55 protein-coding genes (1 of these 55 running past the window's edge) are annotated in these 54,428 nt (G+C 67.9%); 31 read left to right on the top strand and 24 right to left on the bottom strand.

Features of this window, described 5'->3' with window-relative positions:
• Positions 1-950, top strand: partial view of an NACHT domain-containing protein gene (locus AC1D2H_RS12910; RefSeq protein WP_478011226.1) — the final stretch only. It extends 3,367 nt beyond the left edge of the window; only the last 950 of its 4,317 coding nucleotides appear in the window; the start codon falls outside the window, past its left edge; the stop codon is at positions 948-950.
• Between the two features lie 124 nt (positions 951-1,074).
• Here AC1D2H_RS12910 and AC1D2H_RS12905 read toward each other — a convergent pair whose 3' ends face one another.
• Both AC1D2H_RS12905 and AC1D2H_RS12900 read right to left on the bottom strand, forming a co-directional pair.
• Positions 1,075-2,949, bottom strand: a complete 1,875-nt coding sequence (locus AC1D2H_RS12905; protein WP_478011225.1) for a UvrD-helicase domain-containing protein — start codon at positions 2,947-2,949, stop codon at positions 1,075-1,077.
• Positions 2,946-5,276, bottom strand: coding sequence for an AAA family ATPase (locus AC1D2H_RS12900; protein WP_478011224.1), 2,331 nt, complete (start codon positions 5,274-5,276; stop codon positions 2,946-2,948). Before AC1D2H_RS12900 ends, AC1D2H_RS12905 begins: the two co-directional genes overlap by 4 nt.
• Before the next feature lie 246 nt (positions 5,277-5,522).
• On the opposite strand from AC1D2H_RS12900, the gene AC1D2H_RS12895 reads away from it, so the two are divergent.
• The gene (locus tag AC1D2H_RS12895; protein ID WP_478011223.1) at positions 5,523-5,711 is read left to right on the top strand and encodes a YodC family protein; all 189 of its coding nucleotides are present in this window, start codon (positions 5,523-5,525) and stop codon (positions 5,709-5,711) included.
• 82 nt (positions 5,712-5,793) lie between these two features.
• On the opposite strand, the gene AC1D2H_RS12890 is transcribed toward AC1D2H_RS12895, so the two are convergent.
• Positions 5,794-8,523: a DEAD/DEAH box helicase gene (locus tag AC1D2H_RS12890; RefSeq protein WP_478011222.1), complete on the bottom strand. Its 2,730-nt coding sequence runs from the start codon at positions 8,521-8,523 to the stop codon at positions 5,794-5,796.
• 533 nt (positions 8,524-9,056) lie between these two features.
• Here AC1D2H_RS12890 and AC1D2H_RS12885 point away from each other — a divergent pair.
• The 3 genes from AC1D2H_RS12885 to AC1D2H_RS12875 are packed head-to-tail and all read left to right on the top strand — an operon-like array spanning position 9,057 to position 11,787.
• Positions 9,057-9,452 carry a GntR family transcriptional regulator gene (locus tag AC1D2H_RS12885; protein ID WP_478011221.1) on the top strand — a complete coding sequence of 132 codons (396 nt, stop codon included), beginning with the start codon at positions 9,057-9,059 and terminating at the stop codon, positions 9,450-9,452.
• Positions 9,449-10,336 (top strand): ABC transporter ATP-binding protein, encoded by an 888-nt coding sequence (locus tag AC1D2H_RS12880; protein ID WP_477930069.1) that lies wholly within the window; start codon positions 9,449-9,451, stop codon positions 10,334-10,336. Before AC1D2H_RS12885 ends, AC1D2H_RS12880 begins: the two co-directional genes overlap by 4 nt.
• Positions 10,336-11,787 carry a hypothetical protein gene (locus AC1D2H_RS12875; RefSeq protein ID WP_478011220.1) on the top strand — a complete coding sequence of 484 codons (1,452 nt, stop codon included), beginning with the start codon at positions 10,336-10,338 and terminating at the stop codon, positions 11,785-11,787. The genes AC1D2H_RS12880 and AC1D2H_RS12875 overlap by 1 nt, the downstream gene beginning before the upstream one ends.
• Positions 11,788-12,005: 218 nt before the next feature.
• Here AC1D2H_RS12875 and AC1D2H_RS12870 read toward each other — a convergent pair whose 3' ends face one another.
• Together AC1D2H_RS12870 and AC1D2H_RS12865 are read right to left on the bottom strand one after the other, a co-directional pair.
• Positions 12,006-12,449 carry an SRPBCC family protein gene (locus AC1D2H_RS12870; RefSeq protein ID WP_478011219.1) on the bottom strand — a complete coding sequence of 148 codons (444 nt, stop codon included), beginning with the start codon at positions 12,447-12,449 and terminating at the stop codon, positions 12,006-12,008.
• A 94-nt stretch (positions 12,450-12,543) separates the two neighbouring features.
• Entirely contained in the window at positions 12,544-13,020 is a 477-nt protein-coding gene (locus AC1D2H_RS12865; protein WP_477930064.1) for a flavin reductase family protein, read from the bottom strand.
• Between the two features lie 71 nt (positions 13,021-13,091).
• On the opposite strand from AC1D2H_RS12865, the gene AC1D2H_RS12860 reads away from it, so the two are divergent.
• Positions 13,092-14,069: a M48 family metallopeptidase gene (locus tag AC1D2H_RS12860; RefSeq protein WP_477930063.1), complete on the top strand. Its 978-nt coding sequence runs from the start codon at positions 13,092-13,094 to the stop codon at positions 14,067-14,069.
• A gap of 3 nt (positions 14,070-14,072) precedes the next feature.
• Here AC1D2H_RS12860 and AC1D2H_RS12855 read toward each other — a convergent pair whose 3' ends face one another.
• From AC1D2H_RS12855 to AC1D2H_RS12840, 4 genes are all read right to left on the bottom strand, one after another.
• Positions 14,073-14,705 (bottom strand): Crp/Fnr family transcriptional regulator, encoded by a 633-nt coding sequence (locus AC1D2H_RS12855; RefSeq protein ID WP_477930062.1) that lies wholly within the window; start codon positions 14,703-14,705, stop codon positions 14,073-14,075.
• Positions 14,706-14,812: 107 nt separating this feature from the next.
• Positions 14,813-15,490: a helix-turn-helix transcriptional regulator gene (locus AC1D2H_RS12850; RefSeq protein WP_478011218.1), complete on the bottom strand. Its 678-nt coding sequence runs from the start codon at positions 15,488-15,490 to the stop codon at positions 14,813-14,815.
• 117 nt (positions 15,491-15,607) lie between these two features.
• Entirely contained in the window at positions 15,608-16,252 is a 645-nt protein-coding gene (locus AC1D2H_RS12845; RefSeq protein WP_478011217.1) for an MBL fold metallo-hydrolase, read from the bottom strand.
• Between the two features lie 81 nt (positions 16,253-16,333).
• The gene (locus AC1D2H_RS12840) at positions 16,334-17,188 is read right to left on the bottom strand and encodes a LysR family transcriptional regulator (RefSeq protein ID WP_478011216.1); all 855 of its coding nucleotides are present in this window, start codon (positions 17,186-17,188) and stop codon (positions 16,334-16,336) included.
• A gap of 66 nt (positions 17,189-17,254) precedes the next feature.
• On the opposite strand from AC1D2H_RS12840, the gene AC1D2H_RS12835 reads away from it, so the two are divergent.
• The 4 genes from AC1D2H_RS12835 to AC1D2H_RS12820 all read left to right on the top strand — a co-directional run bounded on the left by AC1D2H_RS12835 (position 17,255) and on the right by AC1D2H_RS12820 (position 20,527).
• Positions 17,255-18,463, top strand: coding sequence for a YbfB/YjiJ family MFS transporter (locus tag AC1D2H_RS12835; protein ID WP_478011215.1), 1,209 nt, complete (start codon positions 17,255-17,257; stop codon positions 18,461-18,463).
• On the top strand, positions 18,453-19,049 hold the full coding sequence (locus tag AC1D2H_RS12830) for a carboxymuconolactone decarboxylase family protein (protein WP_477930052.1): 597 nt from the start codon (positions 18,453-18,455) through the stop codon (positions 19,047-19,049). Before AC1D2H_RS12835 ends, AC1D2H_RS12830 begins: the two co-directional genes overlap by 11 nt.
• Before the next feature lie 36 nt (positions 19,050-19,085).
• Complete coding sequence (locus tag AC1D2H_RS12825) at positions 19,086-20,003, top strand: AraC family transcriptional regulator (RefSeq protein WP_478011214.1); 918 nt, start codon at positions 19,086-19,088, stop codon at positions 20,001-20,003.
• An 80-nt stretch (positions 20,004-20,083) separates the two neighbouring features.
• On the top strand, positions 20,084-20,527 hold the full coding sequence (locus AC1D2H_RS12820; RefSeq protein ID WP_478011213.1) for a VOC family protein: 444 nt from the start codon (positions 20,084-20,086) through the stop codon (positions 20,525-20,527).
• A 25-nt stretch (positions 20,528-20,552) separates the two neighbouring features.
• Here the strand turns inward: AC1D2H_RS12820 and AC1D2H_RS12815 are convergent, their stop codons facing one another.
• Positions 20,553-20,768 (bottom strand): hypothetical protein, encoded by a 216-nt coding sequence (locus AC1D2H_RS12815; protein WP_478011212.1) that lies wholly within the window; start codon positions 20,766-20,768, stop codon positions 20,553-20,555.
• A 256-nt stretch (positions 20,769-21,024) separates the two neighbouring features.
• On the opposite strand from AC1D2H_RS12815, the gene AC1D2H_RS12810 reads away from it, so the two are divergent.
• Positions 21,025-21,360: a hypothetical protein gene (locus AC1D2H_RS12810; protein ID WP_477930045.1), complete on the top strand. Its 336-nt coding sequence runs from the start codon at positions 21,025-21,027 to the stop codon at positions 21,358-21,360.
• 21 nt (positions 21,361-21,381) lie between these two features.
• Here AC1D2H_RS12810 and AC1D2H_RS12805 read toward each other — a convergent pair whose 3' ends face one another.
• A complete protein-coding gene (locus AC1D2H_RS12805) occupies positions 21,382-22,068 on the bottom strand; it encodes a hypothetical protein (protein WP_478011211.1) in 687 nt (228 codons plus the stop codon).
• 107 nt (positions 22,069-22,175) lie between these two features.
• On the opposite strand from AC1D2H_RS12805, the gene AC1D2H_RS12800 reads away from it, so the two are divergent.
• On the top strand, positions 22,176-22,685 hold the full coding sequence (locus AC1D2H_RS12800) for an MOSC domain-containing protein (RefSeq protein ID WP_478011210.1): 510 nt from the start codon (positions 22,176-22,178) through the stop codon (positions 22,683-22,685).
• Here AC1D2H_RS12800 and AC1D2H_RS12795 read toward each other — a convergent pair.
• From AC1D2H_RS12795 to AC1D2H_RS12785, 3 genes are all read right to left on the bottom strand, one after another.
• On the bottom strand, positions 22,682-25,012 hold the full coding sequence (locus AC1D2H_RS12795) for a hypothetical protein (RefSeq protein WP_478011209.1): 2,331 nt from the start codon (positions 25,010-25,012) through the stop codon (positions 22,682-22,684). The two genes, AC1D2H_RS12800 and AC1D2H_RS12795, sit on opposite strands and share 4 nt — an antisense overlap.
• A gap of 94 nt (positions 25,013-25,106) precedes the next feature.
• A complete protein-coding gene (locus tag AC1D2H_RS12790) occupies positions 25,107-26,567 on the bottom strand; it encodes an aminotransferase-like domain-containing protein (protein ID WP_478011208.1) in 1,461 nt (486 codons plus the stop codon).
• A 265-nt stretch (positions 26,568-26,832) separates the two neighbouring features.
• Positions 26,833-27,417, bottom strand: coding sequence for a LysE family translocator (locus AC1D2H_RS12785; RefSeq protein ID WP_477930038.1), 585 nt, complete (start codon positions 27,415-27,417; stop codon positions 26,833-26,835).
• 96 nt (positions 27,418-27,513) lie between these two features.
• Here AC1D2H_RS12785 and AC1D2H_RS12780 point away from each other — a divergent pair, with 96 nt between their 5' ends.
• The 7 genes from AC1D2H_RS12780 (at position 27,514) to AC1D2H_RS12750 (ending at position 33,454) form a co-directional block, all read left to right on the top strand.
• The gene (locus AC1D2H_RS12780) at positions 27,514-28,725 is read left to right on the top strand and encodes a PQQ-dependent sugar dehydrogenase (protein WP_477930036.1); all 1,212 of its coding nucleotides are present in this window, start codon (positions 27,514-27,516) and stop codon (positions 28,723-28,725) included.
• A 3-nt stretch (positions 28,726-28,728) separates the two neighbouring features.
• Positions 28,729-29,940: a helix-turn-helix domain-containing protein gene (locus AC1D2H_RS12775; protein ID WP_477930034.1), complete on the top strand. Its 1,212-nt coding sequence runs from the start codon at positions 28,729-28,731 to the stop codon at positions 29,938-29,940.
• Between the two features lie 34 nt (positions 29,941-29,974).
• A complete protein-coding gene (locus tag AC1D2H_RS12770; protein WP_478011207.1) occupies positions 29,975-30,619 on the top strand; it encodes a Vgb family protein in 645 nt (214 codons plus the stop codon).
• 80 nt (positions 30,620-30,699) lie between these two features.
• Positions 30,700-31,461, top strand: coding sequence for a DUF899 domain-containing protein (locus tag AC1D2H_RS12765; RefSeq protein ID WP_478011206.1), 762 nt, complete (start codon positions 30,700-30,702; stop codon positions 31,459-31,461).
• Between the two features lie 135 nt (positions 31,462-31,596).
• Positions 31,597-32,145 carry a hypothetical protein gene (locus AC1D2H_RS12760; RefSeq protein WP_478011205.1) on the top strand — a complete coding sequence of 183 codons (549 nt, stop codon included), beginning with the start codon at positions 31,597-31,599 and terminating at the stop codon, positions 32,143-32,145.
• Positions 32,102-33,025, top strand: coding sequence for a serine O-acetyltransferase EpsC (gene epsC, locus AC1D2H_RS12755; protein ID WP_478011204.1), 924 nt, complete (start codon positions 32,102-32,104; stop codon positions 33,023-33,025). The genes AC1D2H_RS12760 and epsC overlap by 44 nt, the downstream gene beginning before the upstream one ends.
• A gap of 36 nt (positions 33,026-33,061) precedes the next feature.
• Positions 33,062-33,454, top strand: a complete 393-nt coding sequence (locus AC1D2H_RS12750; protein WP_478011203.1) for a YybH family protein — start codon at positions 33,062-33,064, stop codon at positions 33,452-33,454.
• Here AC1D2H_RS12750 and AC1D2H_RS12745 read toward each other — a convergent pair.
• Both AC1D2H_RS12745 and AC1D2H_RS12740 read right to left on the bottom strand, forming a co-directional pair.
• On the bottom strand, positions 33,451-34,683 hold the full coding sequence (locus AC1D2H_RS12745; protein ID WP_478011201.1) for a potassium/proton antiporter: 1,233 nt from the start codon (positions 34,681-34,683) through the stop codon (positions 33,451-33,453). The two genes, AC1D2H_RS12750 and AC1D2H_RS12745, sit on opposite strands and share 4 nt — an antisense overlap.
• Positions 34,684-34,688: 5 nt before the next feature.
• Entirely contained in the window at positions 34,689-35,825 is a 1,137-nt protein-coding gene (locus AC1D2H_RS12740) for a mechanosensitive ion channel family protein (RefSeq protein ID WP_478011200.1), read from the bottom strand.
• 209 nt (positions 35,826-36,034) lie between these two features.
• Here AC1D2H_RS12740 and AC1D2H_RS12735 point away from each other — a divergent pair, with 209 nt between their 5' ends.
• The 9 genes from AC1D2H_RS12735 (at position 36,035) to AC1D2H_RS12695 (ending at position 42,992) form a co-directional block, all read left to right on the top strand.
• Positions 36,035-36,340, top strand: a complete 306-nt coding sequence (locus AC1D2H_RS12735) for a DUF2789 family protein (RefSeq protein WP_478011199.1) — start codon at positions 36,035-36,037, stop codon at positions 36,338-36,340.
• Complete coding sequence (locus AC1D2H_RS12730; protein ID WP_478011198.1) at positions 36,337-37,311, top strand: extracellular catalytic domain type 1 short-chain-length polyhydroxyalkanoate depolymerase; 975 nt, start codon at positions 36,337-36,339, stop codon at positions 37,309-37,311. The genes AC1D2H_RS12735 and AC1D2H_RS12730 overlap by 4 nt, the downstream gene beginning before the upstream one ends.
• A 43-nt stretch (positions 37,312-37,354) precedes the next feature.
• A complete protein-coding gene (locus AC1D2H_RS12725) occupies positions 37,355-37,678 on the top strand; it encodes an ArsR/SmtB family transcription factor (protein WP_478011197.1) in 324 nt (107 codons plus the stop codon).
• Between the two features lie 7 nt (positions 37,679-37,685).
• On the top strand, positions 37,686-38,189 hold the full coding sequence (locus AC1D2H_RS12720) for an arsenate reductase ArsC (RefSeq protein ID WP_477930014.1): 504 nt from the start codon (positions 37,686-37,688) through the stop codon (positions 38,187-38,189).
• Positions 38,186-38,857 (top strand): aquaporin, encoded by a 672-nt coding sequence (locus AC1D2H_RS12715; protein WP_478011196.1) that lies wholly within the window; start codon positions 38,186-38,188, stop codon positions 38,855-38,857. Before AC1D2H_RS12720 ends, AC1D2H_RS12715 begins: the two co-directional genes overlap by 4 nt.
• 115 nt (positions 38,858-38,972) lie before the next feature.
• The gene (locus AC1D2H_RS12710) at positions 38,973-39,464 is read left to right on the top strand and encodes a MarR family winged helix-turn-helix transcriptional regulator (RefSeq protein ID WP_478011195.1); all 492 of its coding nucleotides are present in this window, start codon (positions 38,973-38,975) and stop codon (positions 39,462-39,464) included.
• Positions 39,455-41,269 carry an arsenic resistance N-acetyltransferase ArsN2 gene (gene arsN2 / locus AC1D2H_RS12705; protein WP_478011194.1) on the top strand — a complete coding sequence of 605 codons (1,815 nt, stop codon included), beginning with the start codon at positions 39,455-39,457 and terminating at the stop codon, positions 41,267-41,269. Before AC1D2H_RS12710 ends, arsN2 begins: the two co-directional genes overlap by 10 nt.
• A gap of 2 nt (positions 41,270-41,271) precedes the next feature.
• Positions 41,272-42,459 carry an MFS transporter gene (locus AC1D2H_RS12700; RefSeq protein WP_478011193.1) on the top strand — a complete coding sequence of 396 codons (1,188 nt, stop codon included), beginning with the start codon at positions 41,272-41,274 and terminating at the stop codon, positions 42,457-42,459.
• Positions 42,456-42,992, top strand: a complete 537-nt coding sequence (locus AC1D2H_RS12695; protein ID WP_478011192.1) for an arsinothricin resistance N-acetyltransferase ArsN1 family B — start codon at positions 42,456-42,458, stop codon at positions 42,990-42,992. The genes AC1D2H_RS12700 and AC1D2H_RS12695 overlap by 4 nt, the downstream gene beginning before the upstream one ends.
• Here AC1D2H_RS12695 and AC1D2H_RS12690 read toward each other — a convergent pair.
• From AC1D2H_RS12690 to AC1D2H_RS12680, 3 genes are read right to left on the bottom strand one after another with little or no spacing between them, the layout of a single operon-like run.
• Positions 42,976-44,505 (bottom strand): tryptophan halogenase family protein, encoded by a 1,530-nt coding sequence (locus AC1D2H_RS12690; RefSeq protein ID WP_478011191.1) that lies wholly within the window; start codon positions 44,503-44,505, stop codon positions 42,976-42,978. The genes AC1D2H_RS12695 and AC1D2H_RS12690 overlap by 17 nt on opposite strands.
• A complete protein-coding gene (locus tag AC1D2H_RS12685) occupies positions 44,502-44,999 on the bottom strand; it encodes a PIN domain-containing protein (protein ID WP_478011190.1) in 498 nt (165 codons plus the stop codon). The genes AC1D2H_RS12690 and AC1D2H_RS12685 overlap by 4 nt, the downstream gene beginning before the upstream one ends.
• Complete coding sequence (locus tag AC1D2H_RS12680; protein WP_477929999.1) at positions 44,999-45,247, bottom strand: type II toxin-antitoxin system Phd/YefM family antitoxin; 249 nt, start codon at positions 45,245-45,247, stop codon at positions 44,999-45,001. The genes AC1D2H_RS12685 and AC1D2H_RS12680 overlap by 1 nt, the downstream gene beginning before the upstream one ends.
• Positions 45,248-45,453: 206 nt before the next feature.
• Here AC1D2H_RS12680 and AC1D2H_RS12675 point away from each other — a divergent pair, with 206 nt between their 5' ends.
• Positions 45,454-46,818, top strand: coding sequence for a cation:proton antiporter (locus tag AC1D2H_RS12675; protein WP_478011189.1), 1,365 nt, complete (start codon positions 45,454-45,456; stop codon positions 46,816-46,818).
• 132 nt (positions 46,819-46,950) lie between these two features.
• On the top strand, positions 46,951-47,487 hold the full coding sequence (locus AC1D2H_RS12670; RefSeq protein ID WP_478011188.1) for an HPP family protein: 537 nt from the start codon (positions 46,951-46,953) through the stop codon (positions 47,485-47,487).
• Here AC1D2H_RS12670 and AC1D2H_RS12665 read toward each other — a convergent pair.
• Complete coding sequence (locus AC1D2H_RS12665) at positions 47,484-48,578, bottom strand: alpha/beta fold hydrolase (protein ID WP_478011187.1); 1,095 nt, start codon at positions 48,576-48,578, stop codon at positions 47,484-47,486. The two genes, AC1D2H_RS12670 and AC1D2H_RS12665, sit on opposite strands and share 4 nt — an antisense overlap.
• Before the next feature lie 39 nt (positions 48,579-48,617).
• On the opposite strand from AC1D2H_RS12665, the gene AC1D2H_RS12660 reads away from it, so the two are divergent.
• Positions 48,618-49,106 (top strand): DUF7482 domain-containing protein, encoded by a 489-nt coding sequence (locus AC1D2H_RS12660; protein WP_478011186.1) that lies wholly within the window; start codon positions 48,618-48,620, stop codon positions 49,104-49,106.
• Here the strand turns inward: AC1D2H_RS12660 and AC1D2H_RS12655 are convergent.
• From AC1D2H_RS12655 to AC1D2H_RS12640, 4 genes are all read right to left on the bottom strand, one after another.
• A complete protein-coding gene (locus tag AC1D2H_RS12655) occupies positions 49,007-50,227 on the bottom strand; it encodes an acyltransferase family protein (RefSeq protein WP_478011185.1) in 1,221 nt (406 codons plus the stop codon). The two genes, AC1D2H_RS12660 and AC1D2H_RS12655, sit on opposite strands and share 100 nt — an antisense overlap.
• A 60-nt stretch (positions 50,228-50,287) precedes the next feature.
• Complete coding sequence (locus AC1D2H_RS12650) at positions 50,288-50,980, bottom strand: LytR/AlgR family response regulator transcription factor (protein WP_477929987.1); 693 nt, start codon at positions 50,978-50,980, stop codon at positions 50,288-50,290.
• Positions 50,968-52,035 carry a sensor histidine kinase gene (locus AC1D2H_RS12645; RefSeq protein ID WP_477929985.1) on the bottom strand — a complete coding sequence of 356 codons (1,068 nt, stop codon included), beginning with the start codon at positions 52,033-52,035 and terminating at the stop codon, positions 50,968-50,970. Before AC1D2H_RS12645 ends, AC1D2H_RS12650 begins: the two co-directional genes overlap by 13 nt.
• A gap of 76 nt (positions 52,036-52,111) precedes the next feature.
• Entirely contained in the window at positions 52,112-54,331 is a 2,220-nt protein-coding gene (locus AC1D2H_RS12640) for a M9 family metallopeptidase (protein ID WP_478011184.1), read from the bottom strand.
• Between the last annotated feature and the right edge of the window lie 97 nt (positions 54,332-54,428).

Here is a 54,428-nt window from a genome sequence, read left to right as displayed (position 1 = left end):
GCGAAGGCGATGCCGAACATACCGAGAGGGTTAGGACGTGGCTCGGGTCTGCGTTTGACTACAGGTCGTCATCGGGGTTCGCGCATGCCGCCCTCCGAACCATGTCCGTCGCTTCGCTTGTTGACTTCGTTCGACTGGCCTATCGCCACATCCATCCCAGCACCGATCAAGTCAGGAACTCGACCTCCGGACGGGATCGTGCCGAGGGTGCCAGGAGCACCTTGCTCGATACGCTAATCAAGCGCCCAGGCCCGCAGGCCCACGCCGCAATGCTGCAACTCGCCAGCGAGCCCGACTTCGCCGTGTCCTCCATGAGGTTCAAGGAGCTTGCGCACCACAAGGCGCAGATGGACTCGGACCTCACGCCGTGGACCGCAGACGAGGTCCGCAGCTTCGGTACCCGCTTCTCGGCGCCAGTGAAGAACGGGGCTCAGTTCATGGGCGTCGTTCGGGGCATTCTCGAAGAGATCGCGGACGAACTCCGGACAAAGGACGCCTCAACCCGGTTACTGCTAGCGATGGCCGACAACGAGAAGCGAGTTCAGGAATGGTTGGCCGAGCGCATCGAGGAGAAGAGCCGCGGCCGCTACGGCATGCACCGCGAAGTGGAGGTCGCCAATCGCAACGAGCCCGATCTAGCGCTGACCTCGCATGCGGCATCCGTCGAGGTCGCGATGGAAGTCAAGAACGCGAATATGGGCTGGACCTTCAAGGAGTTGGTAGACGCCCTGATCGACCAGCTGTCGGAGAAATACCTGCTGCCGGAAAAGCGCCGCCACGGCTTCCTCGTAATTAGCCTTCACAAGCGCCGGACGTGGCGGGTTGCCGGGAAGACCTTGTCCTTCGAACAAGTGATCGAGCGCATGAACGCCCGCGCTCGCACCATCACGTCCAACCGGACAGGTGACATCGAAGTGGCCGTGATCGGGTTGAACGCAGCCGCCAAGTAGCAGCAGGCAGGCCTTCGACCACGCTACCTGGCGAAAGCGCGGTTCAGCATGAAGGCATTGCAGGCTCCACCGTTTGCCAACTTCTCGCGTACGAGGCCGGCCGCCCAGGTCATGTAGTCGCCTGCTATACAGGAACTCCGTCGACAACCTCATCCTCAACGCACCACCCTTGCGCGAGCAAAAAGTTCCGCACCCGGGAGGGGGTGGAGGAATACGCAGCAAGTGCAAGGCCTTCTTTGGCTCGACTAGCCGTCACATAGAACAGCCGCCGTGTGTTCTCGACTGTCTTGTCGCCAGCCGCTTTGCCACCAAACAAATCCTCGTATTTGAACGAGAAGCCTCTCGCCTCCGCATCATCCATGATGACCATCACGCGATCGAACTGAAGTCCCTTCACGCCTTGGTGAGTGTCGAACGGGGCATTTCCCGAGAGATATTCCGCCATAGGCTCGATTTGGGAAAACGGTGCCTTAAGAAACTCCTGAATGGCCAGATCTCGCTCTGCTGGGGGGTCCAGCTCCTCATCAGCGCCAGAAGTCTGCGCAGCTGTGGCGCCCGACGCTTGAGAAGAATGGAGTTTCAACGCATCAGGTATCTCAAACAGATTGCGGCTGGCGATGCACTGGAGCACTTGCTGCAAAGAGGGATCGGCTCCTCCCTTCCAGAGCTCCATAAGCGCGTCGACAGCGGCCCCAACCTCGCTCAGCTGTGCCTTGGCATCTACTGAGGCCCGCAGCGCTGCCTGTGACAGCAACGGAGAGTTCGCTTTGACGATGCGTGCTGTAGCAAACCTGTCCCCGGCGCGCTTAGCCTTTAGGAGCGACAGGACCAGGTCGGAGAAGAACTTCAAGACCGCTAGCGATCCGTCAAGGAGGCTCGTCCGCCAGTTCTCGTAGTCGTACAGAGGTGAAAAGGCATCGAGGAAGCCTAGTCTGGACGCAGCCATCCTGTGCTCCAGCGTTAAGGTTTTGACGAGCTTGGGCTCCTTCCAATGCTCGTCCCCTGTCACCTTAGCCATGTATCGAGCAATGGCCCGCTCTGCTTCAGGCTTGTCAACCAAGTCGCTGGGCAAGATGAAGAATCGAAGCAGCCCTTCCTTTGTACCGGTAGGAGGCAGCTGCACCTGCTTGTCTGTGGCACTTCGAACCTTGTTGATGAGGTTGATCACGCGCCTGGGGCAACGGTAGTTGAGCTTCTTGGTAGGAGTTGCCCAGTGATCCGGAAGGCTCTGGCCCAGTCCTTCTTTCCCATCGTTGTAGATGCGCTGCATCATGTCACCAAGCAACCCAAGTAAGAACTTGCCCTTCAGCTTCGCTTCGACTTCAAAGAAAGCATCGACCAGATGCTTGTTCGTATCTTGACTCTCGTCAATCAAAAGGATGGGATGCCGCCCAACCAAGATGCTCTGCATCGCCGGCTTGGTGCTAAGGAAGTGCGCCGCCAGCTGCAACACCTCGGCATGGTTCAAGGAGTCTCTGCCTCGATTGGTGCCCGTCGGGCTGTAGGTGAAGCTCTTGATATCCGGCAGGCTTGCCAAGCGCCTTGTCTTGGACTCAATCTTGCTGAGTCGTGTTGAAGAGGCTTTAGTGCCCTTGCGGCCCTTGGCTTCTTCCGCCTTCAACGTCTGGATGTCAGCAGCGAGGTCGACCTTGAGCCACTCACGAATATCGTGATTGAAGCCCTCCACCAGCGACCAAGCGAAGCTGTGGATGGTCCGTACGTCGATCAACGGGTCGAATCTCAATCGACTCTTGATCTCGTCACTCGCAGCATTGGTGAACGTGATCACCGCAACCTTCTGCCCTTTGACGCGGAGTCTGTCGCTCATCGTCGCCTGTACATGCTCAAGCGCGGTCACAAGCGACCTGGTCTTGCCGGAGCCCGCTCCCGCGAACAGAAAGAAGCTCTTCGGGGCATCCAGGTTCAAGCATGCAGCAATCTCGACGTCGACGTTCGCGTCGATGTCGTCATCGGCCATCACGTCCGTCGACGAACTCATGGTGTTGCCCCGACTGGAACAGACTCCGCTGGCGCGATGGTGGCCTTCCCAAGAATGCCGTTTTCCTTGCGCCTGAGTTGATCCGCAAGCCAGGTCAGCCCTTGGTCGATGTACGCCGGCACCACCATCGTGTCGATCTCGGTGCTGTATAGCAACTCCATCGCAAACTCTGCTTTGCCGCCTTTTGCAAGGTCGGCGGACAGCCTTGCGGCAAGGTCGGCTTGGTCGCTTGCTGAATCCAAGGATTCACGAATGCGCCCGAGCAGCGCAGTTCCGTTCATCGACTTGAACATCTTCATGTTCTCGTAAACAAGCGCATCCTCGAACGTGTTTGCCAAAGCCTCACTCGGCTTTCCGACGACGAATTCCGCTTGGATGGGCTGCTGATAAGCCACTCGGACCGCGAAGCCCGTCTTATCGACCAGAGCCAATGTCTCCGGCTTCATATCCAGCAGCGTGTCCAATGCCTGCTCACCTGGCACCCAGGATTTCAATGTCTCGTTTCTGGCCTTCAGCGAGGCGCCGCGCGCGGGCGGAACTGATTTCCCGGCTGCATCCTTAGCATCGATGTCTGTGATGATGAGCGTGTTCAGCCCAAGGTTGTCGATCAAGGTCCGAAGCCGGTGCGCGTGGCTTCCGCCGATCTCAAGCCAGGTCACATACCGCCTCTTCAGGAAATCGTACTCAGGTCGCGCGCGAACAAAATGAGGCACCAAGATTCGTTCAGCCGGCCCTTCGACCAGCACCGCACCGTCCGCGAAAAACAGGTCGCAGTGCGTCGCTTTGAGGTACCTCTTCGCAAAGCGGGCCGTCTCGTCGCCGGTTCCGAAGGTTTCCGATAGATTGACCACGCATGTGACCGGAACTGCTCCGTCAATGGCTTTGACGGGAAGTCGCCTGAAATACCTCAACGAAGAGAACTCGGCCTCATGCGCAATATGGCTGGAGTGCGTGCTAACCACGAGCTGCGTGCGAAGGTCGGTCGACGCATGGAGTTTGTCGTGCTTGCGAAGAACGTTGTAGGCCTGGGTGATGAACACCTGCTGGACCTGGGCGTGAAGATGGGCTTCCGGCTCTTCTACGAGCACCAGATGAAGTGGCGGTAGAAGCGCCTCGTCGGGGTCTACATTCTTCGAGGCCTTCCCTACCTTCATCCACTTGTCACGAAAGCTCATCAGCGCGAAAACGATCGACACCAGGTTCTGATAGCCGAGGCCATTGGAATCTTCTGGAAGGCGATGCTCGAAGCCACCGGGCGCGCTCGCATGCGTTGGCACCGAATACTGCACCGCTGACGCATGGTTCAACCCATCTATCGGCTTGATGTTCGTTGTCACGGTCAGCTTCGGGTCCGTCACGCCCGGATAGCCAATGGCTTCGAGTTCGTCCAATGCGGAGGAGAAGCACTTCTCTAGGCGCTTGCCAAATGCTGCCTGTGCTTGGTGCAATGCCTGAAGCGCTTCGAGGTCCTTCGGCTCTGGTTGGTCGAACGGATCCAGATGCTGCGTGTAGTAGCTTCTCAACTGCGTTGACAGCTTTTTCCCGCCCTTTGGATTAGCGTCTTCGTTCGAGTCATCCGCGCGCCCCGAACTGATGCCGAACCCGAATCCACGTTGTGCGCTGATTTCGTCAATTCGGATGATTCGCTTGAGTGGGTCGCCTTCGATCGGCTCGCTCCCAGCCGGCAACGCCTGTGGCGAAGCAATGCCGCTCACCGGAAGCTCAAGCTTGCTGGGGTCAAGAAGATATGCCTTGACTTCAAAAAGGGCTCGCAGCTTCACCGAGAGAAAATCCATCATGGACCTAGGCCAGAGAGCGAAGGGCTCTTCCGACTCTGACTCAGGCCCTCCACCTCCTGCAGCCACAGCCGCAGCGAGCACGTCCACTGCAGCCTTTCTGGCTGTCAGGTACTCGTAGCGAAGCGCTTCCATGTCCCGCGGCCCAAAACGTAGCCTCACGCCGATGAGTCCACCGGCCCAATCAAGGGTCGGCAGAATCTTCTGGACATAGTGAAGCTCAGCCATCGGCACACTTAGCCAAAGGTCTAGGTGAGGAAGAACAGCGTCCCAATCCAGCGCTGGTTCGGGCTGGCCAGGAAGCAAGGCTTCCCACACCGCACCGAACGCGTCAACGCTCGCCCAGTTCGATAGAGTGAAGTCGTTGATTGAGAACTCAGTCCTATCTACAAGGAAGCGTCTAAGCGCGACCATGGCAGAGGTCTTGCCGCTATTGTTGGCCCCGACAAAGACCGTTGTGGTCTCCGCGAAGTCAACACGGACGCTCTGCAGCTTGCGGAAGTTTCCGACTTCAACATGCTCGATGTGCATATCCCTCCCTGGGATCTGTTCTTGCGCAACTCTTCCGCCGTTTGGCCCTCACGACATTCTGCGGACGCCTTTTCTCTGGCGCCCCATTCTCTATGTCGGATGGGGCATTGCAAAGGGTGCTTCGCAAGGGTTGGCGGCTACCGCGCGTCCATCAAAGTGATGAGCTAGAGCCGCAGCATGCCTTGCTGACCCGAGGGAAGTACCCGTGCACCCGTATGATTAGGTACGCTTCCCATGGAGACTTCGATGAGTGATATAGCCCTTCAGGCCGGTGACGTCGTGGTACTCAAAAGTGGTGGCCCGAAGATGACCATTGTGGAGATCGGTGACTTCGGTCCTTTGGGCCCTAACCCTGGAGTCAAGTGCGAATGGTTTGACGAAAAGAAGAATCACCAAGAGAAGGTGTTTGCCCCCACGAGTCTCGATAAGTACTAGTGGCAGACTGAGACTGCCGCTGCTGTCGCGGCAGGCAGGTTCGCAGTGCTAGACCTCCACGCGACGTGCTTGCGCGGACGCTCTACTTGCTCATGTAGGTAGGACTACCTCCGAGGCGCTCGAGTTCGGCGACGCCCGGATTGCCGAGCCAAGTCATGAAGTCGGCCGCAGAAAGCGAGCCGCCATGCACGCGCAGTAGGCCTTCCATGAACACACTGTGCTCGATCAGCGTGATGTCCTTCGACGCCGCCGCCTTCTTCTTCGAGGTCTCGTCAAACGCCGGCTTGCCCAAGGTCACCCGCCGCATCGCCGAGTCAAAGTCCGCCGCTTTCTGCATGACCGCCCAGGCCTCTTCCTTCTTGATGAGAGGTGGTAATTTGGTGCAGGTCTTGCACTCCAGCAAGACTTGCTGCGCACCCAGCACGATGAGCAAGTCCGGCACGTTGGGGCGCGTGCCGTCGTCCAGTATCGTCACTGCCCAGGCGGCCTCGACCTTTAGGATCGCAGCAATTGCCTCTTCGTACTCGGTGCCGAGAGAGTCATCGCAGGCCTTAACCAGATGCTCGATGCCCAGTTCCTGCCCGGTCTTCCGATGTGCGGAAGCCAGCCTACTTGGCCCCAAGCCTACGGTACTGGAAACCGCTTCGATCAATGCCAGCGCACGCGGTTCGCTTCGCAGCAACTGCACGAGCTTGTCCTTCGCGGTTGCCAGTATGTCGTGCAGGGTCGCGATCCCCTGAGCGACAAGGCCCATTGCGCGCTGCCGGCCAAAGCCTGGAACGCTATGCCGCTCGGCTACCCGCAGGACGTCCAGCGCTTCGGGTGGCGCTCCCCAGCGGACCCGGCGGGCGAGCATGGCGATTTGGTTGCTCACTGTTTGTGGGCAACCGAGTTCGGGTGTCGTCGAGAGCTTATGGAGGCCTTCGAGCACCCAAGCGACGTCCAGCGCGAGGCGATGGATAGTGCCTCCCTGTATGCGCGCGATGTATGCGATCTTGCGATCTGCGAGCCCGTCGGCATAGAGCGCAATCGCATGGGCACACTGCGCCAACTTAACGTCGTTGCGGTCGAGCACGACGGGGAGCAGCTTTGTTCCCCAAAAGGTCACTGATTCAAAGGAGGTCTGTGAGGGGAAAGGAAAGAAGCGAGACGGCCGCTCGGCCCTGAATTCGTCGCTGGCGCAGGCCGCGTAGATCAGTCCCGGAATCCACTCATCGAAACTGGCTGCCAGCTTAGGCCCGACTGTACGCAGCATGGCGGCGAGTTGGACGGCGGTGGCCGGAAGCAGTCCGGACATCGCTGCAGCGTTGCCCAACGGCGTGACGAGTAGGGTGTCGGCCTCATCACGAATCAACGCGTTCGCGGCCAACCATTCCACGGCGGTGCGGCTTTCGGCTGCCAGGGTGGCCAGCTTCGCTGGGTTCCGGTTCAGCGTTTGATACCAGTACAGCGTGTTCTCGAAGAACGTCATCACTTCGGCGAAGCTGCTAGCCAGCCCCGAGGCAACCAGTGTCAGGATCGTCTTGCGGATGCTCAGGTTCACTAGCTGCGAGCTGAGGCGGTCGTTGTCGGGCTGCACGAGCATGTTGGCGTGCGCGAGCTCGACATTGTTCTGTGGCAACAGCACGGCAAACCCTTCAGGGTGCATACCGAGCCTGCCTGCCCGCCCGGACATGTTGCGGTAGTCAGACCTGACGATGTGGCTACCGGCTCTATCGCCCCAGCGATAGGTCAGCTTGGAGAAGACAATGGTCCGAAATGGGAAGTTCACCCCGGCCGCGAGGGTCGAAGTGGCAAAGCACACCTCGAACTTGCCGTCGGTGAAGCCGCCTTCGATGACCTGACGCTCTTGTGGGGACAGGTCGGCAGTGTGAAATGCGACGCGGCGCTCCGCGTTCTCACGGAGCTGGTCCGACGACTCTGTCGGCTCTGAAAACAAGTCGAGCTGCTGTCCCAGGTCGATGCCGATGCCGACGCGGGGCCTGCTTTGCCCGAAGGCGGTCGCGAAATTTACGGCCTCGCGGCGGCTCTCCGTGAACACCAGGACGGGGCCGCGGTCGAGTCGCAATAGATGATCGACTACGGCGCCAATGTCGTTCGCCGCGGTAGCGCCGCCGCGTACCTCTTGTCCGCTGTCGTCGCCGAACTTCGTGCGATGAGCCCGGCCGCCGTACCAGATTTCTTGATAGAGCGGCACGTCCCGGTGCGAGCTACGTACCAGGTCGCATGCCATCCACCCGGCGAGGTCTTCGGGGTTCTCTACGGTCGCCGTCAGCGCCACAAACTGCTTGACGCCGCGTTGTCGTAGCGCCGAGCACAGCGCTTCGATGTCTGGTCCGCGGCCGGGCTCGCCGAGAATCTGAAGTTCGTCGGCGACGACCAGCGCGTTGTTCGGCCTCAGCTGACCGCTTAGGAATAGACCCAGCGCCTTCTCGTACGTCGCGACCATCACCTGAGCGTCTATGTCGCCTTCGGTTCGGTCCCCTGTGTTCAAGCCGACCGACCCGATAGGCTCGGCTGCGCCTTCGCCGAATCGGGCCACGAAGTCGAGGTACTTCTGATCGGCCAGCGCTTTGTGAGAGACGAGATAGATGGCGCGCACCCCGGCGCGTAGGGCGCAGAGCACGGCAATCTCACCCACCAGAGTCTTGCCGGACGATGTCGGGGCACTCACGACGAGGCTACGACCGTCTGCCGCTCCAGCGGCAAGCGCGAGCTGCTGAATGTCGGTCAACGACTCGATCCCCCAACGCTGCAGCCGTTGCCGCAACCCAGCATCGACTCCAGGTCCTTGTGCGTCGGATATACCCATTTCTTGCTCTCCTCCCCAGGATCGCCGTTGCGCTCAACGCGTGGCACGTTATCTACGACCCGCCGTTCGCGCCAGAGCGATCGCCCCATCTCCCGGGCAAGACCGTCGAAGGTGATCGATGGCGAAGAACCCCATGGGCTAAGGCGTTGCCTAGCGCTCCAAAAACTAGTCTGGGCATCTTTTGCCGCGAAAGCCTCCCGGACCATCGGCGCATCGTTCCTCCGCCAGCTGTCGCAGCCCGAGGCTAGAAGCAAGCGGCTTTCATGCATCGCGCTTCGTTTCGCGCGCGCACGCCATCCCCGTAACGGTCCATTCCGTAGTTCGCTCTGGGCTAGCGCCTTCAGGCCACGCGCAGCGTTGTCCTAGTTCCCAAGCTGCAAATCCCGCCACTCAAAAGTTCAGAGTTGGATGAGCAAAGTTCAGAACTGAATGGTTTTCGACACTTTGTGCGACTTGCTCACGCCGCACCGACGCGCGCCTTGACATCAACTGTCCACGTGTACTATCGTACCAGTACACATTGGCAGTCCACGATGGATCCCACCCACTTCGTCCACATCAACACCGGCTCGCCCGAGCCCATCTACCGCCAGCTCATCGAGCAGGTGAAGCGGCGCGTCGCGGCCGGGCAGCTGAAGGCGGGCGACGAGATCCCGTCGGTGCGCGAGCTGGCCCAGGCGCTGGCCGTGCACCCGATGACCATCTCCAAGGCCTATTCCCAGCTGGAGGCGGACGGCGTGCTGGAGCGCCGCCGCGGCCTGTCCATGGTGGTCGCGGCCCAGCACCAGAAGGCCCAGCCCACGGCCGACCGCGTCGAGCTGCTGCGCCCGACGCTTGAGAAAGCCGCCGCCGAAGCGCGGCAACTGGAACTGTCCAAGGCCCAGACCCTGCAGCTGTTCAAGACCATCCTCGACGAGACGCAAGCATGACCGCCTCCTCCGCCCACTTTCCCCATTCCAACACCGCCACCGCCGAACTCGCCGGCGTCAGCCTCGCCTATCCCAAGGGCGGCGCCGTGCTGAAGGCGCTGGACTGGGCGCTGCAGCCCGGCCAGGTCGTCGGCCTGCTGGGCCGCAACGGCTGTGGCAAGACGACGCTGCTGGAGACGCTGCTGGGCCTGCGGGAACCGCAGCAGGGGCGCGTGCAGCTGTTCGGCCAGGATGTGGCTCACCTGGACGACACAGCGCGCGCCCGCATCGGCTACGTGCCCCAGCAGAGCGACCTCTTCGATACCTTCACCGCCACCCAGCTGCTGGCCTATTTCAGGAGCTTCTACCCACGCTGGAACGAGGCCAAGGTGGAAGGCCTGCTGTCGCGCTGGGACATCGCCCGCGACAAGCCCATCCGCAAGCTCTCGGGCGGCCAGCAGCAGCGCCTGTCCATCATCCGCGCGCTGGCCCACGAGCCCGACCTGCTGGTGCTGGACGAGCCCGTTGCCAGCCTGGACCCCGTCGGCCGGCGCGACTTCCTGCGCGAGCTGGTCGACCAGGTGCTGGACCGCGGCACGACGGTGGTGTTCTCCACCCACATCCTGTCCGACCTGGAGCGTGTCGCCTTCAACCTCGCCTTCCTCAGCGACGGCCGCATCGCGCTGCAGGCGCCGCTGGACGAGCTGCTGGAGCAGGTGCGCGCCTTCACCGGCAGCGTCACCGAGCTGACCACCCTGTTCGCGCGGCTGGGGGCCCAGCCGCTCAAGCGCACGCCCCTGGAGGCCGGCCGCGAGCGCGTGCTGGCGCGGCTGCCCGCGGGCGTGCTCGCGCCGCAGGACGCGCAGGCGGTGAACCTGGAAGACCTGTTCGCGGAGCTGACCTGATGAACGCCACCACCTCCAGCCAGATGCTGCTGGCCTTCTGGCGTCAGCGTGACCTCGAGGCACCCTGGGGCCGGCGCCTGCTGATCGGCCTGACCCTCGCCGGCATCTGCACCAGCCTGTATTTCTCGCCACTGTGGTGGCAGGCGGTGCTGGGCACCAGCGCCGTGTTGATCCTTGCCACGCTGTGGATGACGGTGATGGGCAGCCTGCTGGAGCAGAACCATCCGCATGCCGCGCGCTTCGTGCCCGGCCATCGCCGCCAGCTGCGCGAGGCCGCGCTGGGCAGTTGGGCGCTGGTGACCGTGGTCTGTGCGGCCCTGCTGTGGCTGACCTTGCCGAAGACGCCCTCCTTCATGGCCATGTTGCTCTTCACGGCCGTCACCCTGGCCTTCGCCGCCTGGGCGGTGCGCAACTGGACGCTGTGGCTGGTGCTGAGCCTTGGGCCGGTGCTGTTCTTCGGCGCCGGGCTGAACAGGCGCCTCGCACCGCTGTGGTCGGCCCTGGGCGAGCTGTGGAACGCGCAGCCCGCATCGGTGCTGGCCTTGAGCCTGCTCATCCTGGGCTGGTCCATCGCGCGCTTGTTCGGCGCCGGCGACGCGGCTCACCGCGAGGCCTACGCGGCCCGCGCTCGCATGCGCCGCGCCGGCCTGGACGGCATGAACAACAAGCGTGGCGCCGAGGACGTGCTGGGTCGGCCGGGCGCATGGATCAGCCGCCCCTTCGATCTCGTGGCGGCAGCCTGGCTGCGCCATGTGCTGGCACGGGCCCGGGCCAGTGAACGCAGCGTGATGAGCCGCGTCGAGATCGTGCTGCATGGCCAGCAGCACTGGCTGCGCCAGGGCATGGGCGTGGGGATCGGCCTGGTCATCGCGGTGCTGAGCTTTGGCATCGCCTTCGCGCTGTCCGGCGCAGCCTTGGAAGAGAACTGGAAGCGCGGCGCCTTCGGCATGGCCATCGGCCTGGCCAGCATGGGCTTCAACCCGGCCTTCGCGCTGCCCAACATGCTTTGGCAAAGCCGCCGTGAACAGGCCCTGCTGCGCCTGCTGCCCGGCGTGCCGCAGGGGCAGGCCCAGAACCGCGCCGTGGCCTGGCTGCAGCTGCGCCACATGATGGTCGACTGGGTACTGACGACGGCGGCCCTGGCCTGGCTGGCCTGGGCCGCCGACGACCTGGCCCTGCTTTGCCTGGCCTTCTGCGCCCTGCCGCTGTGCACCCTCAGCCTGATGCGCACGCCAGCCCGCATGCGCGGCCCTTCGGCCTGGTCGGCGGCGCTGCCGGTGCTGGCCTTCATCCTGTCGGCCTGGGGCCTGTATGCGATGAACCAGAAGCTGGGCACATCGCTGGTGCTGATCGCCGGCGTCTGCCTGGGCCTGAGCCTTGTCCTGGGCCTGTGGCGCTGGCAGGCCATCCAGCGCGCGCCGCAGGCCTTGCCAGCCGGCCGCGCAGCCTGAAAACGCTGTCGCAAGTCGACCGCTGGAACGCACTTGATGGCCGATGCCGGCTTCAAGGCCGCGATGGCGGCCATCGTCCCGACACCAGGCCAGAAATCAAGCCCTTCGTCCAAGGAATACCTTGGCCGGTCCCCCAAGACGGCGATGCTTGCCGGATTGACCTCAAGCACATCGCCAACGGCGGGCCGGCTAGGGAACGGCCCGCAGGAGCCACTGGGTTATTGCGGGATTTCCGGTTCGGCAAGTTGGGCCAGCAGAGTCAGCGACTCCTGCCAGCCCAGGTAGCAGGCCTCGGCCGGGATGACGGCCGGGATGCCTTCCTGCTTGATGTGGACCTCGGTGCCGCAGAACACGGCGCGCAGCTCGACGGTCGTCGTCATCTCGCCGGGCAGGTTGGGGTCGTCAAAGGCCGCCGTGTAGCGCAGCTTCTGGCCCGGCACCAGCTCCAGGTAGCGGCCGCCAAAGCTGTGGCCGCCGCCGGTCGTGAAGTTGGTGAACGACATCTTGTAGGTGCCACCCACCTTGGCATCCATCTCGTGCACCGTGCCGGTGAAGCCATGCGGCGGCAGCCACTTGGCCATGGCGGCCGGTGTCGTGAAGGCGCGGTAGACGCGGTCGGGCGGGCAGCGCAGCACGCGGTGCAGGGTGACGGTATTGGTCATGGTGGGTTCCGGGGTTGGACAGAGGATGGCCCTCTGACATGACGACGATCAGAGCGCGTCGGAATCGACAACGCAAGCACCGAAAAAACCTGGGTCAGATCGGCAGCTCGGTGAAGTAGCGGCCGCCGTGGAAGATCAGCGGCTGGGCGCCGACGCGGGCCGTGCAGCGTTCCACCTCGCCGACGAAGATGACGTGGTCGCCCTCCTCGTAGCGGCTGCGGTTGGCGCATTCGAAGGTGGCCACGGCGCCGTCCAGCACCGGCGCGCCGCCCGCGCCCTCGCGCCAGGCCACGCCGGCGAAGCGGTCGATGTCGCGCATGGCGAAGCGCTGCGCCAGCTCCTTCTGGTCGGCCGCGAGGATGTTGATCGCGTAATGCGAGCCATGCGAGAACACCGGCATGGAGCCGGCGCGTCGCGCCAGGCTCCACAGCACCAGGGGCGGGTCGAGCGACACGGAATTGAAGGAATTGGCGGTGAGGCCGACCAGGCCGCCGTCGGCAGCCCGAACGGTGACGATGGTCACGCCCGTGGCGAACATGCCGAGGGCGGCGCGAAATTGCTGGCTGTCCATGGGGTGATTGTCGCCAGTCCCGCGCGCTCGTCCTACGACAGCGGGCTTGGGCACCGAAGCACAATGCCGGCATGGATGCCAACGACTTCCAGGTCCGCGACGGCCTGCAGTTCACCCACCCGCCGACGCGCAGCTTCGGCGACTGTGCCGATTGCGCCGCGGGCCGCTGCTCGCCACCCACCCAGCGCAGCCGCCGCCTGTTCACCGGGCTGCTCGCCGCCACCGGCGCCGCGGCCTTCATGCCGGCCTGGGCCCGCGAGGGCGTGGAGGTCGGCCCCAAGAGCAAGTTCACCGGCTTCGTGTCGGCCGAGCAACTGGAGCGGGACGGCGGCCAGCAATACGCGCTGATGATGCGCCAGGCCAGCCAGCAGCGCGGCCTGGCGCCGATGGAGCATCCGCAGGCCCAGCGGCTGCGCTATATCGCCCAGCGCATCATTCCCTTCAGCTACGAGTGGAATGAACGCGCCCGCCAGTGGAAATGGGAGGTCAACCTGCTCGGCGACCCGCAGCTGAACGCCTTCTGCATCCCGGGCGGCAAGATCGCCTTCTTCTACGGCATCCTCGAGAAGCTCAAGCTGGAAGACGACGAGGTCGCCGCCATCATGGGCCACGAGGTGGCGCACGCGCTGCGGGAACACGCGCGCGAGCGGGTCGGCAAGTCGGCGACGACCAGCCTGGTTGTCGAGGGCGTATCGGCCCTCTTCGGCCTGGGCAATATCGGCCGCAGCGTTGCCGGCATGGGCGGGCAGTTGTTCAACCTGAAGTTCAGCCGTGACGACGAGACCGAGGCCGACCTCGTCGGCATCGAACTGGCGGCCCGCTCCGGCTACGACCCGGCGGCGGCCGTGCGCCTGTGGGAAAAGATGATGAACGCCAACAAGGGCGCGCCGCCGCAGTGGCTGTCCACTCACCCGGCCAGCGTCACGCGCATCCGCGACATCCAGGCCAACCTGCCCAAGGTCGCGGGCCTGTACAAGCGCGCACCCAAGCCCGACCAGCGCTTCCCGGTGGCGCTGCCGCTGCCGGCACGCCCGCGCCAGGGCCAGTGAGCCCTACCAGCGCGCCGGCAGATTCTTCAGCCGCTGGTATTCGCCCGCCGCCACGCGCCGCAGATAGCCGCCCAGCTCCAGGTCCTTGACGAGCTTGGACACCATCTCGCGCGAGCAGCCCAGGCGCTGGGCCATGCCCTGGTGGGTCAGCTCCAGGTGACGGCCGTCGCCGGTGGATTCGTCGACGAGGTTCTTCAGCCGGCCGTAGACGTCGTTGAGTGCCAGCTGCTTGGTCGACAGCGTCGCCGCGCGGGCACGGCGGATGACCTTGGTCAACAGCTCGAAGGCGAACTCGGGGTGCTCGCTGATGTGGGTCAGCAGGCTGGCCCGCGTGACCATGACGAGGCGGCAGGCCTCCTCGGTGATGACGCTGGCCGAGCGCGGCCCGCCGTCCAGGCTCATCTCGCCGACGTATTCGCCCGGTCCGTAGACGCCATAGGTGATCTCGCGGCCGCGCGCGTCGCTGCTGTAGGCGCGCAGCGAGCCGGCCAGGATCAGGTAGAGGTTGTCGCCGACCGAGCTCTCCTCGATCAGCACGACGCCCTTGCGATAGCTGCGGGCAATGCCACGCGCAGCCAGCAGCCGCAGCGGCGGCGGCAGGGCCAGGAGTTCGGTGTCGAGGGTGTCGTCAGGCATCCGGCGGCGCCGTGGGCATGAGGCCCGCGGTGCGCCAGGATGTTAGCCCGTCGTACAAGGCGGGCCGGCCAGGAAGCAGCCCGCCCGCTCGGCCCGCAGGGGCGCCATCAATTGACGAGCTTGGCGGGGCGCAGCGAAGAAACGAGCGGCGGCAGCAACGCCAACTGGCGCATCAGCTCGCCGATGCTGTCGGCGCCGCTCTTGGCGCGGATGCTCTGGATCTGGCTGCGCACCGTCGAGATGGCCACGCCCTGGCGCTGCGCGACCTCGGTCGGCTTGACGCCGTTGGACAAGGCCTTCAGCACCTCGGTCTCGGCCGGCGTCAGTTGGTAGCGCAGCGCGAACCATTGCGCGGCCAGGTCGCCGCAGAGCTGCCGGCGCTCCAGGATCAGCAGCACCGCGGCCTGGTTGACGTCACGGTTGAGCGGCACGACGACGACATTGGCGCGGCCACATTCGGCACGGTCGTCGCCCAGGCGCAGCAGACAGCGCCGGCCGCTCGCCTCGGCACCTTCCAGCGCCTCGGCCAGCGGCACCGCGTCGGTCAGCAGGCGGGCCCGCAGATGCTGGCCGACGAGCTCCAGCGGATGGTTGTCATCCAGCGACGCACGCGCCGCCAGATTGCTGTGCAGCACGCGGCCGGCGCCGTTGAGCAGCACGACGCCGTGGTCGAGTTCCTCCAGCACAAGGCCCATCCACTGGTTGGAAAGCGAGGCCGCCGCACGGCGCTCGCGAGGACGTGAACCGGGGACTTGGCCCGGCTGAGCAAACTCGGACATCCACATCGAAGCACTCCTCAGCCCACCCCATGCGAGCCATCATCAAAGCGTAGGAGAGCACGTTTCGCTTCGGGCGTAAATGTTGCTGGATGTGTTTGTGAACGAATTACCCCTCGCCGCCGTTCAAACGACATCAGCAACATAGGGATTGCTGCGGCGCTCTCTTCCGATGCTGCTTTCCGGTCTATGGCCTGGAATGAAGATCGTGTCGTCCCCCATCGGCCACAGGCGCTGGCGGATGGCGGCTATCAATTGCTGGTGGTTGCCGCCGGGAAAGTCGGTGCGGCCGATGCCCCCTGCAAACAGCACATCACCGACGAAGGCGCGCCGCGCCGAAGCCGAGTGGAAGACCACGTGGCCCGGCGTGTGGCCGGGGCAATGGCGCACGGCCAGCGTCTCCTCGCCGATCTGCACCGTGTCGCCATCGTCCAGCCAGCGATCGGGCTTGAAGCCCTCGACCGGCGGGAAGCCGAACATCTTGCTCTGCTGCGCCAGGCCGTCGATCCAGAACTGATCGCCGGGGTGCGGCCCGACGATGGGCAGCCCCTGCTCGCGCGCCAGTTGGCCGGTGCCGCCGGCGTGGTCGATGTGGGCGTGGGTCAGCCAGATGGCCTTCAGCTTCAGACCACGCTCCTGCACTGCGGCCAGCAGCCGCGGCAGCTCGCCGCCGGGGTCGATGACGGCAGCGTCGTTCGTCGCGTCGCACCACACGAGGGAGCAGTTCTGCTGAAAGGGTGTGACGGGAAGGGTGAGGTACTGGAGAGCCATGGCGCCGTTGGAAGCTCATAACAAGGTTTCGAACTGCAGGTCAATGTATCGAACCCGGCTCTCAGCGGGGCCTGCAGCGGGTCACAGCAGCTCCTGCAGCTTGGCCAGCGCCGTCGTCGCCAGCCCGTGCCACACCAGATGCGTGACATTCCTGCGCACCTTCGCCGGCACTTCATGCTGCAGCACCTCCTGTGATGACTTGAGCGTCGCCAGCAGCGACTTCGGCACGAGCGCGAACCCGGTGCCGGCCGCCACGCAGGCCACCATCGCCTGGTAGGACGAAAACTCCAGCGTGCGCGCAGGCATCACCGACGACGCGCCCAACCAGTCCTGCACGCGCTTGCGGTAGGAGCAGCCGTCAGCAAAGGCGATCAGCGTCATGCCTGCAAGGTCAGTCGCGCGCTTGACCGGCGGAACACCGCGCGCGGTGATGCACACCAGCTCTTCCTCGAACACCTTCATCGCGTTGAGGCTGGGGGCCGTGAAGGGCTGCGAGACGAATGCCGCGTCCAGCTCGTAGTTGGACACGCGATGCACCAGGGCGCCGGTGGTGCCGGTGGCCAGCTCCACCACCACGTCGGGGTACAGCGTGTGGAAGCGCGACAGGATGGGCGCGAGCCGGCTGCCCGCCGTGCTCTCCAGCGAGCCGATGCGCAGCGCGCCTGTGGGCTTGCCGCCGCGCAACTCGCTTTCCGCCTCGTCGGCCAGGCGAAACAGCCGCTGCGCATAGGCCAGCAGCCGCTCGCCCTCGGGCGACAGCACCAGCCCGCGGCCCTGGCGGCGGAACAGCGGGCAGCCCAGGCGCTGCTCGAGCTGCTTCACGCGCGTGGTCACGTTGGACTGCACGCGGTTGAGCTTTTGCGCGGCGCGGATCACGCCGCCCTCCTGCGCAACGGCGCGAAAGATCTCCAGCGAGTCCAGATCGATGCTTCTCATAAAGAGAATGATTGCTCAGGATTATTCATTTGTCGGCCGCGTCGATTCTCGGTCTACTGCAAAGCCATGGCAACCACGGCCCGCCCCCCATCGACCTTCGCGTTGTGCATCGCGGGTGCACTGTCGTTGGCGGTCGCGATGGGCATCGGCCGCTTTGCCTTCACGCCGGTCTTGCCGCTGATGATTCGCGAGGGCCAGCTCGACGTGGCCGCCGGCGGTTGGATAGCGGCCGCCAACTATCTCGGCTACCTCACCGGCGCACTGACCGCTCGAAAGCTGCCGGGGCGTGCTACCCAGCTCGCGCTGCTGGGCCTGCTGTTGACGGTCGTGCTCACGGCGGCCATGGCGTGGCCGGGCGCATGGCTGTGGGGCGCATGGCGCTTCCTCGCCGGCATGGCTTCTGCCTGGGTGTTCGTCGCGACGGCCGTGTGGTGCCTGGGTGCCTTGGGCCAGGCGGGCCAACCGCAGGCGGCCAGCTGGGTCTATGCCGGGGTCGGTGCGGGCATCGCGCTCGCCGGGTTGCACGCATGGGCGGCCGGCGTCGCCCACGTCACCGCGTCCGCGCTGTGGCTGCAGCTGGCGCTGCTGGCGCTGGTGCTGTCGCTGCCCGTCGTGTTCGTGCTGCGCCGCATCCAGGCGCCGGCGGCGACGCCTGCGGCCGTCACCGCGCCCGCTGCCGCGAGTGGTGTTTCTTGGGGTCTCACGTGCTGCTACGGCGTCATGGGCTTTGGCTACATCCTGCCGGCCACCTTCCTGCCTGTGCTGGCGCGCAATGTGGTCGACGACCCGGCCGCGTTCGGCCTGGCCTGGCCGGTGTTCGGTGGCATCGCCGCCGTCTCCACCCTCGTCGCCGGCCGCTGGCTGCAGCGGCGGCCGCACATCGAGGTGTGGGCGGTCTGCCAGGCGTTGATGAGTGTCGGGACGCTGCTGCCCAGCCTGTGGACCGATGGCTTTGTCATCCTGCTGTCGGCGCTGCTGGTGGGTGGCACCTTCATGATCGTCACGCTCGCCGGCGTGCAGGTCGCACGCGCCCGCACCCAAGGCGACCCACGCAGTGCGGTCGGCCGCATGACCGCGGCGTTTGCCATCGGGCAGATTGCCGGCCCCGTGGCGTCGGCCCTGCTGCTCAATGTCCCGTCCCTGCGCACGAACGGCCTTGACATCGCGTTGCAGGTCGCGGCAGCGTCGCTCTTTGCCACCGCCGTGTGGCTAATGCGGGAGTCTCGCGAGCCGCGCGCTCCTCGCCCATCCACGGAGACTTCCCATGCCCACTGAACAAGGATTTGCCGCGCACGCCCGCGAGCGCCTGCCCCTGCCCGCAGCGGACGCAATGAGCGACGCGCAGCGCGCCGCGGCGCAGGCCCTCATCGACGGGCCACGCAAGGGCGTCTATGGCCCCTTCCTGCCGCTGCTGCGCAGCCCGGATCTGCTGGAGCGCGTCGCGAAGCTCGGCGAGTTCCTTCGCTTCGGCAGCGCGATCGATGCGCGCCTGCGCGAGCTCGTCATCTGCGCCACCGCGCGCCATGAGGGAAACCAGTTCGAGTGGCTGATGCACGCGCCGCTGGCGGTGCAGGCAGGCGTCAAGGCCGACGCGGTGGAGTCCTTGCGGCTGGGGGCCCGCCCCAAGGGACTGCAAGCCGACGAAGAGCTGGCCCTGGACTTCACCCACGAACTGCTGCACACGCATGGCGTGAGCGACCCCACCTACGCCGCGGCGCTCGCGACTTTCGGTGAGCAGAGCGTGGTCGAACTCACCACGCTCATCGGCTATTTCACGATGGTCAACTGGGTGATGAACGTGGCGCGCACGCCGGCGATGGCCAGTGCCAAGGGAGAGCCGCTGCAAGCCTTTCCGGCGTAGCAGTGCGCGGGCGCCCTGGCGCTCCGGCGAGTTGTCATGAGCTCCCTGTTGCTGGCGACCGTTGGCGAGATGACAAAAGGGATGCCGATGCATCGGTGCTTGCATCCGGCGGGCGTCCGCTCTACAAGGCTGCGCATGTTCGTTCGACAAAGCCCCTCCCCACCGCTGGCCCCTTATGTCGACAGCCTCTGGTACAGCGAGCGCGGCGCGTTGCCGCACATCCGTGAGCGCAGCCTCCCCACCGGCTGCGCCGACATCGTCGTGCCGCTGCTGCAGGACCACCTGATCCGCTACGACAGCGAGCAGGACGCCGACGCGCGCCGGTTGCGTGGTGCCATCGTGCAGGGCCCCTACGACCGATTCGGCGTGCGCGGCACCGAAGGGCCGTCGACCGTGGTCGGTGTGCATTTCACGCCCGGCGGGGCGGCGGCGTTCCTGGGCGGCGCGTTGCCCGAACTGCGCAACCGCACCGAATTGCTCGAGGATGTCTGGGGGCCTGCATCCAGCGAACTGCGCGAGCGGCTGCAAGCCACGGGTTCGCCGCAGCAGGCATTGCGACTCTTGAACAACTTCCTGCTGCGGCGGCTGGACGCCAGCGCGCCGCCAGACCCTCTCGCTGCCTTCGCGATAGAGGCCTTTCGACGCGATCCGGCCGGCGCGCGGGTGCAGCCCGCGCAGCGCGAAAGCGGCTGCTCGCCCGCACAGTTCATCCGTCGCTTCGAGCAGGCGGTGGGGCTCACGCCCAAGCGCTATGCGCGAGTGCTGCGTTTCGGTCTGCTGCTGCCGTCGCTGGCGCGCTGCGGGCCACGCGACTGGGCACAGATCGCCGCAGGCGCCGGCTACTTCGACCAGTCGCACCTGATCCGCGAGTTCCGGCAGATCGCCGGCATGGCGCCCGGCGCCTATGCGCCCGTGCAGGCCGACCAACCGACGCACGTGGCGTTGGCGCGCTGAAAAAATATCCAATACACCGCCCACCCTCGCCACCTAGGCTGCGCTTCTCGCGGCAAGTCGCCGTTCAAAGGAGAGGTTTCATGAGCGATATCCACGAGGTGTTCCCGTACCTGATGGTGCGCGACGCCAAGGCCGCGATCGCCTTCTATCAACAGGCGTTCGGCGCGACCGAACTCTTCCGGCTTGTCGAGCCGTCGGGCCGGATCGGACACGTCGAACTCCAGCTCGGTCCGGTGGTGTTGATGGTGTGCGACGAGTTCCCGGAGTACGGCATGGTGGGTCCGCAGGACAACCGGTTCACCGGCTGCACGATCCACCTTCACGTCGACAACGCCGACGCGATGGCCGAACGCGCTGTCGCGGCGGGGGCGACGGTGTTGATGCCGCCCACCGATCAGTTCTACGGCGAACGCTCGTGCCGGCTGCGAGATCCTTTCGGCCATGCATGGCTGCTTGGCCATTCGATCGAGAAACTGGCGCCTGAGGAGATGCAGCGGCGTTACACCGCGATGATGACCAGCTGAGGAGCTTGCCCGGCGGCTCGGGCCGTCAATGCCGGCGATCCCGCAGGCCGAACATCAGGAAGCCGCCAAGCAAGGCGGTGATCAGCGACGCCATGCCGGACCCGAACATCGGATGCTGACCCCACAGGGCCAGGTCATGATGTTTCAGCGCATGGCCGAACGACAGGCCCAGGAATGCCAGGCCGATCAGCGCGGCCACCAGCAGCAGCGATACGAAAGCGTGTTGAGCGTTCATGGACATCTCCGACTGCAATCTCGAGTTGTGGTTTTAGCGGCGGGCCCCGCTGCTGGCGAGGCCCGAATCGGGGGACCCGTCATCAAGCATGAGGACTTCGCCACGCTTCAGGCACTCAAGATACTGTACAAATAAACAGTATCATGCGGTATCGCAGTTGTCAGGGTGCACACCCAGGCGTTTCCGCCCAGCGGCCTGAGGGTCGCTGGGCTTTTTTTGTGCGCAAGACCGCATCGAGGCGCCGCCAGACAATCCGCCCGCCATGCCGCGCCGACCACCCCGCGATCACTACCACGTCTATGTCGTGCTGTTGTCTGAGCGCGTCTGGAACGAGCCGGCCTTCCGCAAGTGCAATCCCGACCACGACATCGTCAAGCCCTGCCTGTACGTCGGCATGACGGGCCTGGACCCGGACCTGCGCTTTGACAGGCACATGGCCGGCGTGCAGGCCAACCGTTTCGTGCTGAAGTACGGCGTGCGCCTGATGCCCGAGCTCTATGAGTTTTACAACCCCATGCCCTACGACGCGGCGCGCGACATGGAGGTGGAACTCGCCATCGGCCTGCGCGAGGCGGGCTACGCCGTATGGCAGGCGTAGCCGGGAAAGCGCAGCGCCGGCTCAGTCCCTGAGGCCGCGCGCCCAGACGCGGTCGGCAGCCTCGAACATCGTGCGGCCGTCCAGCATGGCCGGGTCGCGGACGAGGGCCAACCAGTCCAGCGTGTCGTGGTGGCTGCCGGGAATCAGGTCGGCCGAGCGTTCCGCCGCCAGCCAGGCGTGCAGCCGGGTGTAGAGCGCAGGGTGGCGCGCCCGCGCCCAGGCCAGGCCGACGAGGTCGCCATAGGCTTCCTCGCGGCGGGTGGAACGCATGGCCAGCCAGGCCTGTTGCAGATCGGGCGAGAGGTCGTCCGGCGGTTTGGCGGCGACGAAGCCGGCCGGCAGGCCATGCCAGGCGCCATCGAGGTAGCGGCGGCAGTGGCCCAGTTCGTGGGCTGCCATCAGCTCCAGCGTCGGCCCGAGCAGCGCCGGGTCGATCGCGTCGATCTGGCGCTGGCCCTCGGGATTGCCGCGCATCGACAGCACCAGCTTGCAACGGCCCTCGACAAAGCCCAGCGCGAGTGGCGCCGCACCGGGCTCGGCCTGGGGCTGCACGACGATGTCCAGCGGCAGCGACATCACCTGGCGGGCATGACCGACGACGGGCGCGATGCCCTGCAGCCAGCGCGTTTCCAACGCGGTCAGGTCGGCGGCGTGAGCGGCCTGAGACAGCGCGACACACACGAAGGTGAAAAACAGACGTCTCAGCACGGCAGACACTCCTTGAGAGCATCTTCGGCCGGGACGCCACGCGCCTTGACGGGGCAGTACCGCGCATCCGTGAACTATGCGGGACGAAGCTGGGCTAATGTGTTTCCATGAAAACCATGCGCGACCTCATGACGCCACCGGCCCATATCCAGGGCCGCATCGAAGCCATCGTCGTGCGCGGCACGCCGCGCGACCCGGCGCGCCGCGTCGAGGCGACCACCGCCCTGGCCGGCATTGGCCTGGCCGACGACCGCCTCGGTCAGCGCGGCGAGGCCGAGCTGTCGACGCGCCAGGTCACGCTGATCCAGCTGGAGCATCTGCCGCTGATCGCGACATTTGCACGCAGCGCGCCCATCGACCCGGTGGACCTGCGCCGCAACCTCGTTGTCTCCGGCATCAACCTGCTGACGCTGAAGAACGCCAAGGTGCGCGTCGGCGAGGCGCTGATCGAGATCGTCGGCCCCTGCGCGCCCTGTTCGCGCATGGAGGAGGTCATCGGCCCGGGCGGCTATGCCGCCATGCGCGGCCATGGCGGCATGACGGCGCGCATCCTGGAGGGCGGGCGCATTGCTGTGGGCGACGTGGTGAGCGTGGCCCCGCCGGCCACCTCGCTCTAGAGCTGCGCCCGGTACAGCGTCGTCGGGTAGCCGACGGTGAAGTAGATCCAGCCCTCGGTGAGGGCGGCAGCGTCGAAATCGCCCACGCTATGCACCAGGCGTTCGCCCTTGCCGGGCGTCCACACGTAAAGACGGCTCCCGACGGCATAGGCCACCGCGCCGCTGCCGACGGCCAGCACCACGGCGCCCAGTTCGGTCCGCAGCGTCGTCGTCACGCCATTGCGCCAGGCCTTGAGCGCGAAGACCCTGCCGCCGAGCGGCTCGCTCCACACCAGCAGGCCGTCCGCCCATTGAACCGCACCGGCAAGCGACGAGGACAGTCGCGTGGGCGGGCTGCTGCCGTCCACGGGTGCCACCCACAACTCGCCCGGCGTGGTGTTGGCCCGCTGAGCCACACCCCAGGCGACCCACCGGCCATCGGTCAGCGGGGCGCTCGCGATGCTGTCCTCGGCGGAGACGCGACGGTGCGCATGGGTGGCTTCGTYGTACACATACACCGCCGAAGCCTTGACCCCGTCCACGACGCTGCGCTGCACGGCCGCATAGGCCGCGACGACCTTGCCGCTCGCGCCCATGCCCAGCGAGAGGCCGGCACCCTCGTTCTGCTGCACCGTCGTGGCGTTGCCGCTCAAAGGAACGGCCACCGGCGCCGGTGCTGGCGCCGCGAGGTTGGACAGCCACAGCGTCGGCTGGCCGCCCACGTCCTGCAGCCAGCCGGCCTGGGTGCCCACCGCCGAGAAAGCGCCGGCGTCGCCATTGGAGATCGCCTGCCGCGAGCCGTCGGCCCGCCAGGCGTAGACGATGGTGCCGCTGCCCACGGCCCGGGCCAGCCAACGATCGCCGGCGAATTTCCATTGACCTTCGCTGGTGGACACGGCCGTCGGCAGCACGGCGCCTGCCGGCGTGCCGCCGGGGATCACCCACTCGGCGGTGAAATTGTTGTTGAGCAGCACACCGCCAGCGCCCGAGGCCGTCAGGCTGCCGTTGAAGGGCAGATCCTTGATCCGCTCGTAGGCCATCGGCGGCTGGGCCTGCCACAGCACGGCGGCCGAGGCGGTGGCGATGCCGCCGGCCTTGACCGTGGGAAAGCCCGTGGCAGAGACGCTGTAGCGCCCGTCCGGCAGGCCGGTCATGTCGACGTCGAGGCTGAACGGGCCGTAGCTACTGCGCTCCAGCAGCAGGCGCTCGCTCAGGTCGGGGTAGCGCAGCAGAAGCTTGAGCGTGCCCGAGTAGCTCGGGTCGCCCGTCAGCTCGCCGCGCACTTCGACCTTGCCCGCCGTGAAGCGGCTCTGCAGCGGGCTGGTGAGCGTGACGGTCAACGGCGCGGGCTTGACCATGCTGCCCGTCACCAGGCCCCGCAGGCCGTTCGCGTCGACGAGGGCAACCTGCAGCACATGGGGGCCCACGCCGTAGTCGGAGCTCAGGAAGTCGAAGAGGAAGGCCTGGACGCAGGCACTGCCCACGGCGACAACATGGCAGGCCGTCTTGTCCAGCGTGCCGATGGCCTTGCCGTCGACGCTCAGGCTGGCCGACACCACCGGCGCGCCGGAGCGGCTGGACGGGATCACATAGACCGTCACCCGCGGCGTGTCGTTGCCGATGCTGCTGACGAAGGTGGCCGCGAGGTCCTGGTTGCGCACGGCCACGGCGCGCTCGATCTCGACGAAGGTGCCCGGCGCGTACTGCAACTGCAGCTTGACCTTGTAGTCGCCCTCGGCCTCCGTGCCGGCGCTCCACGAGGTCTCGAACCTCGGGCCGGCCGTGGAGAGGGGTCCGATCTGGGACGAAAGTTGATTCGTGGAAAAGCGCGCCGAGACGGCGCCGGCCGGCGCACCCGCGACGCTGAGCTTCACATTGCCCCGCACCGGTTCGGGTTGGTCCAGCGCGATGGCTGTGGCCGCCATCTCGGTCGGCACGCCCAGTTTCAGCTCTGCCGCGCCCGAGAGGGCCTTGAGGGCGATCTCGCGGCCGTCTGCCAGCACCGCCACCACGCGGTAGGACGTGGGCGACGCCTCCAGCGGGCCCGTCCAGGTGCTCGGCACCCCGGCCAGCGCCCCGCCCGGCGTGCTCGGCAGCGTGGCGACGGGCGTCCAACTGTTGTTGACCGACTTGTCGACCCGAAAACCCGTCTCGCCTTCCACCCAGTCCGTCCACCGCAACTCGGCTTTCTGGGCAGCGGGCATCGAGTAGGCCTGCAACTCGGCAAGCGACGCCGCCTTGACGACCGAATCCGGCAGCGGCGCCGGGCCGCCATCTTCACTCCCACCACTACCGCCACCACAGGCCACCAGAGCCAGGCCCAAGGCGCAGGCCAACCATTGCTTCATGCTTTCCCCTGCACGCCGCTCGAACGCGACGTTTGCGAACAGCTTAGCGCGGCAGCATGACGGCCTTGGCCTGTTCAAGTCCCATGGTGAAGGTTCACAGCGCCCCCCCTGCGGCCATCCTCGAGCGCGCCCTCTGCACCGCCACCTGAGCGCTGGTTGCCGCACTCAATTGCTGTTGCAGAAATTCCGCCAGCCGCGGCTGCTGGCTGAAGGCCGCGTTGAAGCGGATGTGCGGGTCGCGCGCACCGTCCGCCGCGAAGGTGGCGCCGCGCACCAGCAGGATGCCGGCACGGAAGGCCTCCTTGACGACGCCGTCCACGTCCACGCCGGCCGGCAAGGCGCCCCACAGGAACAGACCGCCCTCGCCCGCATGCTCCAGCAGCACGCCGGCCTGGCGCAGCTGCTGCGTGGCCGCGGCGCGCGCGGCGGCCAGGCGCTGTTGCAGGCGGTCCAGGTGCTTGCGCCAGCGGCCGGCGGCCAGCACTTCCAGCAGCACGTACTCGTTGAGCGCCGCCGTCGTCAGCACCGAGATGATCTTCTCGCGCATCAGCGCGCGCAAAAGAGCCGGCTCCGCGGCCATATAGCCCAGGCGCAGGGCCGGGCTCATGGCCTTGCAGAAGCTCGAGTAGTAGATGACGCGCTCCAGGCCCGACAACTGCGCCAGGCGCGTTGGCGAGCCTGAGTGGAAGTGGCCCTGCACATCGTCCTCGGCGACGAGGAAGTCGTGGCGCTGGGCCAGCATCAGCACGCGGTGCAGATTGGCCGCCGTGCTGCCCCAGCCGGTCGGGTTGTGCAGCACGCTCTGGATGAAGAGCAGGCGCGGGCGATGCCGGGTGCAGGCTTCGTCGAGTGCCTCCAGATCGATGCCATCGGGCCGGCGCGGCACGGGCACGATGTTGACGCCGGCCTGGCGCAGGCGATCGAACAGCAAGAAATAACCCGGCGTCTCGACGGCGACCGAGTCGCCCGGGCGCAGGAAGGCGCGGCAGATCAGGTCGATGGCCTGGGTGCCGCCATAGGTCGTCAGGATGCGGCCGGCGTCCACCGCGATGCCCTGCCCGCGCATCAGCATCGCGATGCGCTCGCGCAGCTCCGGCACGCCCTGGGGCGGGCAGCGCGAGGCCATGCCGGCGTTCGCCCGCGCCAGGCCGCGCTGCACGGCGGCGGCAGGGATGGCCTCCTCCAGCCAGGTGGCCGGCAGGGCGCCGCTGCTGGCCAGCAGCACGCCGGCCTTCTGGTCGTTGGCCTGCTGGGCCAGCCAGACGGCCTCCTGCTCTTCACCGGCCTCCACGCGGGCGGCGTCGGGCATGGCGTCGGCCGGGCCCTCGGCGACGAAGAAGCCGGCCGTGCCGCGCGAGTCGATGACGCCAGCGGCGACGAGGCGGTCGTAGGCGACGACGACAGTGTTGGGGCTGACGCCCAGACGCGAGGCCAGCTGGCGGATGGAGTTCAGCCGTGCGCCGGGCGGCAGCTGGCTGCTGGCGATCAAGGCATGCAGGCGCTGCTCGATCTGGTCGGCCAGCGGCGTGGGGGAGTCGCGGTCCAGCGAGAACATGGGGCCTGATAGCACTGCGAGGATCGGTGCGAGAGGGTCTGCGCGGATGCAGGGCTAGGCGCGCGCTGAAGCCCGGGCCGGGTGCCCGGGCAAGGCGCATAACAACGCCATGCGTCCGCGCAGCCCCTCTCCCGAAGGGTTGTCACACAAAAGCCCGCGCGCGGCGTTGCTCGGCCTCGCTGGGGGCCAACCCCAGCTTCGCCTCACGCCTTGCTCGCGGACTTTTGTGTGGCAACGCATCCGATTCTCGCAGTGCTATCAGGCCCTACCGCATCAAAAGGAGGGCAAGCACGGCGAGGGAGACGGCCATCATCGTATTGAACACCCGCCGCCGCGCCGGGCTGGACAGGAAGCGCCCGATGCCGACGCCAAACAGCGCCCACATCGAGATGCAGGGAAAGCCGATGACCGCGCCGACGAGGCTGACGAAGAGCGCACCCGACGCCACGCTCCACTGCGTCGGCATGAATACCGACGCGATCGTCACCGCCTTCACCCAGCTCTTGGGGTTCACCGCCTGGAAGAGGGCCGCCTGCGAGAACTTCAGGCGCTCGGGCGGCCTGTCGGTCGCCGCCGGCGCGACCGCCAGCTTCCACGCCAGCCACAGCATGTAGAAGGTGCCGGCAAGCTTCAGTGCCTCATGCAGCACCGGCCAGGCGACGAACAGCGCGCCCAGGCCCATGCAGGTGACAAAGGTCTGCACCGCCCCGCCGGTGTTGATGCCCAGGATGGCCGGCAGCGTGCGCCGGTAGCCGTAGTGGGCGCCGTTGGCCACCAGCATCATGTTGTTCGGCCCCGGCGTGCCGGACATCAGGGCGCAATAGACCAGCAGGGGCAGCATCTCGTTCATGCCGGCATTGCAACGGCCGGCGGCGGTGGCGTGAAGCTACAGCACGGGGCACCGTGCGGCGTGCTGTATCAACGCGAGCACCGACACAATGAGCCCATGACCGCCCTCATCCGCCACGCCATCTGCGCCCTGGCCGCTCTGCTGAGCGCATCCGCTTGGGGCCAGCCGCCTGCCTACCGCACGCAAGGCCAATGCGACGGCCTGCCTGCCATCACGTCGCTGCAGGTCGCGCCCGAGTTCTGCCTGGCACTGGCCGCCTCCAACTTGGGCCGCCCGCGCGGCGTGCTGGCGCTGGGGCCCAACCACCTGCTCGTCACCGACATGGGCAACTGGAACCCCGGTCGTGGCCGCCTGCTCGAGCTGAAGCGCGAGCCGGGCAAGCCCTTCAAGGTCACGGTGCTGCTGAAGGGGCTGGATCGCCCGCATGGCCTGCGCAAGGACGCCGAAGGCCGGGTGCTGCTGGCCGAGACGCACCGCATCAGCCTGGTCGACATGAACCTGGCGCGGCTGCGGCCGATCATCACCGACCTGCCCGCCCAGGGGCGCCACCCGCTGAAGTCCTTCGCCGTCGATGCGGCCGGCGAATTCTTCGTCAACGTCGGCGCGCCGAGTGACCACTGCGAGGCCTTTGACGGCGTCGAGGCGGGCAGCGACAAGGGCTGCCCGCAGACCGGCGGCAAGGCGCCCTATGCAGCGGTCTGGAAGTTCACGCGCGGGCAGGGCGTCGCGCCGTCCTGGGAAGGCAAACCCTTTGCCTGGGGCCTGCGCAACTCCGTCGGCCTGGCCGTCCACCCCGACTCCGGTGAACTCTGGCAGGCCGAGAACAGCCGCGACACCCTGCCCGGCGACAAGTACGACAAGGCCGCGCCGCCCGACGAGCTGAACCGCGTCGAGGCCGGCAAGCACCATGGCTGGCCGCATTGCACCGGCACCGACGTACTGGACCGCAGCTACGGCGCCAGCAGTTGCCAGGACTTCACCGCGCCGGTGAAGCTGATACCGGCCCATGCCGCGCCGCTGGGCATGCTGTTCTACAAGAACGGCGGTCCGGCGAAATGGCAGGGCAGCCTCGTCATGGCATGGCACGGCTACCAGCCGAGCGGCCACCGCCTGATGGCCTGGCGCTTTGACGGCAAGAAGCACCAGCCCGTGGGCGAGCCGCTGCCGCTGATCGAAGGCTGGAATGCGCTGACGGGCAAACACCCCACGGGCGCGCCCACCGACGTCGACCAGGATGGCGATGGCCGGCTCTGGATCACCGAGGACCGCAACGGCGACCTGCTGCTGCTCGCGCCCAAGGCCAAGTAGACCGTGGACTCGCTGATCTCCGCCGCCGCCCGCGCCCTGGCCGCGGGTGACGCGCTGGCCGCCCTCAAGCGCGTGGCCCTGCGCGAGGACCCGCCGGCCCTGGCCCTGCGCGGCATCGCGATGGCCCAACTCGGCGAGCACGCCCGCGCTCGTGAATTGCTGAAACGCGCGGCACAAGGCTTTGGCACGCAGGAGGCGCTGGCGCAGGCGCGCTGCGTCGTCGCCGAGGCCGAGGTGGCGCTGGCGATGCGCGACTTCAGCGCCGCGCCGCGCGCGCTGGAGGCGGCCATGGTCACGCTCGAAGCCCGAGGCGACCCCACGAATGCGCTGCAGGCCCGGCTGATCGCGGTGCGGCGTCAGTTGCTGCTGGGCCGCCTCGACGCGGCCGGGGACTTGCTCGCACCGCTGGACGGCCAGGCCCTGCCGCCGCTGCCGGCCGCCGTGGCCGCCCTGGCTTCGGCCGAACTGGCGCTGCGCTCGCTGCGCATGCCCGAGGTGCACGCCGCCCTTGCTCGCGGCCGCGCCGCTGCCGCCCGCAGCGGCGTGCCGGCGCTGCAGGCCGAGGTGGCCGACGCGAGTGCGGTGCTGGACCGCACAGCTGCGCGCCGCCTGCGCGATGGGCAATGGCAGCCGCTGCGCCTGCCCGAGGTGGCCGCGCTGATGGACTCGGGCATCCTGGTCGTCGATGCCTGCCGCCACGCGCTGACTGCCACGGAACTGCGAGTGCCGCTGGCCCGCCGGCCCATCCTGTTCACGCTGTTGCGGGCGCTTGCCGAGGCCTGGCCGGCCGAGGCCGAGCGCGACACGCTGATCGAGCGCGCTTTTCGCATCCGCGAGGTCGACGAAACCCATCGAGCACGGCTGCGCGTCGAGATCGGGCGGCTGCGTGCCCTGGTCAAGTCCGTCGCCGGCATCGAGGCGACCTCACGCGGCTTCGCGCTGCGCGCGCCGGACGTGGCCGTGCTGGCGCCCCCGGTCGATGGCGAGGCCAGCGAGTTGCTGGCCCTGCTGTCCGACGGCGCGGCCTGGTCCACCTCGGCCCTGGCCCTGGCCCTGGATGCCAGCCAGCGCACCGTGCAGCGCGAGCTGGCCGAGCTGGAGGCCGCGGGCCGCGTGCGCGCCATCGGCCAGACCCGCTCGCGGCGCTGGCTGGCGCCGCCGCTGACCGGATTCACGACGATCTTGTTACTCCCCGCCGCGCTGCAGCTTGGCTAAGGTTCGCCCATAGCCAGCCAATAGGAGCAACCAGATGAGCATCCCCACCCAGCCCGCCGAGATCGTGCGCGAATACGGCCCCTTCGAAGGCGGCAAGAGCATCGCCGGCGTCACCCACGACGGCCAGCGCGTCTGGGCCGCCACCGGCACCGCCCTGGTCGCCTTCGACCCCGCCAGCGGCGAGGCCCAGCAGCGCATCGAGCGCCCCTGCGACGCCGGCACCGCCTTTGACGGCCGCTACCTCTACCAGCTCGCCGAAGCCCGCATCGACAAGATCGACCCCGCCACCGGCAGCGTCGTCGCCTCCATTCCGGCACCCGGCCAGGGCGGCGACTCGGGCATGGCCTGGGCCGAGGGCAGCCTGTGGGTGGGCCAGCACCGCGGCCGCAAGATCCACCAGATCGACCCCGCCACCGGCGCCATCCAGCGCACCATCGAATCCAACCGCTTCGTGACGGGCGTGACCTGGGTCGACGGCGAGCTCTGGCATGGCACCTGGGAAGACGACGCCAGCGAGATCCGCCGCATCGACCCCAGCGACGGCAGCGTGCTCGAAAGCCTGCAGATGCCCCCGGGCACCAATGTCAGCGGCCTCGAATCCGACGGTGCCGACCTCTTCTATGCCGGCGGCGGCGGCACCGGAAAAGTCCGCGCCGTGCGCCGGCCCAAGCGCGCCTAACCCCTGATTCCCCTGAGCAGCACCGCACCCGAGCCCGGGTGGAGCCGCTGCATTGCCTTCGCCAACCCAAGGAGTCTTTGATGAACGCCCCTCTCCCCCACCCCGTCGTCACCCGCGATCTCTGGATCGCCGAGCGCAAGAACCTGCTCGCCCAGGAAAAGGAGCTGACCCAGCTGCGCGACCGCGTCGCCCAGGAACGCCGCGCCCTCCCCTGGGTACGCCTGGACGACAGCGCCTACGTCTTCGACACGCCGGACGGCCCGCGCAAGCTCAGCGAACTCTTCCAGGGCCGGCGCCAGCTGCTGGTGCAGCACTTCATGCTCGCCCCCGGCTGGGAGCAGGGCTGCAAGAGCTGCTCCTTCATGGCCGACCACCTCGACAGCATGGCGCCCCACCTGGCCCAGCGCGACATCACGCTGCTGGCGGTGTCGCGCGCGCCGCTGGCCGAGATCGAGGCCTTCAAGCGACGCATGGGCTGGCAGTTCGCCTGGGCCTCGTCCAACGGCAATGACTTCAACCGCGACTTCCACGTCAGCTTCACGCCGGCGGACCGCGTCGACGGCGAGGTCTATTACAACTTCCACATGACGCCCTTCCCGCAGGAGGAGGCGCCCGGCATCAGCATCTTCTGCAAGGACGACGACGGCCAGGTCTTCCACACCTACTCGACCTTCGGCCGCGGCGTGGAAGTGATGATGGGCACCTACAACCTCATCGACCTGACGCCCAAGGGCCGCGACGAGGCGGGCCTGCGTTACACGATGGAGTGGGTGAGGCATCACGACCGCTACGAGAACCTGGCCCAACCCGCGGCGGCGGCCTGCTGCGGCGGCCAATCGTGAAGCCCCTCGCCCAAGGATTTGCTTGGTCGGTCCCCCGAGGGGACGGCGATGCTTGCGGCATCGGGCCGCAAGCACATCGCCGGAGCGGGCCGGCTAGGGAGCGGCCCGGCGCTCGGCCCGAAGGCGGACGCTGACATGGATATCTGGCCCTGGCTGGCCCTGGCCGGCGCGGGAGCGCTGCACGGCCTGAACCCGGCCACCGGCTGGGGACTGGCCGCCTGTGCGCAGGACACACGCCGCGCCTTGCTGCCGATCGCGCTCGGGCATGCCGCCGCCGTCGGCGGCGTGGCGGTGCTGGTGGCCCTGGGCGGGTCAATGGGCGGCTGGCAGCTGCTGTGCGGCCTGCTGTTGCTGCTGGCGCTGGCGCTGCGCCATGCCAAGGCCGGGATGGCACTGTGGTCCTGCCTGGTAGCCAGCGCCCATGGCAGCGGCATGATGCTGGTGCCGGCCCTGGTGCCCATCTGCCTGAGCGCCTCGCCGGCCAAGGAGATCACCGCCTCGGGCTCACTGCTGCTGGCGCTGGCGGCGGTGGCCGTGCACATGGCTGCCATGCTGGCCGTGACGGCAGCCCTGGCCCTCGTGGGGAGAAGGTGGATTTCTATACTGACCGCCCTTGCCCACCGCCTGCGCGGCGCCCGCCATGACCCAAGCCTCCACTCCTCCGTCAACGTCCGCGCCCGGTGATGAACTGCAGGCAGTCGTCGAGGCCCTGCGCAACGAACGCAGGCGCTGGCGCGACGCACACCGCCGCGGCGGCGACGGCCGCGAACTGCCGTCGCGCGAACTGCTGGCCGGCATGGTGCAGTGCCTGTCGGGCGCGCTGTTCCCGATGCGCCTGGGGCCGCCGACGCTGCAGCCCGAGCACGAGGACTTCTATGTCGGCCACACCCTCGGCGCGGCCATGACGACGCTGCGCCAGCAAGCCGCGCTGGAGCTGCGCCACGACGCCCGCCAGCGGGGTGACGACACGCCCAGCCAGGATGCCGCTGAGCTGGCCACGCGCTTCCTGCGCACCCTGCCCGGCGTGCGCGTGCTGCTGGACAGCGACGTGCTCGCCGCCTACCAGGGCGACCCGGCCGCACGCAGCGTGGACGAGGTGCTGCTCTGCTACCCCGGCGTGCGCGCGCTCATCAGCCACCGCCTGGCACATGAGCTCTACAAGCTCGGCCTGCCGCTGATCTCGCGCGTCATCGCCGAGCTGGCCCATGCCGACACCGGCATCGACATCCACCCCGGCGCCACGATAGGCAGCGGCTGTTTCATCGACCACGGCACCGGTGTCGTCATCGGCGAGACGGCCGTCATCGGCGAGCGGGTGCGCATTTATCAAAACGTGACGCTGGGCGCCAAGAGCTTCCCCACCGACGGCGACGGCAACCTTGTCAAGGGCCAGCCGCGCCACCCCATCGTCGAGGACGAGGCCGTCATCTACGCCGGCGCCACCGTGCTGGGCCGCGTCACCATCGGCCGCGGCGCCGTCATCGGCGGCAATGTCTGGCTGACGCGCAGCGTGGCAGCGGGCAGCCTGGTCACGCAGGCGGACTCGCTGGCCGGCACAACCTGAAACAGTGGGCAGCGCCTCGAGGGCTAAGGTGTCGCCATGAACAGCGATGAACGAGAGATTCGCGACCTCGTGGCGATCTGGATGAGTGCGACGCGCGATGGTGACGTGAACACGGTGCTCGGTCTGATGACGGACGATGCCGTCTTCTTGATACCGGGCCGCGCCCCCATGACGCGGACCGATTTCGCCAAGGCCGCCGAAGGCCAGGCCCGCGGCAAGGCGCCCAGGTTCGATGGGCACAGCGAGATCCTGGAAGTGCAGGTCATGGGCGACTGGGCCTTCATGCGCAGCCGCCTCAGCGTCACCGCCACACCGCCCGACGGTTCGCCGCCGACACGCCGCGAAGGCCACACGCTGACGCTGCTGCGCAAGGACGGCGGCCGGTGGAAGCTGGCGCGTGACGCCAACCTGCTGGCGCCCGTCGGCTAGCGCTGGCGCTGATCGAGCCCCAGCCAGCGTGCCAGCGGCGCCAGCGTCGGCCCCTGCACCAGCAGCGACAGCAGCACGACGACGAAGGCCACGTCGAAGAAGCGCCAGCCATTCGGCAGACCGGCCAGCACCGGGTAGGTGGCCAGCACGATGGGCACGGCGCCGCGCAGGCCCGACCAGGCGACGAAGCATTGCGAGCGCCAGCCAAAGCCCAGCGGCGCCAGGCACAGCACCACCGCGGCGGGCCGTGCAATCAGCATCAGACCGGCAGCCAGCAGCAGAGCCGGGCCGATCAGGCGCAAGACCTCATGCGGCGTGACGAGCAGGCCCAGCAGCAGGAACAGCACCGCCTGGGCCAGCCAGGTGTAGCCGTTCAGCCCGGGCAGGCTCATCGTCGCGACGCGCTCGGCGCGGTGGCGCACCAGCAGCCCGGCCACGTAGACGGCCAGGAAGCCCGAGCCGCCGCAGCGGTTGGTGACGGCAAAAAGCAGAAAGCCCAGCGCTGCCATCAGCAGCGCGGCCAGACCGTCGTGGTCGTCGGTGATGGGCAGCTTGCCCACCCACCAGGCAGCCAGCAGGCCGCCCAGGCCACCCGCCAGCAACCCCAGACCGAGCTGTTCGCCCAGCAGGGGCAGCAGGTCGAGCAGGCTGCTCACCTGTGCGCCTCCGGCTTGGCCGAAGGGTGTCAGCCAGGTGATCAGGCCGATGGTCAGCACCATGGCCATGGGATCGTTCAGCGCCGACTCGACCTCGATGGTGGCCGCCAGGCGCGGTTCCAGGTTCAACTTGCTCGCGCTGAACTGTGCAAACACGGCGGAAGCATCGGTGGACGACACGGCTGCGCCCAGCAGCAGGCCCTCGGTCCAGGGCATGTCCAGCACCAGCCTGGCGATGCCCGCGACGATGCCGGCCGTGATGGCCACGCCCACCGTGGCCAGCAGGCTGGCCGGCAGCATGGCGCGGCGCACTTCGCTCCAGCGCGTGCGCAGGCCACCGTCGAACAGGATCAGCGCCAGGGCCAGGTTGCCGACATTGACGGCCAGGCGGTGGTCGTCGAAGGGCAGGCCCAGCGGCCCGTCCACGCCGGTCAGCATGCCGACCGCCATGAAGATGAGCAGATGCGACAGACCCAGGCGGTGGGTGTAGAGGGCGCCGGCGATGGCGACGAGAACGAGCGCCGCAACGGCCGCCGTCAGCAACTCGGGGCCGGCGGCTGCGCTGTGGATCACGGGCTTCAGCCGGCGGCGGCGGGCACGATGTCGGGTGCGTCAGGCGTTGAGCCCTTGCGCGCCGCCGGTGCTGGCGCCTGCAAACCGACGACATTGACTGTGTTGGTCGCGAACGCGAGGCGGATGCCGCGCTGCTGCAGCTCGCGCATCAGCGCGAGGTTCAACATCTGCTGGTGGTCCATATAGACGTCGTAGCTCGGGTCCTTGACGCGGTAGACCACCTCGAAGTTCAGCGAGCTCTCGCCAAAGCCCTTGAAGTGGGCGCGCACCAGTTCGAGCTTGGGGTCGGCCTCGATCAGGGCCTTGACCAGCGGCGGCACGGCGGCGGCGTCATCGGCGGACGCATCGGACGTGATGCCAAAGGTGAAGGCCACGCGACGCGTCTGCAGGCGCTTGAAGTTGGCCACCGTGCGTTTGAGCAGCTCGGCGTTGGACATGACGATCTGCTCGCCGCCCAGGCTGCGGATTCGCGTCGTCTTCAGGCCGACGCGCTCCACCGTGCCGGTCACATCGCCGACGGTGATGGAGTCACCCACCTCGAAGGGCTTGTCCACGGCGATGGCCAGGGACGCGAACAGGTCGCTGAGGATGTTCTGCACGGCCAGCGCCAGCGCGATGCCGCCGATGCCCAGGGACGCGACGAAGGCCGTGATGTTGACGCCGAGGTTGGACAGCACGGCCAGCACCACGACGACCCACAGAGCGCCCCGCAGGCCCCAGCTGAGCAGCGTGGCCGAGGCCGACAGCGCGGCGGTGCCGCCATGGCGCTGCTGCTGGGCGGTGAGCACCTGGGCCACCGCCTGCTGGGCCCACAGGCCGAGCTGCAGGGCCACGACGGCGAACCACAGCTGCGACACGCGGTCGTGCCAGCGGTCGTCCAGCGGCAGCATGTTGAGGCCCACGAGCAGACCGACCACCCAGATCAGCGCGCCATTGGTGCGCTCCAGCACGCTGACGAGGCCGTCGTCCAGCGTGCTGCTGGTGCGCTGCGACAGCTTGCGCAGCCGCTGCACGACGAAGCGCAGGCCGAGCTTGATGACGACGATGGTCAGGGCGCCGGCCAGCACGGCAGGCAGCACTTCGGTCCAGCCCACGTCGGGCCATGCGGCCTGCATGCGTTCAACGAAATCATTCCAGGTCATCGTCGACCTCCATTGAATCTGCTCATTCCCTGACGCTAGGCGACTGCAGCCCGCGAGTCTGTCGGCCGGCGGCAGCCAGGGCTGTGGGCCTTGGCTGACAGGGCCGCCAGGCACTGACGGCGCGTCGGCTGACACCGGCGTGGAGCGTCGCCATCTAAGGTCTGAGTCTCAACAGTCCCGCCGTGAAACCCTTTGAAAGAGGATGTGCCATGGACACCACCACCCACCATGACCTGCCTGCGCTGTTCTGCCAGCTCGGCCTGCCGGATTCGCCCGACGAAATCAGGCAATTCATCCGCCTGCACCGGCCACTGCCGCAGACGCTCAACCTGTCGGAGGCGCCGTTCTGGAATGCCAGCCAGGTCGCCTTCATCCGCGAACAGTGGCAGCAGGACGATGGCGACTGGTGTGGCCAGATCGACCAGCTGAACGCCGCGCTGCGCGAGCACCCGGACCCGTCGGAGCTGGAGCAGGCGGACTGCACGCTGAACCCGAGCCATCCGGATTGCCAATGAGGCAACCGTCCTGGGCAGCGCTGCTGAATCGCAACGCCGCGCTGCTCCGACAGGCCGCCAAGCCGCTGCGCGAAAGCCGCCGGCCGCCAGCCGGCGCGGGCAGCTGGTTGATGGGCCTGGTGATGGCGGCCGACGGGCCGCGCCGCTACTACCTGTACCGGCCGCCGGGCGTGCGCTTCGGCGAGCGGCTGCCGCTGCTGGTCATGCTGCATGGCTGCCACCAGGACGCCAAGAGCTTTGCGGCCAGCACACGCATGAATGCGGTCGCCACGCGCGAGCGCTTCCTGGTGCTGTATCCGGAGCAGCCCCGGCTGTGCAACCCCCAGGGCTGCTGGAACTGGTTCGACACCCAGTCGGGCCGCGCCTTTGCCGAAGCCGCCTGGATCATGAAGGCCGTCGACCAGGTCTGCATGCTCTACGCGGCCGACCGCGAGCGCGTGGCCGTGGCCGGGCTGTCGGCCGGCGCCAGCATGGCGGCCCTGCTGGCCACGCGTTATCCGCAGCGCTTCAAGGCACTGGTCATGCATTCCGGTGTCCCGCCAGGCACGGCCAGTTCGCCGGTGTCGGCCGTCGTCGCGATGCAGGGGCGGCGCCAGCCGGACACGCCGGTCACCGTGCCGCTGGACTGGCCGCCGTTGATGGTCATCCATGGTGACGCCGACAGCGTCGTGTCGGCCCGCAACGCCGGCGCTGCCGCGCTGATGTGGTCCGAGGCGGCCGGCGCGCGCGAGGGCGAGCCGCAGCAGCAAAAGCGCGGCGCGCGCTACCCGATGACGGTGACCCACTACAAGCGCGCGAGCCAATTGGTCGCGACGCTGGTGGAGATCGACCGCCTGGGACATGCTTGGAGCGGCGGCGCCGCGCGCCAGCGCTTCAGCGATGCCAACGGACCGGATGCGTCGCGCATGATCTGGCGCTTCGTCTCACGGCAGTTCGAGACTCACCCGTCCAGCACTCGTTCCCTGCGCTGAGTGGTGCTTGCGTCCACATCCATTATTCGATAATAATGGAATTATGGATGAACAACTCGTCGTCAAAGCCCTCGCCGCGCTGGCACAGCCCATGCGCCTGCAGGTGTTCCGCGCCCTCGTCGTCGTCGGCGACGCGGGCCTGACGCCCGGCGCCATCCAGGAAGGTCTGGGCGTGGCGCCGGCCACGTTGTCCTTCCATCTGAAGGAACTGGTCAACGCCGGCCTGGTGACCCAGGAGCGCGCCAGCCGCAACCTGATCTACCGCGCCCACTACGAGCAGATGAATTCACTGCTGGGCTATCTGACCGAGAACTGCTGCCAGGGCGCCGCCTGCGCCGTGCCGAGCGGCACGGCATCCTGCTGCTGAGATCACCATGACCACCCACGTCCTCATCCTGTGCACCCACAACTCCGCGCGCAGCGTCCTCGGCGAAGGCATGCTCAACCACTGGGCGAAGAAGCTCGGTCGCGACGTGCAGGCCCACAGTGCCGGCAGCGCCCCGAGTGGCCGCATCAATCCTTTCGCCCTCGAGGCGCTGCAGAACGCCGGCGTCGACACGGCGGGTTACCGCAGCAAGAGCTGGGACGAGTTCAGCCAGGACGGCGCGCCGCCCTTGTCCATCGTCATCACCGTCTGCGACAGCGCGGCGGCCGAACAATGCCCAGTGTTCTTTGGCGGCAATGGCCAGCCCGTGAAGGTGCACTGGGGCTACCCGGACCCGTCCAACGCGGAAGGCGGTGATGAAGGCAAGCGCCGCGCCTTCGAACTGACGCGCCAGGCCATCGGCTACCGCATGCTGCAGCTGCTTCAGCTGCCTTTGGCCACGCTGAGCAGGGCCGAGCTGCAGCAGGCCCTCGTCGGGATCTCGCAAGCATGAGCCTGCCCCGCCAACTCTTCGCCGAAGGCCTGGGCACGGCCGGGCTGCTGGCTGTCGTCATCGGGTCGGGCGTCATGGCCGACCGCCTGTCGGGCGGCAATGTCGCCCTCGCGCTGCTGGCCAACACGCTGGCCACCGTCGGCGGCCTGTATGTGCTGATCGAGGTCTTCGGTCCCGTCAGCGGCGCCCACTTCAATCCGGCGGTCAGTGCGGTCATGGCCTGGCGCGGCGAGCTGTCGGTGTCGGCCCTGCTGCCCTATGTCGCCGCGCAACTGATGGGCGCGATGCTGGGCGCCTGGCTGGCGCACGCGATGTTCGACATGAGCGTGCTGCAGTTCTCGACCAAGCTGCGCACCGGCACGGGCCAGTGGATCGCGGAAGGGGTCGCGACCTTCGGCCTGGTGCTCGTCATCCTGCGCGCGCCGGGCTCGCGCGTGGCGGCCATGGTGGCGGCCTACATCGGCGCGGCCTACTGGTTCACCGCGTCGACCTCCTTCGCCAACCCGGCCGCCGTGTTCGGCCGCATGTTCAGCGACAGCTTCGCCGGCATCGCGCCGGCCAGCGCGCCGGGCTTTGTCATCGCCGAACTGATGGGTGCCGCGTTGGCGGTGGCGGTCAACCGCGTGCTGTCCAGCGCCACCGAGGTGACGAGCCGACACGCGGCCTGACCGTGACCTGAACGTGCGGGGCCTCGAGCCCCGCCTTTTTGACCGATGTAGTTGCTATTGACAACGAGTAATAGGGGCCTGAACATGCGACCAGATAGTTGCTACACACATCCAAATGACCGAGTCCGCCCCCGGCAGCCTGTTGCGCGAAGTGGCGCGTCTGTACACCCGCGCCCAGCGCGTCGTGGCCGACTGCTGCCGCACCACCAGCACGCAGTGCCATCTGTTGACCGAGCTGGGGCGCTCCGGGCCACTGCCCTTGTCGGAACTCGGCACACGGGTCAGCCTGGAGAAGAGCTGGGTGTCGCGTGCCGTGGRGGCCATGGCAGCCCGTGGTTGGGTGAGCAAGGAGCCGAACCCGCTCGACGCAAGGAGCTGGCTCGTCACGCTCACCGCCGACGGCGAGCGCACCGTCCGTGAGCTGAACCAGACCCTCGACGACCACGCCCAGCAGCTGCTGGCGTCCTTGAGCGAGCGCGAGCGCGCCGCCGTCGAGACCTCTTTGCTGACGCTCCTGAAGGCCTTGCGCGAAGACCCGGCCGCGACCTGCTGCCTGCCGCCCCAAGCCCTGAGGGAGCCCACCCAGGATTCCAAATCATGCTGTTGAACGACACCCTCTCCCTGCGCCAGGCCGGCGCCGCCGACTGGCCGGCCGTTGAAGCCCTGCTGCTGGCGAACAAGCTGCCCACCGAGGGCGCACAGGGCCATCTGTCCACCTATCTGCTCGCCACACAGGGCGGTGAAGTCGTCGGCTGCGCCGGCGCCGAGGTGTATGGCCATGTCGCCGGAACCATCGCGCTCGTGCGCTCAGTGGCGATAGCGCCCGGGCTGCACAAGCAGGGCATCGGCCGGCTGCTCGTCGAGCGGCTGCTGCAGGAAGCCCGTTCGCGAGACATCGCGGCTCTGTACCTGCTGACGGTGACGGCGCCCGAGTACTTTGCGCAATACGGCTTCAAGCGCATGAAGATCGAAGACGTGCCGGCGGCGCTCAAGGCCTCGGCCGAATTCCAGGGCGCCTGCCCGGCCTGCGCGGCGCTGATGACGCTGGTGCTGCGCGAGGCGCCCGTTGCCGACGGCGCGTTGCCGGTCGCCGTGCTCGGCGCCGGTCCGGTCGGCCTGGCGGCTGTCGCTCAGTTGATCGAACGAGGCCTGCCCTTCGTCGCGCTGGAGGCCGGTGCGGTGGTCGGCGCGAATCTCGTCGACTACGGCCATGTGCAGCTGTTCTCGCCCTGGCAGTTCGACGTCGACGCCGCGATGGCACGCCTGCTGGCGCCCACCGGCTGGACGGCGCCACCGGCGGCCGAGCTGCCCCAGGCCGGCGAGGTGGTCGAGCGAGTGCTCAAGCCGTTTGCCGCCCTGCCGCAGGTGGCCACGTCGTTGAAGCTGGGCGCACGCGTCGTGGCCGTCAGCCGCGAGGGCTTTGACAAGGTCAAGAGCGCCGGCCGCGATCAAGCCGCTTTCCTCGTGCGCTATGAGCAGCACGGCCAGTTGCACGAACTGCGCGCCCGCGCCGTCATCGACGCGACGGGCACCTGGAACCAACCCAACCCGGTCGGCGCCAACGGCCTGCAGGCCATCGGCGAAGCCGAGGCGCGGGCGCAGATCTTCTACGGCATCCCCGACGTGATGGGCGCGCTGCGCGAGCGCTACGAAGGCCGCCGCACCCTCGTCGTCGGCGCCGGCCACTCGGCGGCCAACGCGCTGCTGTCGCTGGCCGAACTGGCCCGGCAGTCGCCCGGCACGCAGCTGGCCTGGGCGGTGCGTGCACCGTCACTGCAGCGCGTGTTCGGTGGCGGCGATACGGACGCCTTGCCCGCCCGCGGCGCACTGGGTGCGTCGCTGCGCCGGCTGCGTGACGGCGGCACGCTGGAGTTCTTCAGCGGCCTGCGCATCACGCGCATCGAGGGCATGGGCGGGCAGCTGCGCGTGCACGGGCTGGATGCGCAGCAGCAGCCCGTGGTCGTCGACGGCATCGACGAGATCGTCTGCGCGACCGGCCAGCGGCCCGACCTGGCCCTCACCAGCGAGCTGCGCCTGAAGCTCGATCCGTGGCTGGAATCGACCGAGGCGCTGGGCCCGCTGATCGATCCCAATCTGCACAGCTGCGGCACGGTGCGCCCGCATGGCCACCGCGAGCTGGCCCACCCGGAGCCGGGCTTCTACACGCTGGGCGTCAAGAGCTATGGCCGCGCCCCCACCTTCCTGATGGCCACCGGCTTCGAGCAGGCGCGCTCGGTGGTTGCCGCCATCGCGGGCGACCTGATGGCGGCGGATCGCGTCGAGCTGGAGCTGCCGGAGACGGGTGTCTGCTCGGCCCCCGTCGATGCGCCAAAGAAGGGTTGCGGACCGAGCGGCTGCGCACCCCGGCCCGCCGTCGAAGCAGAACCGCGGGCCTCCCGCTGCTGCGGCTGACGATGGGCAACAGCCGCGTCCGCGTCGTCACCACACTGGGCATCGCCCAGACCCTGGCCTGGGCTTCGTCCTATTACCTGCCGGCCCTGCTGGCGCGGCCGATGGCGGCCGAACTGGGCGTGGACGAACCCACCGTGTTCGCGGCCTTCTCGGTGGCCCTGGTCGTGTCGGCCCTGGTGGGGCCGCATTCGGGTCGGCGCATCGACCGCTGGGGCGGCCGGTCGGTGCTGATGGCCACCAGCGGCCTGTTCGCACTGGGCCTGGCCTCCATGGCCCTGGCCAGCGGCCCCAGGGGTCTGTTCGCGGCCTGGCTGGTGATGGGCGTCGCGATGGGCGGCGGGTTGTATGAAGCGGCGTTCGCATCGCTGGTGCGGCTTTACGGCCAGGAAGCGCGCGGCCCCATCACCGGCATCACCTTGATCGCCGGCTTTGCGAGCACGGTGGGCTGGCCGCTGACGGCGGCGCTGGAGCACGCCTTCGGCTGGCGCGGCGCCTGCTGGGCCTGGGCGGGGCTGCACCTCCTCATCGGCCTGCCGCTCAATGCCTGGCTGCCGCGGGCAACGCCGCCATTGGCAGCAACGCCCGCCGGCGCGGCGGCTGCGGTCGACACCAAACCGCCCGCTATGACGGCGGCGCTGCTGGCCTGGGTGTTCGCGGTCAGCTGGTTCATCAGCACGGCCATGGCCGCTCATCTGCCGCGGCTGCTGGCTGCAGTGGGCGCGGCGCCCACGGCTGTCATCCTCGTCAGCGCCCTCGTCGGGCCTGCCCAGGTCGCCGGGCGTCTGCTGGAGTTCGGCCTGCTGAGGCATCTGCATCCGCTGCATTCCGCCCGCGCCGCGGCCTTGATGCACCCGCTCGGCGCTGCCCTGCTGGCGCTGCTGGGCGCGCCGGCCGTCGCCGCCTTTGCGCTGCTGCATGGCGCGGGCAACGGCATCCTGACGATTGCCAAGGGCACGCTGCCGCTGGCGCTGTTCGGCGCGCAAGGCTATGGGCAGCGACAGGGCCTGCTGGTGCTGCCCGCGCGCCTGGCGCAGGCGCTGTCGCCCTGGCTGTTCGGCCTGCTGCTGGCCGGTTTCGGCACGCGCGTGCTGTGGTTTTCCGCCGCCCTGGGCCTGAGCGCGCTGGCGGCCCTGCTGCTGATCCGGGCGCCGGCCCGCACCTTTCCTGAACCCGTGGAGACGCCCCCTTGAAGATCCGCACCGCCACCTCCGACGACGCCGCGGCCGTCGCCGCCATCTACGGCCCCATCGTGCAGCACACGACGATCTCCTTCGAGACCGAGCCACCCGATGCGGCCGAGATGCGCTCGCGCATCGAGAAGACGCTGCCCGCCCTGCCGTGGCTGGTGGCCGAGGACACCGAGGGCGCCGTCTGCGGCTATGCCTACGCCAGCAAGCACCGCGAGCGCGCCGCCTATCAATGGTCGGTCGACACCACCGTCTATGTGCGCGAGGACGCGCGCGGCCAGGGCGTGGGCCGGGCGCTGTACGGGAAGCTGCTGCCGCTGCTGGCCGAGCTGGGCTACTACCAGGCCTTCGCCGGTGTCGCACTGCCGAACGCGGGCAGCGTGGGCCTGCACGAGGCGGTGGGCTTCGAGCCCTTGGGGGTCTATCGCAACGTCGGTTTCAAGAACGGCGAGTGGCGCGACGTGGGCTGGTGGCAGAAGTCGCTCAGGCCGCTGGACACGCCCTCGGCACTGCAGGCCTTCAGCGCCCCGCGTTGATCTGCTGGATCAGCGCCCGGTGGCTGGGCAGGTCGGCGATGGCGCGGTCGGCAAAACGCTGGATCTTGGCGAACAGCTTGTCGGCGTCCGCCATCTGCGGGAAGTCGCTGCGGCCGGCGCTGAGGTCGGTCCCGAAGCCCATGCCGTAGAGGACGTACTGGTAGTTGAAGAAGGCGAAGGTCTCGGTGTCGAGCACGAAGTCGAAGCGGCCCGGCGGGCGCAGCCGCCATTCCTCCAGCAGGCCGGCCAGGCGGTCCGGGATGGTGGAAGGCTGGGCGTTGTCGCGCCAGAAGGGTTCCTGGCGCTGGCTCAGGCAGTAATGCAGCTTCAGGAAGTTGATGATGTTCTCGAAGCGCGCCGTCATCAGCTCGTTGAAGCGCCGCGCCGGCGCGTGGATGGGGCCGCTGTGCGGCAGCATCTCGGCGATCATGCCGACGGCCGCTTCGATGAGGACCAGGCCGGTGGCCTCCAGCGGCTCCAGGAAGCCGGCCGACAGTCCGACGGCGATGCAGTTCTTCACCCACTGCTGCTCGCGATAGCCGGGCGTGAAGGGGATGCTGCGCACGCCCAGGTCTTCGTGGCCGGCGCCGCAGTAGGCGCGCAGGATGTCGGCGGCGCGGTCGTCGCTGAGGTGGTCGCTGGAGTAGACGCAGCCGATGCCGCGCGCACCGTTCAGGCCGATCTCCCACAGCCAGCCGGCCTCGTGGGCGGTGGCGATGGTGCTGCTCTCCATCGTCGCGTTGGCATCCAGCGGCACCTTGCAGGCCAGGGCGCGGTCGACGAAGAGCTGGTGGCGGACGGACTTGAAGTTCGAGCCCAGGGCCCGGCCGATCAACTCGGCGCGGAAGCCCGTGCAGTCGATATAAAGCTCCGCCTCGAAGCGGCCCTGCTGGGCGGTGTCGAGGTGGGCGATGGAGCCCGTTGCATCCAGCGACACGTCCGTCACCGTGCCCTGCACATGGCGCACACCGAGTTCGCGGGCGCGCTCGGCCAGCAGCTTGGCGAGCTTCAGCGCATCGAAGTGATAGGCGTAGTTCAGCGGCGCCGCATAGGGCGCCTCGCCGGCCCGCTTGGGTGCGCGATGCGCCTCGGCGACGCGCACCTGCAGCGTCATGGCCTCGGCGAAGGGCATGCGCCCGGCCTCGTCCTGCAGCAGCCAGTAGGGCACCAGGTTGAGGTCCTCCGTGTAGAAGGGCGCCTCGAAGGGATGGAAGAACTGCTGATGCTGGCCCGCCGTGGGCGTGCGCGCCCAGTCGACGAAGCGGATGCCCTGCTTCAGCGTCGCCGAGGTCTCGCGGATGAAGCGCGCCTCGTCGATGCCGAGGAATTGCAGCGTGCTGCGGATGGTGGGGAAGGTGCCTTCGCCGACGCCGACGCTGCTGATGTCGGGCGACTCCAGCACGGTCACTTCGAGATGGGGGCGCTCGGACAGCTTCAGGGCCTTGGCCAGGTAGGCAGCGGTCAGCCAGCCGGCGGTGCCGCCGCCGACGATGAGGATGCGTCGCTTGTTCATGCTCTCGTATAGAGGTTCTTCAGCCACTGGTGGCCGGTCTGGGCACCGTGGGCCCAGTCCTCGTCCTCTTCGCTGGGCTGGGCGATATAGCCGGAGGGGTTGAGCAGCTTGACGCGGCCGACGCGGAAGGCCGACACGCGATGCGTGACGAAGGTCAGGCCATGCTCCAACGCCGTCGCAGCCAGCAGACCGTCGCGCGTGTTGGCATAGGGCAGTTGGGCGCGGCGGCGCACGATGGCCGCGTCCACCGGCAGCACACGGCCTTCGAAGGCAGGCAGCACGCGGTTGTCGATCCAGTCCCGCACGACCAGGCCGGCAGCACGGTCCTTGCGGCCGAGGCGAGCGGCGGCGTTCTCGATCTCCAGCAGGTTCAGCGCCGACATGAAGAGTTTTTGCCGCGGCAGGCCGGCGGCCCAGGCGGCCAAGCCCGCATCGGACTGGCCGGCCTTGGCCTTGCGCAGTTCCAGGACGATGCCGGTGTCGAGCAGGAACATCAGAGGCTTTCCCTGTGATCCCAGGCACCGTCCGCCGCCGCATCGGCCGCGTCGATGGCCAGCGTCTCGGGCATGGCCAGCAGCTCCAGGATGCTCTCGCCCTCGCCGCTCAGGCGGCGGTACTCGCCGATGCTCATCAGCACATGGGTGGGCTGGCCGCGGTCGGTGATCAGCACCGGCTCGACTTGGGCGGCCCGCTTGGCGAGGCTGACGTCGCGGTTGAACTCGCGGCTGGTGAGGAGCTTCATGGCGTTGCCAATGTACCTACGTACCTTCAATCGCGCAATTGGGATGTAGGTACATAGGCTCGGATCGGTTCAACCCAATGGACACCTGAAACCCGGCTGGCAAAGTGTTCTACACGGTGAATGCGCTTTCACCAAAAGAGGCAGACAACGCTGTACAAAACCGCGAGACGGTGCGTGGCAGCGACAAGAAATCTAGAGGAACAGCCATGGAATTCGATCTTCTTGCCATCCTGGGCGACGTGTTCGCCAAGCATGGCCCCGCTGCGGCCGCAGCCGCCAAGACCTATGCGCCGGGCGACTTCAGCATCCACTTCTTCCTGCAGCTGGCCATCATCCTGCTGGCTTGCCGCATCGTCGGGTGGTTCGGCAGCAAGTTCCTCGGGCAGCCCCAGGTCGTTGGCGAAATGATCGCGGGCGTGCTCCTTGGCCCGTCGTTGTTTGGCCTGCTGGCGCCGGAAACCCAGGCCGCCATCTTTCCCAAGGAGATGAAGAACGTCCTGTACACCGGCGCGCAGCTCGGCGTGGGCCTGTACATGTTCCTCGTCGGCACGACTTTGCGGCTGGATCACTTCGCGACCAAGGCCAAGAGCGCCATTGGCGTGTCGGTGGCCGGCATCACCGCACCCTTCTTCATCGCCTTCCTGATCACGCCACTGCTCCTGCAGGTGCCTGGGCTGTTCGCCGAAGGCATCTCAACGACCAATGCGACCCTCTTCATGGGTGCCTGCATCGCCCTGACGGCCTTCCCGATGCTGGCCCGCATCATCAACGAACGCGGCTTGGCCAACACGTCGCTCGGCACCTTGTCGCTGACGGCCGGCGCCTTCGACGACGCCGTGTCCTGGTGCGTGCTGGCGCTGGTTCTGGCTGCCTTCGGCGCGGGCCCGGGCGTTGCGGTGCTGGCCATCGGCGGCGGCGTCATCTATGCCGCCTTCATCATGCTGTTCGGTCGCAAGCTGCTGGCACCGCTGGGCCGCATCGTCGAGCGCGGGGGCGAGATGAGCACCACGGTGCTGGGCATCACGATGGCGCTCTTCTGCCTGTCGGCCTTCATCATGGACGCCGTCGGCATCCACGCCATCTTCGGCGGATTCATCCTCGGCGCCGTCATGCCGCGCGGCCTGTTCGCCACCGAGCTGAAGAAGAAGGTCGAGCCCCTGGCCGTGATCCTGCTGCTGCCGATGTTCTTCACCTACTCCGGCCTGAACACGCGCCTGGACATGATCAATTCGGTCCAGCTGCTGCTGATCGCGCTGGGCGTGCTGGTGGCCTCGGTGCTGGCCAAGTTCGGTGCCTGCTACCTGGCGGCCCGCATGGCGGGTGAAGACAACCGCACGGCGCTGGGCATCGGCGCGCTGATGAACTCGCGCGGCCTGATGGAGCTCATCATCATCAACATCGGCCTGCAGAAAGGCATCATCGGCCCGGCCCTGTTCTCGATGCTGGTGCTGATGGCGGTGGTAACCACCATGATGGCCACGCCCGTGTTCGAGCTGGTCTACGGCCGCAAGGCGCGCGCCTCGGGCGAGCTGGACGCCGTCCCGGGCAGCACCGCCGCCCGCCCCGCCTGATCCCGGTCTCCACGCCGCCGCAGTGAGGTGTCGGCGGCGTTTGCAAGGGGCGTGGCCGCTGGCCTGCCCCTGTTTTTTTGCCGCGGTCCGGCGTGATCCTTGCTAGATCTGCCAGACCTGCCGAGGACATCCATGAGCGAGCTTGCATCCGGCGTCGTGGCACGGCCCTCCGAGCCGGCGCCCATCGCCCGTCGGCCCAGCCAGGCGCCGAGCTACAGCCTGCGCAGCGGCGTCGTCGCCTGTGCCGGCGTCTTCGCCATCATCGGCGTGCTGGCCTTTGCCTCCTACAACCTGGGTTGGCTGCTGCTGCTGGGCTCCTTCGGCTCCAGTGCGGTGATGGTCTTCACCTTCCCGGAGCTGCACTTCTCGCAGCCCCGCAGCCTGGTCGGCGGCCATGTCATCTGCACGGCGGTGGGCCTGGGCGTGCTGGCGCTGTTCGGCCCGAGCTGGTGGTCGCTGGCCTTGGCCACCGCCGTGTCGGTGGCCTTGATGATGCTGACGCGCACCCTGCACCCACCCGCCGGCTCGAATCCCGTCATCGTCTTCCTGGTCGCACCGAAGTGGAGCTTCCTGCTCTTCCCGACGCTGTTCGGTGCACTGACCATGGTCGTTGTCGCGGTGCTCTACCACCGCGCCTGTCGGCGAACCTACCCGGTCTACTGGCGTTAGCGCGCCGCCAGCGGCCGCACATGCTCGACGAGGGCGACCAGGAACTTGCCCGGCTCCTCGTGCGGCGCCAGGTGCGCCGAGTGCTCGAACCAGACCAGCTTCTTTGACGGCGCCTTCAGCTGGGCCAGCCAGGGCTCGATGACCGAGGCCGGCGTCGTCAGGTCGTGGCGACCCAGGAACATCAGCACCGGGAAGCGCGTGGCGCGGATCTGCGTATGGTCGGCCCGCTTCATGTCGGGCAGCAGCGCCGGCACGGACAGCTGGCCGCCCTGGTCGATGGCCAGGCGGTCCTCGAACTCGTAATAGGGCGACAGCCGCGCGGCGCGGAAGTAGAAGTTGGCGTTGTCGCGATAGGCCGCCAGGCCGCCATAGGCCTGCACCCACCGACGCGCGACATTGACCTTGGCGAAGGGGATGTCGCCTTCACCCGGATAGGGTGCGATGGCTTCGAGTTCAGCCAGGGCGGTCACGTCCTTGCGTTTGCGCGCCTCGGCCAGCAGGCCCTCGTACTGCGCGCGCTCGTTGGCCTGCAGATTCATCAGCGGTCCGACGCCGACATAGGCGCTGACCCACTCCGGCTTCGCCATGGCCGCATCCAGGCCGATGACATTGCCCCAGGAATGGCCCAGCAGGATGACGCGCTCGACCTTGAGGCGCTGGCGTACCAGGGCCATCAGCTCGACCAGATCCTTGGCCATGCGCTCACGCGTCAGCTCGGCGGTATTGGCGGCTTCACCGCCAGCACGCAGCGTCTTGGCCGTGCCGCGCTGGTCCCACTGCACGACGGTGAAGAAGTCCTCCCAGCCGCGCTGGTAGGGCCAGCTGCGCCCCATCTCGGCCGCACCCGGGCCACCATGCACATAGATGAGCACCGGGTTGGCGCGGTCGGCGCCGCGGATGGTGATCCACTGCTTGAGCCCGCCCAGCTCGACGGCCTCGCTGACCTCGATGGCGTTGGGCGCCACGAGGCGCTGCTGCTCGGCAATCATGGGCCGCACGGCGATGTAGGCGGGCTCGGCGGGCGGCGGCTCGACAGCCCAGGCCAGGCTCGCAAAAAACAGCAGCGCGGCGGGCAGGAATTTCTCGATCATGGCGGGTCAGCTTTGAACGGGCGGCGCACCATAGCACCCATGAACAACCTCCACTGGCTTCTGCTCCCCGCCCTGCTTTGCGCCTGCGCTTCCGGCATCACGCTGCCGCGCGAGCAGGCCTGGGTGGACGGCAAGCGCGTCGAGTACGTGACGACGGACATCTCCGATGCAGCCATGGCCGCGCAGGCCGGCATCAACCACGTGCCACGCCTGGCCGGCGCCGTCGGTGCAGGCTCGGCCTCGCTGACGGAGCGCGTCTACAAGTTCGCCGACGGCGCGCAGGTCAGCGTCTTTGCCTCCGGCCCTGCGGCCGTCGGCGCGGCGCGGCCGGACCCGAACTACAGCCCGCTGTGGCGGCTGGTGCTGGTGCGCTGGAAGCCTGGCAAACCGCCGCGCGAGCTGCGTTCCGAGGAGGCCGTGCTGGACGCTCAGGCCTCGGGCGAGGTCGAGTTCGACGTGACCGGCATCGTCGTCAACTGCCCCATCACGCGCGGCGTGGACGGCGTCGCCTTGCGCGGCGTGCGCTGAATGCCCACCAGCAGGGCCAGGCCCGGCACGCGGCGCAGCAAGAGATAGGCCGCGCCGCTGACGATGCCGGTCAGTGCGATCAGCAGCACGGCTTCCAAGCCCCAGGGCAGGGCCAACGGCTTCAGCCACTGGCTGAGCACGACGATGACGCTTTGGTGCAGGATGTAGAGGCAGAACACCGCCTTGCTCGCCTCGCGCAGCAACGGCGACTCACGGGTGAAGGCGCGCTGAGCCCAGCCGCAGGCGGCGACGATGGCAAACCAGGTCAGCGAGCCGCGCAGCGTGCGGGCGGCGGTCAGGATGGCATCGCTGGGCGTCACCTCGGCATATTGCTGATTGAAGACCAACAGCACCGCCCAGCCCGCCAGCGAGACGCCGAGGGCCACCCAACGCAGCCGCAATGCCGCGGCCCAGAAGCCTTGCGCCAGCGGCGTGCGGCTGGCCCAGCCGATGGCGAACAGCCAGCCGTACTGCAGATGGTTGTAGAGGTCGTGCACCAGGTCGTGCTCGATGGGGAACAGCGGCTTGATGAAGATACGCATCAACGCCAGCGGCACGGCGGGCAGCAACAGCCAGGCCCAGGCCGGCAGCTTCAGTTCGCGGGAGACGGTGACGAAGCGCGCCAGCAGCGCACCGAGCACCGCATACAGCCACAGATAGGGCAGGAACCACAGATGGTTCCAGGTCGGCATGCTCATGCAGTCGTTGCCGCGGCAGGCCTTGCCGGCCGTCAGATAGAAGCGCCAGAAGTCCAAGTAGCCGCCGTCGCCCGGCAGCACGTCGGGCGCCTTGGTCAGCACCTCGAAGTAAGCCTGCGGCGTGACGATGACGACCATGCCGAAGATCAGCGGCAGCAGCAGGCGCAGCGATCTGTCCTTCAGCGTGCCCAGCATGCCGCGCTTGGCGAACAGCCCTTGGCAAGCCGCGCCAGCGATCAGGAACAGCAGGCCCAGGCGCCACGGCGAGCTGAGCTGCATGAAGGGCTCGAGGGCGCTGCTGGCCGCCGCGCTCTTCACATGCCAGTCCCAGGTCACGTAGTACATGCCGACGTGGTAGGGGATCAGCAGTGCAAAGGCGGCGACGCGCAGGCCGTCGAGGAAGGGCAGGCGGTTTGTGTTCATGGCCGCCAGCTTCGCGGCCGGGCTCGCGCGGCGCGAGGGCGCCGGGGCGAGTGGTGGGATTTATGGGGCGAACGCGTCCAACACCGCGCGATAACCGCGCGACACGCGCAGCGTGTCTCCGCTGGCAAGTGTCAGGACCGCCTCGCCAGTCGGGAGACGCTCGATGCGCTGAACATGGGCCATGTTGACCGCATGGCTGCGGTGCACGCGCAGGAAGCGCGCCGCCCAGCCCGGGCGCTCCAGCGCGTCGGCCAGCGTCGCGCGCTCCAGCAGGCTGCGCGGCGGCAGGTGCAGCTCGATGTAGTTGTCGGCGGCCGAGATCCAGTGCACCTCGGAAAGCCGGATGCGCTCGCCCTCCACCCACCATTCACCCACCGGCGCCGCGGGCCGCGCCAGCAGCTCGCGCACCCGCGCCAGCGCCGCGCTCAGGCGCTCGGCCGTGTAGGGCTTGAGCAGATAGTCCAGCGCCGCCAGCTCGAAGGCCCGCAGCGCGTGTTCGGCGTGCGCCGTCGAGAAGACGATGCAACGCACACCGGCCTCGCGCAGGGCGGCACCCAGTTGCACGCCATTACCACCGGGCATCTCGATGTCGAGCAGGGCGAGATCGGGCGGCGCCGGCAGCGAGCGCACCAGGGCGAGGGCCGCTGGCGCGTCGTTCGCCTCCAGCAGTTCGGCGATGTCGACCTCGGCCGCGAGCAGGCGCCGCAGCTTGGACCGCGCAGCCGGCTCGTCGTCGACGATCAGCACCCGCATGGCAGCTCCACCGTCAGGCTCATGCCGGCGCCATCGGGCCCGAAGCCGACGCTGGCCGCATCGCCATAGCGCCCCGCCAGCCGCTCTCGCAGATTGCGCAGGCCCAGGCCTCCCTCGGGATCGGGCGGCGACTCGGGCACCGGTGTGTCGCCATGGTTGCTGACGCTCAGATGCAGGCGCTCGCCGATGCGCTTGGCGACGACGCTGACCGTCACGCGGCCACGGTGCCGCGCCACGTCATGCTTGACCGCGTTCTCCACCGGCGCCAGCAGCAGCAGGGCCGGCAGCCGGCAGTCCGCGGCGGCCGCGTCCGCCTCGATCTGCACGACCAGTCGCTCGGCGCCAAAGCGCGCCTGCATCAGCTCGAGAAACGGTTGCACCAGGGCCAGCTCCTCGCGCACCGTGTGCTCGGCGCGCTGCTGGGCCGCCAGGGTCTGGCGCAGCAGGTCGGCGAGCTGGCACAGCAGCCGGTCGGCACGCGCCACGTCCTCGTACATGACCGACGAGATCAGGTTCAGCGTGTTGAACAGGAAATGAGGCTGCACCTGGTCGGCCAGGCGCGCCAGGCGCACCTCGGCCAGCTCGCGGCGGGCGCGGTCCAGCTCCTGCGCCCGCGCGGCAGCGGCCTGGGCCATCCAGACGCCGCGTGAGATCAGGCAGAAGCTCAGATAGCTGACCGCGTCCTTGCCACCCTCATAGACCAGCACCGTGGCCAGATCGTCGGGGTGGTAGCCCGCGCCGGCCAACGCATAGACCGCGAAGCGCAGGCCGAACATGCCGGCAATATGCAGCAGGCTGAACAGCGGCATCGCGACCGCGTGCGCTGCCAGCTGCTGCGGCCAGGGTCGGCCCCGCAACTGGCCCAGCAGGGCATGCACGCCCAGGGCCAGCAGGCCGATGACGATGACGGAGCTGAACTCCCACAGGAAGGGCTCCCAGGGCTGGTTGCCACCCGAGAGGCGGTAGGACTGCAGCGCGGAAATGCTCAGCAGCAGGCCGATGATGGCCAGCACGGCGAAATAGGGCAGGCGCCAGCGGCGCGGCAGGATCGACATGGCCGGCAGCGTAGCGGGCTTTGACCCCGCCGCCGCCGCCGCCCGCCCCGGGAGGATCGCGTTTCGCCCCTTCGCGTCAGGGCTTGGGAAGGTCGTAGGTGGCGGCGATGCTCACGCCGCTGTAGCTGGCGCGCGGGTCCTTGGAGCCGAGCACGACGTAGTACCAGTCGGACGAGCCGGGTTGGGCCAGGTTGACGCTCTGCGCCGTGCCGGTCTGCGCGGAGCGGGCCAGGTACTGGGTCGCGGTGGGCCAGCGGCCGTAGTCCACGGACAGGCTCAGGTCACCGCTGCCGCCGCTGCTGAAGATGCGCACATTGCTCGCGCCCGCCGGCAGGCGCAGATACAGGTAGTTCACCGTCCCGGCGGGCAGGGCGATGGCGCAGTTGCGGCCCAGATAGCGCGGGTCGCCGCTGCAGGCGGGCAGGGCAGGGTCGGCGGGCAGCGGCGGCTGGCCGGCGGTGGTGGCGCTGGCCACCCAGTTGGCGAACTCGGCGTCGTAGCGCGTGCCGATGGCCTGCATGCGCGCCTGGTAGCCGGCGTAGTCGCCCAGGCGGAACAGGGCGAGGTTGGCATCCACGTCGCTGCGGTGGCGCTCGACCATGAAGCGCGTGGCCATATAGCCCCAGCGGTAGGCGCGATTGACGTAGTCGGCCATCTCGTAGGTGTTGCCGAAGATGTCGCTGAGCCTGTACTGCGCCGTGCGCGCGGCATCGATGGCCGCCTGGTCGTTGTTGCCCAGCGAGAGGTACTCGGCAATGCCCTCGATCCACCAGACGGTGGGCTTGGACGTGCCCAGCGCGAAGTCGCCGGCCATGTCGAAGCGGCCGTCGATGTAGTGGATGTACTCGTGCTTGAGGTTCCAGATCTGGAAGTCGGGCAGCCAGGTGGCCTTGTAGGCGACGAAGCGCGCCTGGTTGGCTGCATCGGCGGGGTTGCCTTCAAGGTACATGCCGCCGTTGTCGGTGCTGATGCCATAGATCAGCGAGGCGTACTTCTGGTAGTTCGCGTAGTCGTCGAACACGACCACCTCCAGCGCGCCGTTGTTGTCGTTGGCGACGGGCAAGCGCCGCGTCTTCAGCATGGTGTGCGCATAGGCCTCCTCGGTCGCCAGCTGGCTGCAGGTGTCGGCCAGCTGCGCGGCGGTGAGGGACTGCGAGCGCACGCGCAAGGTGTCGCTGCAGCGCTGCGTGACCTTGAGCACGGCGTCGGCCAGCGTCGTCTTGTAGTTGCAGGTGCCGTAGCTGGCGCAGTTGGCGTTGTCGTAGTAGCTGACGGCTTCGGCCGCGGCGGCCCACAGCGAGACGCTGTTGTCACCGGGCCGGCTGTTGGCCAGCGTGTCACGGATCTCCTGGCTGACCGTGGGCAGCAGCGCCGGGTACTGGCCGTAGCGCAGCGCCTCGCGCAGCGCGTCGTTGAGCTGGTAGTCGTTGGCCGTGCCCAGCAGGGCGGCGCGGTTGCCGCGCACGAAGCCGTACAGCGCCTGGGTGGTGCTGGGGTCGTTCTGCAGCGCGGCTGTCGCGCCATCACGCCAGTGCACGTAGTACATCACCGTCAGCGCGCCGGTGAAGCCGGCGGCCGCGGTGCGCTCGGTCAGCGCCTGCACGGCGCGGGGGTTGGCCGCCGTGTTGGTGAAGCGCGTGACCAGGCCGCGCAGCCGCGGCATGTAGTACAGCTCGTCGTTCTGGTTGGTGATCAGCGTCATCACCTCGCCGGCCGTGGTGTAGCCGGGAGTGTTGGCGCGCATCAGCAGGCCGTTGTCGACCAGGCCGCCGATGACGCCGCGCGTGACCTCGCGCACCGCCGCAGGCGGCGTGGGGCCGTTGCCGCCGCTGGCCACGTAGTAGCCCGCGCGCAGGTAGAGCGTCAGGTTGACGAGGCGGATGTTGCTGGCGTCGTAGCTGGTGGCCTCCTGCGCGAAGCGCTGCGCCACGGCCGTGAAGTTGGCGGCGCTGAACACGCTGGCCGCGCGCGTGCCGCCGAGCGAGAACAGGCCGTAGTGGCAGTCGAAGGCCGGCAGGTTGGCGACGTAATCGGCCAGCGCGCTGCCCTGCAGGCCGGCCAGCACGCTCATGTCCTCGCAAGGCCGCGCGGCCAGCGCCTTCACGCGGCCGGCGACGGGCTTGACGCTGTCGCGCGGCGCCGTCTGCAGCCGGTACTGCGCCTGCTCGGGCGAAGGCGGCAGCGCGCTGCGCTGGCTGGGGCGCGGCGCCTGCTGCTGCGGGGTGTCGTGGGCCTGGGCCAGCGTGGCCAGCGCGCCCAGCGCCAGGCTCGTGGCCAGGCGGTGCAATGTCTTCATGGGTGTCTCCTGTGTTGCGCCGTCGCCGGTGATGAGGCGATGCGGCAGCGGCGCACCGTACGCACGGCCCGCAGGCCCGTCTTGTGCGGATTCGCTG

This window comes from Roseateles sp. P1_C1_2, assembly GCF_056406535.1.
The sequence above is the reverse complement of the archived record's forward strand: the minus strand, read 5'-3'. Positions and strand labels throughout refer to the sequence as shown.

Excerpts from the sequence above, each read along its gene's own strand:
- AC1D2H_RS12905 (WP_478011225.1), bottom strand. The coding sequence starts at position 2,949 with ATGAGTTCGTCGACGGACGTGATGGCCGATGACGACATCGACGCGAAC.
- AC1D2H_RS12900 (WP_478011224.1), bottom strand. The coding sequence starts at position 5,276 with ATGCACATCGAGCATGTTGAAGTCGGAAACTTCCGCAAGCTGCAGAGC.
- AC1D2H_RS12895 (WP_478011223.1), top strand. The coding sequence starts at position 5,523 with ATGAGTGATATAGCCCTTCAGGCCGGTGACGTCGTGGTACTCAAAAGT.
- AC1D2H_RS12890 (WP_478011222.1), bottom strand. The coding sequence starts at position 8,523 with ATGGGTATATCCGACGCACAAGGACCTGGAGTCGATGCTGGGTTGCGG.
- AC1D2H_RS12885 (WP_478011221.1), top strand. The coding sequence starts at position 9,057 with ATGGATCCCACCCACTTCGTCCACATCAACACCGGCTCGCCCGAGCCC.
- AC1D2H_RS12880 (WP_477930069.1), top strand. The coding sequence starts at position 9,449 with ATGACCGCCTCCTCCGCCCACTTTCCCCATTCCAACACCGCCACCGCC.
- AC1D2H_RS12875 (WP_478011220.1), top strand. The coding sequence starts at position 10,336 with ATGAACGCCACCACCTCCAGCCAGATGCTGCTGGCCTTCTGGCGTCAG.
- AC1D2H_RS12870 (WP_478011219.1), bottom strand. The coding sequence starts at position 12,449 with ATGACCAATACCGTCACCCTGCACCGCGTGCTGCGCTGCCCGCCCGAC.
- AC1D2H_RS12865 (WP_477930064.1), bottom strand. The coding sequence starts at position 13,020 with ATGGACAGCCAGCAATTTCGCGCCGCCCTCGGCATGTTCGCCACGGGC.
- AC1D2H_RS12860 (WP_477930063.1), top strand. The coding sequence starts at position 13,092 with ATGGATGCCAACGACTTCCAGGTCCGCGACGGCCTGCAGTTCACCCAC.
- AC1D2H_RS12855 (WP_477930062.1), bottom strand. The coding sequence starts at position 14,705 with ATGCCTGACGACACCCTCGACACCGAACTCCTGGCCCTGCCGCCGCCG.
- AC1D2H_RS12850 (WP_478011218.1), bottom strand. The coding sequence starts at position 15,490 with ATGTGGATGTCCGAGTTTGCTCAGCCGGGCCAAGTCCCCGGTTCACGT.
- AC1D2H_RS12845 (WP_478011217.1), bottom strand. The coding sequence starts at position 16,252 with ATGGCTCTCCAGTACCTCACCCTTCCCGTCACACCCTTTCAGCAGAAC.
- AC1D2H_RS12840 (WP_478011216.1), bottom strand. The coding sequence starts at position 17,188 with ATGAGAAGCATCGATCTGGACTCGCTGGAGATCTTTCGCGCCGTTGCG.
- AC1D2H_RS12835 (WP_478011215.1), top strand. The coding sequence starts at position 17,255 with ATGGCAACCACGGCCCGCCCCCCATCGACCTTCGCGTTGTGCATCGCG.
- AC1D2H_RS12830 (WP_477930052.1), top strand. The coding sequence starts at position 18,453 with ATGCCCACTGAACAAGGATTTGCCGCGCACGCCCGCGAGCGCCTGCCC.
- AC1D2H_RS12825 (WP_478011214.1), top strand. The coding sequence starts at position 19,086 with ATGAGCTCCCTGTTGCTGGCGACCGTTGGCGAGATGACAAAAGGGATG.
- AC1D2H_RS12820 (WP_478011213.1), top strand. The coding sequence starts at position 20,084 with ATGAGCGATATCCACGAGGTGTTCCCGTACCTGATGGTGCGCGACGCC.
- AC1D2H_RS12815 (WP_478011212.1), bottom strand. The coding sequence starts at position 20,768 with ATGTCCATGAACGCTCAACACGCTTTCGTATCGCTGCTGCTGGTGGCC.
- AC1D2H_RS12810 (WP_477930045.1), top strand. The coding sequence starts at position 21,025 with ATGCCGCGCCGACCACCCCGCGATCACTACCACGTCTATGTCGTGCTG.
- AC1D2H_RS12800 (WP_478011210.1), top strand. The coding sequence starts at position 22,176 with ATGAAAACCATGCGCGACCTCATGACGCCACCGGCCCATATCCAGGGC.
- AC1D2H_RS12790 (WP_478011208.1), bottom strand. The coding sequence starts at position 26,567 with ATGTTCTCGCTGGACCGCGACTCCCCCACGCCGCTGGCCGACCAGATC.
- AC1D2H_RS12785 (WP_477930038.1), bottom strand. The coding sequence starts at position 27,417 with ATGAACGAGATGCTGCCCCTGCTGGTCTATTGCGCCCTGATGTCCGGC.
- AC1D2H_RS12780 (WP_477930036.1), top strand. The coding sequence starts at position 27,514 with ATGACCGCCCTCATCCGCCACGCCATCTGCGCCCTGGCCGCTCTGCTG.
- AC1D2H_RS12770 (WP_478011207.1), top strand. The coding sequence starts at position 29,975 with ATGAGCATCCCCACCCAGCCCGCCGAGATCGTGCGCGAATACGGCCCC.
- AC1D2H_RS12765 (WP_478011206.1), top strand. The coding sequence starts at position 30,700 with ATGAACGCCCCTCTCCCCCACCCCGTCGTCACCCGCGATCTCTGGATC.
- AC1D2H_RS12760 (WP_478011205.1), top strand. The coding sequence starts at position 31,597 with ATGGATATCTGGCCCTGGCTGGCCCTGGCCGGCGCGGGAGCGCTGCAC.
- epsC (WP_478011204.1), top strand. The coding sequence starts at position 32,102 with ATGACCCAAGCCTCCACTCCTCCGTCAACGTCCGCGCCCGGTGATGAA.
- AC1D2H_RS12750 (WP_478011203.1), top strand. The coding sequence starts at position 33,062 with ATGAACAGCGATGAACGAGAGATTCGCGACCTCGTGGCGATCTGGATG.
- AC1D2H_RS12740 (WP_478011200.1), bottom strand. The coding sequence starts at position 35,825 with ATGACCTGGAATGATTTCGTTGAACGCATGCAGGCCGCATGGCCCGAC.
- AC1D2H_RS12735 (WP_478011199.1), top strand. The coding sequence starts at position 36,035 with ATGGACACCACCACCCACCATGACCTGCCTGCGCTGTTCTGCCAGCTC.
- AC1D2H_RS12730 (WP_478011198.1), top strand. The coding sequence starts at position 36,337 with ATGAGGCAACCGTCCTGGGCAGCGCTGCTGAATCGCAACGCCGCGCTG.
- AC1D2H_RS12725 (WP_478011197.1), top strand. The coding sequence starts at position 37,355 with ATGGATGAACAACTCGTCGTCAAAGCCCTCGCCGCGCTGGCACAGCCC.
- AC1D2H_RS12720 (WP_477930014.1), top strand. The coding sequence starts at position 37,686 with ATGACCACCCACGTCCTCATCCTGTGCACCCACAACTCCGCGCGCAGC.
- AC1D2H_RS12715 (WP_478011196.1), top strand. The coding sequence starts at position 38,186 with ATGAGCCTGCCCCGCCAACTCTTCGCCGAAGGCCTGGGCACGGCCGGG.
- arsN2 (WP_478011194.1), top strand. The coding sequence starts at position 39,455 with ATGCTGTTGAACGACACCCTCTCCCTGCGCCAGGCCGGCGCCGCCGAC.
- AC1D2H_RS12700 (WP_478011193.1), top strand. The coding sequence starts at position 41,272 with ATGGGCAACAGCCGCGTCCGCGTCGTCACCACACTGGGCATCGCCCAG.
- AC1D2H_RS12690 (WP_478011191.1), bottom strand. The coding sequence starts at position 44,505 with ATGAACAAGCGACGCATCCTCATCGTCGGCGGCGGCACCGCCGGCTGG.
- AC1D2H_RS12685 (WP_478011190.1), bottom strand. The coding sequence starts at position 44,999 with ATGTTCCTGCTCGACACCGGCATCGTCCTGGAACTGCGCAAGGCCAAG.
- AC1D2H_RS12680 (WP_477929999.1), bottom strand. The coding sequence starts at position 45,247 with ATGAAGCTCCTCACCAGCCGCGAGTTCAACCGCGACGTCAGCCTCGCC.
- AC1D2H_RS12675 (WP_478011189.1), top strand. The coding sequence starts at position 45,454 with ATGGAATTCGATCTTCTTGCCATCCTGGGCGACGTGTTCGCCAAGCAT.
- AC1D2H_RS12670 (WP_478011188.1), top strand. The coding sequence starts at position 46,951 with ATGAGCGAGCTTGCATCCGGCGTCGTGGCACGGCCCTCCGAGCCGGCG.
- AC1D2H_RS12665 (WP_478011187.1), bottom strand. The coding sequence starts at position 48,578 with ATGATCGAGAAATTCCTGCCCGCCGCGCTGCTGTTTTTTGCGAGCCTG.
- AC1D2H_RS12660 (WP_478011186.1), top strand. The coding sequence starts at position 48,618 with ATGAACAACCTCCACTGGCTTCTGCTCCCCGCCCTGCTTTGCGCCTGC.
- AC1D2H_RS12655 (WP_478011185.1), bottom strand. The coding sequence starts at position 50,227 with ATGAACACAAACCGCCTGCCCTTCCTCGACGGCCTGCGCGTCGCCGCC.
- AC1D2H_RS12650 (WP_477929987.1), bottom strand. The coding sequence starts at position 50,980 with ATGCGGGTGCTGATCGTCGACGACGAGCCGGCTGCGCGGTCCAAGCTG.
- AC1D2H_RS12645 (WP_477929985.1), bottom strand. The coding sequence starts at position 52,035 with ATGTCGATCCTGCCGCGCCGCTGGCGCCTGCCCTATTTCGCCGTGCTG.
- AC1D2H_RS12640 (WP_478011184.1), bottom strand. The coding sequence starts at position 54,331 with ATGAAGACATTGCACCGCCTGGCCACGAGCCTGGCGCTGGGCGCGCTG.